55 protein-coding genes (1 of these 55 only partly in view) are annotated in these 56,856 nt (G+C 71.2%); 41 read left to right on the top strand and 14 right to left on the bottom strand.

Features of this window, described 5'->3' with window-relative positions:
* From BM396_RS24205 to BM396_RS24220, 4 genes are all read right to left on the bottom strand, one after another.
* Nucleotides 1-1,195 (bottom strand): methyl-accepting chemotaxis protein (locus BM396_RS24205; protein ID WP_091994985.1); only part of this gene is annotated, 1,195 nt, incomplete at its 3' end.
* Nucleotides 1,196-1,232: 37 nt separating this feature from the next.
* Complete coding sequence (locus BM396_RS24210; protein WP_043352543.1) at nt 1,233-1,805, bottom strand: chemotaxis protein CheW; 573 nt, start codon at nt 1,803-1,805, stop codon at nt 1,233-1,235.
* Nucleotides 1,805-3,355 carry a CheR family methyltransferase gene (locus tag BM396_RS24215; RefSeq protein ID WP_043384474.1) on the bottom strand — a complete coding sequence of 517 codons (1,551 nt, stop codon included), beginning with the start codon at nt 3,353-3,355 and terminating at the stop codon, nt 1,805-1,807. Before BM396_RS24215 ends, BM396_RS24210 begins: the two co-directional genes overlap by 1 nt.
* Before the next feature lie 7 nt (nt 3,356-3,362).
* The gene (locus BM396_RS24220; RefSeq protein WP_043384509.1) at nt 3,363-3,857 is read right to left on the bottom strand and encodes a chemotaxis protein CheW; all 495 of its coding nucleotides are present in this window, start codon (nt 3,855-3,857) and stop codon (nt 3,363-3,365) included.
* Nucleotides 3,858-4,063: 206 nt separating this feature from the next.
* On the opposite strand from BM396_RS24220, the gene BM396_RS24225 reads away from it, so the two are divergent.
* The 7 genes from BM396_RS24225 (at nt 4,064) to BM396_RS24255 (ending at nt 11,185) form a co-directional block, all read left to right on the top strand.
* Nucleotides 4,064-4,309: a hypothetical protein gene (locus BM396_RS24225; RefSeq protein WP_051044842.1), complete on the top strand. Its 246-nt coding sequence runs from the start codon at nt 4,064-4,066 to the stop codon at nt 4,307-4,309.
* Between the two features lie 269 nt (nt 4,310-4,578).
* Complete coding sequence (locus tag BM396_RS24230; protein WP_043352536.1) at nt 4,579-5,400, top strand: DeoR/GlpR family DNA-binding transcription regulator; 822 nt, start codon at nt 4,579-4,581, stop codon at nt 5,398-5,400.
* Nucleotides 5,401-5,484: 84 nt separating this feature from the next.
* The gene (gene glpD / locus BM396_RS24235) at nt 5,485-7,017 is read left to right on the top strand and encodes a glycerol-3-phosphate dehydrogenase (RefSeq protein ID WP_043384471.1); all 1,533 of its coding nucleotides are present in this window, start codon (nt 5,485-5,487) and stop codon (nt 7,015-7,017) included.
* A gap of 55 nt (nt 7,018-7,072) precedes the next feature.
* Complete coding sequence (gene glpK, locus BM396_RS24240; protein WP_043384468.1) at nt 7,073-8,578, top strand: glycerol kinase GlpK; 1,506 nt, start codon at nt 7,073-7,075, stop codon at nt 8,576-8,578.
* A 280-nt stretch (nt 8,579-8,858) separates the two neighbouring features.
* Nucleotides 8,859-9,590 (top strand): MIP/aquaporin family protein, encoded by a 732-nt coding sequence (locus tag BM396_RS24245; protein ID WP_043352530.1) that lies wholly within the window; start codon nt 8,859-8,861, stop codon nt 9,588-9,590.
* A 137-nt stretch (nt 9,591-9,727) separates the two neighbouring features.
* Nucleotides 9,728-10,711 carry a lipoyl synthase gene (gene lipA / locus BM396_RS24250; RefSeq protein WP_043352529.1) on the top strand — a complete coding sequence of 328 codons (984 nt, stop codon included), beginning with the start codon at nt 9,728-9,730 and terminating at the stop codon, nt 10,709-10,711.
* A 15-nt stretch (nt 10,712-10,726) separates the two neighbouring features.
* Nucleotides 10,727-11,185 (top strand): type II toxin-antitoxin system RatA family toxin, encoded by a 459-nt coding sequence (locus BM396_RS24255; RefSeq protein ID WP_043352527.1) that lies wholly within the window; start codon nt 10,727-10,729, stop codon nt 11,183-11,185.
* A 73-nt stretch (nt 11,186-11,258) separates the two neighbouring features.
* Here BM396_RS24255 and BM396_RS24260 read toward each other — a convergent pair whose 3' ends face one another.
* Together BM396_RS24260 and BM396_RS24265 are read right to left on the bottom strand one after the other, a co-directional pair.
* A complete protein-coding gene (locus tag BM396_RS24260) occupies nt 11,259-12,476 on the bottom strand; it encodes an FAD-dependent oxidoreductase (protein ID WP_043384465.1) in 1,218 nt (405 codons plus the stop codon).
* A 22-nt stretch (nt 12,477-12,498) separates the two neighbouring features.
* A complete protein-coding gene (locus tag BM396_RS24265) occupies nt 12,499-12,996 on the bottom strand; it encodes a CinA family protein (protein WP_043384461.1) in 498 nt (165 codons plus the stop codon).
* 101 nt (nt 12,997-13,097) lie between these two features.
* Here BM396_RS24265 and BM396_RS24270 point away from each other — a divergent pair, with 101 nt between their 5' ends.
* The 4 genes from BM396_RS24270 to BM396_RS24285 all read left to right on the top strand — a co-directional run bounded on the left by BM396_RS24270 (nt 13,098) and on the right by BM396_RS24285 (nt 15,813).
* Entirely contained in the window at nt 13,098-13,496 is a 399-nt protein-coding gene (locus tag BM396_RS24270; protein ID WP_043384457.1) for an MAPEG family protein, read from the top strand.
* 105 nt (nt 13,497-13,601) lie between these two features.
* Nucleotides 13,602-14,516: a LysR family transcriptional regulator gene (locus BM396_RS24275; protein WP_043384454.1), complete on the top strand. Its 915-nt coding sequence runs from the start codon at nt 13,602-13,604 to the stop codon at nt 14,514-14,516.
* A 120-nt stretch (nt 14,517-14,636) separates the two neighbouring features.
* Nucleotides 14,637-15,383, top strand: a complete 747-nt coding sequence (locus BM396_RS24280; protein ID WP_043349397.1) for an SDR family NAD(P)-dependent oxidoreductase — start codon at nt 14,637-14,639, stop codon at nt 15,381-15,383.
* A gap of 31 nt (nt 15,384-15,414) precedes the next feature.
* Nucleotides 15,415-15,813 carry a (R)-mandelonitrile lyase gene (locus tag BM396_RS24285; RefSeq protein ID WP_043384451.1) on the top strand — a complete coding sequence of 133 codons (399 nt, stop codon included), beginning with the start codon at nt 15,415-15,417 and terminating at the stop codon, nt 15,811-15,813.
* A gap of 144 nt (nt 15,814-15,957) precedes the next feature.
* Here the strand turns inward: BM396_RS24285 and BM396_RS24290 are convergent, their stop codons facing one another.
* Nucleotides 15,958-17,289 (bottom strand): bifunctional 2-C-methyl-D-erythritol 4-phosphate cytidylyltransferase/2-C-methyl-D-erythritol 2,4-cyclodiphosphate synthase, encoded by a 1,332-nt coding sequence (locus tag BM396_RS24290; RefSeq protein WP_043384448.1) that lies wholly within the window; start codon nt 17,287-17,289, stop codon nt 15,958-15,960.
* Between the two features lie 171 nt (nt 17,290-17,460).
* On the opposite strand from BM396_RS24290, the gene dusB reads away from it, so the two are divergent.
* From dusB to ntrC, 3 genes are read left to right on the top strand one after another with little or no spacing between them, the layout of a single operon-like run.
* Nucleotides 17,461-18,486: a tRNA dihydrouridine synthase DusB gene (gene dusB / locus BM396_RS24295; RefSeq protein WP_043384445.1), complete on the top strand. Its 1,026-nt coding sequence runs from the start codon at nt 17,461-17,463 to the stop codon at nt 18,484-18,486.
* Nucleotides 18,483-19,625, top strand: coding sequence for a two-component system sensor histidine kinase NtrB (locus tag BM396_RS24300; RefSeq protein ID WP_043384443.1), 1,143 nt, complete (start codon nt 18,483-18,485; stop codon nt 19,623-19,625). Before dusB ends, BM396_RS24300 begins: the two co-directional genes overlap by 4 nt.
* Nucleotides 19,626-19,673: 48 nt before the next feature.
* Nucleotides 19,674-21,140, top strand: coding sequence for a nitrogen regulation protein NR(I) (gene ntrC / locus BM396_RS24305; protein ID WP_043384440.1), 1,467 nt, complete (start codon nt 19,674-19,676; stop codon nt 21,138-21,140).
* 88 nt (nt 21,141-21,228) lie between these two features.
* On the opposite strand, the gene BM396_RS24310 is transcribed toward ntrC, so the two are convergent.
* Complete coding sequence (locus tag BM396_RS24310; protein ID WP_043384437.1) at nt 21,229-21,498, bottom strand: hypothetical protein; 270 nt, start codon at nt 21,496-21,498, stop codon at nt 21,229-21,231.
* An 89-nt stretch (nt 21,499-21,587) separates the two neighbouring features.
* Here BM396_RS24310 and BM396_RS32930 point away from each other — a divergent pair, with 89 nt between their 5' ends.
* From BM396_RS32930 to BM396_RS24360, 11 genes are all read left to right on the top strand, one after another.
* Nucleotides 21,588-21,761: a ribosome modulation factor gene (locus BM396_RS32930; RefSeq protein ID WP_164706383.1), complete on the top strand. Its 174-nt coding sequence runs from the start codon at nt 21,588-21,590 to the stop codon at nt 21,759-21,761.
* A gap of 107 nt (nt 21,762-21,868) precedes the next feature.
* A complete protein-coding gene (gene metC, locus BM396_RS24315; protein WP_043384434.1) occupies nt 21,869-23,059 on the top strand; it encodes a cystathionine beta-lyase in 1,191 nt (396 codons plus the stop codon).
* An 89-nt stretch (nt 23,060-23,148) separates the two neighbouring features.
* Nucleotides 23,149-24,882 carry an ArnT family glycosyltransferase gene (locus tag BM396_RS24320; RefSeq protein WP_043384431.1) on the top strand — a complete coding sequence of 578 codons (1,734 nt, stop codon included), beginning with the start codon at nt 23,149-23,151 and terminating at the stop codon, nt 24,880-24,882.
* Nucleotides 24,879-25,646: a glycosyltransferase gene (locus tag BM396_RS24325; RefSeq protein WP_043384428.1), complete on the top strand. Its 768-nt coding sequence runs from the start codon at nt 24,879-24,881 to the stop codon at nt 25,644-25,646. The genes BM396_RS24320 and BM396_RS24325 overlap by 4 nt, the downstream gene beginning before the upstream one ends.
* The gene (locus BM396_RS24330) at nt 25,640-25,972 is read left to right on the top strand and encodes a lipid-A-disaccharide synthase N-terminal domain-containing protein (protein WP_043384425.1); all 333 of its coding nucleotides are present in this window, start codon (nt 25,640-25,642) and stop codon (nt 25,970-25,972) included. The genes BM396_RS24325 and BM396_RS24330 overlap by 7 nt, the downstream gene beginning before the upstream one ends.
* Nucleotides 25,969-26,571: a pyridoxamine 5'-phosphate oxidase family protein gene (locus tag BM396_RS24335; RefSeq protein ID WP_043349369.1), complete on the top strand. Its 603-nt coding sequence runs from the start codon at nt 25,969-25,971 to the stop codon at nt 26,569-26,571. Before BM396_RS24330 ends, BM396_RS24335 begins: the two co-directional genes overlap by 4 nt.
* A gap of 244 nt (nt 26,572-26,815) precedes the next feature.
* Entirely contained in the window at nt 26,816-28,507 is a 1,692-nt protein-coding gene (locus tag BM396_RS24340; RefSeq protein WP_043384424.1) for a methyl-accepting chemotaxis protein, read from the top strand.
* Nucleotides 28,508-28,623: 116 nt separating this feature from the next.
* On the top strand, nt 28,624-29,520 hold the full coding sequence (rarD, locus tag BM396_RS24345) for an EamA family transporter RarD (protein ID WP_043352599.1): 897 nt from the start codon (nt 28,624-28,626) through the stop codon (nt 29,518-29,520).
* Nucleotides 29,521-29,573: 53 nt separating this feature from the next.
* Nucleotides 29,574-31,964 (top strand): PAS domain-containing hybrid sensor histidine kinase/response regulator, encoded by a 2,391-nt coding sequence (locus BM396_RS24350; RefSeq protein ID WP_043384421.1) that lies wholly within the window; start codon nt 29,574-29,576, stop codon nt 31,962-31,964.
* Nucleotides 31,961-32,242: a hypothetical protein gene (locus tag BM396_RS24355; protein WP_043384418.1), complete on the top strand. Its 282-nt coding sequence runs from the start codon at nt 31,961-31,963 to the stop codon at nt 32,240-32,242. Before BM396_RS24350 ends, BM396_RS24355 begins: the two co-directional genes overlap by 4 nt.
* A gap of 858 nt (nt 32,243-33,100) precedes the next feature.
* A complete protein-coding gene (locus BM396_RS24360; protein ID WP_051976128.1) occupies nt 33,101-35,461 on the top strand; it encodes a bifunctional diguanylate cyclase/phosphodiesterase in 2,361 nt (786 codons plus the stop codon).
* Between the two features lie 342 nt (nt 35,462-35,803).
* Here the strand turns inward: BM396_RS24360 and BM396_RS24365 are convergent, their stop codons facing one another.
* Together BM396_RS24365 and BM396_RS24370 are read right to left on the bottom strand one after the other, a co-directional pair.
* Entirely contained in the window at nt 35,804-36,070 is a 267-nt protein-coding gene (locus BM396_RS24365) for a GCG_CRPN prefix-to-repeats domain-containing protein (RefSeq protein WP_051044832.1), read from the bottom strand.
* 118 nt (nt 36,071-36,188) lie between these two features.
* On the bottom strand, nt 36,189-37,211 hold the full coding sequence (locus BM396_RS24370) for a P1 family peptidase (protein WP_043352274.1): 1,023 nt from the start codon (nt 37,209-37,211) through the stop codon (nt 36,189-36,191).
* 50 nt (nt 37,212-37,261) lie between these two features.
* On the opposite strand from BM396_RS24370, the gene BM396_RS24375 reads away from it, so the two are divergent.
* Nucleotides 37,262-38,188 (top strand): NAD(P)-dependent oxidoreductase, encoded by a 927-nt coding sequence (locus tag BM396_RS24375; RefSeq protein ID WP_345820069.1) that lies wholly within the window; start codon nt 37,262-37,264, stop codon nt 38,186-38,188.
* Nucleotides 38,189-38,233: 45 nt separating this feature from the next.
* Here the strand turns inward: BM396_RS24375 and BM396_RS24380 are convergent, their stop codons facing one another.
* On the bottom strand, nt 38,234-39,091 hold the full coding sequence (locus BM396_RS24380) for a S49 family peptidase (RefSeq protein ID WP_043384412.1): 858 nt from the start codon (nt 39,089-39,091) through the stop codon (nt 38,234-38,236).
* 219 nt (nt 39,092-39,310) lie between these two features.
* On the opposite strand from BM396_RS24380, the gene BM396_RS24385 reads away from it, so the two are divergent.
* The 8 genes from BM396_RS24385 to BM396_RS24420 all read left to right on the top strand — a co-directional run bounded on the left by BM396_RS24385 (nt 39,311) and on the right by BM396_RS24420 (nt 45,510).
* A complete protein-coding gene (locus tag BM396_RS24385; RefSeq protein WP_078947154.1) occupies nt 39,311-39,628 on the top strand; it encodes a hypothetical protein in 318 nt (105 codons plus the stop codon).
* Between the two features lie 187 nt (nt 39,629-39,815).
* A complete protein-coding gene (gyrA, locus tag BM396_RS24390) occupies nt 39,816-42,578 on the top strand; it encodes a DNA gyrase subunit A (protein WP_043384503.1) in 2,763 nt (920 codons plus the stop codon).
* 61 nt (nt 42,579-42,639) lie between these two features.
* Nucleotides 42,640-43,143 (top strand): pantetheine-phosphate adenylyltransferase, encoded by a 504-nt coding sequence (gene coaD, locus BM396_RS24395; RefSeq protein ID WP_043352282.1) that lies wholly within the window; start codon nt 42,640-42,642, stop codon nt 43,141-43,143.
* A gap of 16 nt (nt 43,144-43,159) precedes the next feature.
* Nucleotides 43,160-43,708: a peptidylprolyl isomerase gene (locus BM396_RS24400; protein ID WP_043352284.1), complete on the top strand. Its 549-nt coding sequence runs from the start codon at nt 43,160-43,162 to the stop codon at nt 43,706-43,708.
* 7 nt (nt 43,709-43,715) lie between these two features.
* Nucleotides 43,716-44,213: a hypothetical protein gene (locus BM396_RS24405; protein ID WP_043384406.1), complete on the top strand. Its 498-nt coding sequence runs from the start codon at nt 43,716-43,718 to the stop codon at nt 44,211-44,213.
* Nucleotides 44,214-44,290: 77 nt separating this feature from the next.
* On the top strand, nt 44,291-44,749 hold the full coding sequence (locus BM396_RS24410; RefSeq protein ID WP_043352288.1) for a peptidylprolyl isomerase: 459 nt from the start codon (nt 44,291-44,293) through the stop codon (nt 44,747-44,749).
* Between the two features lie 94 nt (nt 44,750-44,843).
* Nucleotides 44,844-45,209: a type II toxin-antitoxin system RelE/ParE family toxin gene (locus BM396_RS24415; protein WP_170867502.1), complete on the top strand. Its 366-nt coding sequence runs from the start codon at nt 44,844-44,846 to the stop codon at nt 45,207-45,209.
* Entirely contained in the window at nt 45,187-45,510 is a 324-nt protein-coding gene (locus tag BM396_RS24420; protein WP_043384402.1) for a helix-turn-helix domain-containing protein, read from the top strand. Before BM396_RS24415 ends, BM396_RS24420 begins: the two co-directional genes overlap by 23 nt.
* Here BM396_RS24420 and mobA read toward each other — a convergent pair.
* The 3 genes from mobA to BM396_RS24435 form a co-directional block, all read right to left on the bottom strand.
* Nucleotides 45,461-46,105: a molybdenum cofactor guanylyltransferase MobA gene (mobA, locus tag BM396_RS24425; protein WP_081948698.1), complete on the bottom strand. Its 645-nt coding sequence runs from the start codon at nt 46,103-46,105 to the stop codon at nt 45,461-45,463. The two genes, BM396_RS24420 and mobA, sit on opposite strands and share 50 nt — an antisense overlap.
* A gap of 4 nt (nt 46,106-46,109) precedes the next feature.
* Complete coding sequence (gene apbC, locus BM396_RS24430; protein WP_043384399.1) at nt 46,110-47,258, bottom strand: iron-sulfur cluster carrier protein ApbC; 1,149 nt, start codon at nt 47,256-47,258, stop codon at nt 46,110-46,112.
* A gap of 168 nt (nt 47,259-47,426) precedes the next feature.
* A complete protein-coding gene (locus BM396_RS24435) occupies nt 47,427-47,699 on the bottom strand; it encodes a hypothetical protein (RefSeq protein WP_043352300.1) in 273 nt (90 codons plus the stop codon).
* Between the two features lie 142 nt (nt 47,700-47,841).
* Here BM396_RS24435 and BM396_RS24440 point away from each other — a divergent pair, with 142 nt between their 5' ends.
* From BM396_RS24440 to BM396_RS24470, 7 genes are all read left to right on the top strand, one after another.
* Nucleotides 47,842-48,345 carry a pyridoxamine 5'-phosphate oxidase family protein gene (locus BM396_RS24440; RefSeq protein WP_043384396.1) on the top strand — a complete coding sequence of 168 codons (504 nt, stop codon included), beginning with the start codon at nt 47,842-47,844 and terminating at the stop codon, nt 48,343-48,345.
* 122 nt (nt 48,346-48,467) lie between these two features.
* Entirely contained in the window at nt 48,468-49,760 is a 1,293-nt protein-coding gene (gene pncB, locus BM396_RS24445; protein ID WP_043352305.1) for a nicotinate phosphoribosyltransferase, read from the top strand.
* A gap of 113 nt (nt 49,761-49,873) precedes the next feature.
* The gene (locus BM396_RS24450) at nt 49,874-51,328 is read left to right on the top strand and encodes an MmgE/PrpD family protein (RefSeq protein ID WP_043384394.1); all 1,455 of its coding nucleotides are present in this window, start codon (nt 49,874-49,876) and stop codon (nt 51,326-51,328) included.
* Nucleotides 51,329-51,442: 114 nt separating this feature from the next.
* Entirely contained in the window at nt 51,443-53,497 is a 2,055-nt protein-coding gene (locus BM396_RS24455; RefSeq protein WP_043384392.1) for an AI-2E family transporter, read from the top strand.
* Nucleotides 53,498-53,603: 106 nt separating this feature from the next.
* Nucleotides 53,604-54,392, top strand: a complete 789-nt coding sequence (hisN, locus tag BM396_RS24460) for a histidinol-phosphatase (protein WP_043384389.1) — start codon at nt 53,604-53,606, stop codon at nt 54,390-54,392.
* 139 nt (nt 54,393-54,531) lie between these two features.
* A complete protein-coding gene (locus tag BM396_RS24465; protein WP_043384387.1) occupies nt 54,532-55,668 on the top strand; it encodes a hypothetical protein in 1,137 nt (378 codons plus the stop codon).
* 72 nt (nt 55,669-55,740) lie between these two features.
* Nucleotides 55,741-56,856, top strand: the 5' portion of a protein-coding gene (locus BM396_RS24470; RefSeq protein WP_043354447.1) for a YcjX family GTP-binding protein. Its footprint extends 330 nt past the window's final position; only the first 1,116 of its 1,446 coding nucleotides appear in the window; the start codon lies at nt 55,741-55,743; the stop codon falls past the right edge of the window.

The following is a 56,856-nucleotide window of genomic DNA, read 5'->3' on the forward strand; positions in this document are numbered from 1 at the left end:
CCGAGATGTCGTTGACCGTCTCGATGATGTCGCCGATCGTCTGGGTCTTCTCCGACAGGCTGACGATGTTGCCGGCCACCGCCTCCGCCTGCTCGCGGATCGCCTCCATGGCCTTGGCGGTGTCGGAGACGGCGCGCAGGCCTTGGCGGGAGGTCTGCGCGGTCGCCTGGGCGGTGGCGATCACCTCGGTGGCCCGCTTGCTGATCTGCGCGCCCGAATGGGTGATCTCGTCGACCGTCGCCGCCGTCTCCTGCACCGCCGCGAATTGCTGCTCCACCGAGGCCGCCTGCTCCTGCGCCGAGGCGCGGATCTCCGCCGCCGCCGCGTTCAGATCCGCCGTCGCCGCCCGGTTGGTCCGCGCCAGATCCGACAGACCCGCAACCATCGTGTTGAGACGCGCTGAGAGCTGACCGATCTCGTCGCGGCCGCCCGCGATCAGCTGGCCGGACAGGTCGCCCTCGCCGACGCGGGCGACAAAGGCCATGACCGACTCCAGGGGGCGCACCACCGCACGGCTGATCAGCCACGTGATCAGGAGCGCCAGCAGCACCGAGGCGGCCAGGGTCAGGTAGATCGAGAGGCGCGAGCGCTCGTAGACCGCCTGCGCGGCGCGCTGGCCCAGGGCCATGCTGCCGTCGAGTTGCGACCGGAGGTTCTTGATCCCGTCGAGGAAGGGCGCCTGCAGGCGGCTGATCTCCGCGTTGCGGGCCTCGACCGCCGCGACATCCTGCTGGGCGATGGCGGCGAACTGCGCTTCGCCCTGGGCCTTGACCTCGCGGAAGAAGCCCTGGACCGTGTTCGCCGCGGCGGCGATGCGGTCCCAGGCCGCGATGCGCTCGGCGGAAATGCCCTGCGCCCGGTACTCGCCGGCGAGCTGGATCGTCGTGGCGAGCCGGTTCTCCACCTGGGCCGCGGTCTGGCGCCAGGCCGTGAGGGTCTCGCCGGTCTGGGCCGGGCGGCCCTGAGCCTGCATCAGCATCCCGATCACGGCGGTGCGGCGCAGGAGACCGAGATCGCGCGCCTCGTTCCCGAGATCGTCGAGCTGGCGCAGGACCGTCATGTCCCGCCGGACGATCGCGTCGGTCGTGTCGCGCACCGCTCCGATCTGCTCAAGGGCGTAGAGCCCGAGCGCCACCACCACGGCGGTGATGGCGAAGAAGCCGAGAAGGATGCGTTTTCCGATCGAGAGCGACACGGGCGGGGAGGGCTCCGGTTGGGGCAGGCGGCCCGTTTCAGGGCAGGGCGCGGCGCAGGAGACGGGGGAGGTCGATGACGACGAAGTCGGGGCGGCCGTCGCCGACCGCTCCGGAGGCGGAGCCCGGCGCATAGACCGAAGCGGCCTCGTTGCCCAAGCCGTCGGGATCGACGGCGGCCTCGCCGGAGGCGGCGACCCGGGCGATGCCGAGCACGCGGTCCACCGCGAGGGCGAGGGGCTGCGGATGGGGCCCGCGCAGCACGATCAGATGACCCTCCGACCCCGCATCCGATGCCGCGTCGGGCCGGCCGAGAGCCCGGGCGAGGCTGAGGACCCCGACGATCCGCCCGGACAGTGCGATGAGGCCGTCCAGCGCCGGCACCGCGCCGGGCATCGGCGTGCAGGGGCGTGACGGGAGGACCTGCGCGACGGCTGCCAGGGGCAGGCCATAACGCTCGCTGCCGCAGGCGCAGACGAGCTGGTCGATGTCCAGGCCGGCGGCCGCCGCGACCGCACCGCGGCGGGCGAGGGCGACCGCGCGCTCGGCGCGCAGATCCCGCTCCGGCCGCGTCCGCGGCCGGGCCTCCTGCGCACTCGGGCGTGCCCCCATCAGGACCTCCTGCTGTCGGTGACGCCGAGCGCGGCGCGGGCCGCGGCCGCACTGGCCGCGATCTCGCCGGCGGAAGCGCCGTCGCCTTCGGGCAGCGCCGTGTCCGGGCCGAGGGCTTGACTCAAGGCGACGGCATTGTCGAGGGCGCGAACGGCCTCGTGCGGGCGCTGCAGCGCGATCAGCAGCAGGCCGAGGTGATAGTGCGCCATCACGAAGCCCCGGTCGAGGTAGAGCGCGGCCCGAAGCGCCCGCTCGGCCTCGGCGTCGCGCCCGAGGGTATGGGCCAGCAGCCCCTCGTAGAAGCGCAAGGCCGTGTCGGTCGGATCTCGATCCAGCGCGGTCCGCAGGGCCCGCCAGGCCGCGCCGGTCTCCCCGGCATCGGCGAGCGTGCGGATGCGGTCGAGCCCTCCCGCCTCCTCCTCGGCCGACCAAGCGTCCGGGGGCCCCGTCTCGGCGGAGATCGTCTCGGCGGAGATCGTCCCGGCTGCGGCATCGGCAGCCGGGTTCGGGGCGGGATCGGCAGCAGCGTCGACGGCCGCGTCGACGGCCGCGGCGGACGGGGTCGGGATCCGGCTGGGCTTCTGGCCGCACGGCTCCGCCCCCTGTGGCGCCGGACGGGGCGGATTCGCCGCCGGCACGGCGGCCAGGGCGAGCGGCGGCGCCTCGGGGCGAGGGCGGTAGGCCACGGTGCCGGGCAGGCTGACGGCGTCGAGGAAGCTCGCGAAGGCGGGACTCGGCTCGGCGTGGCCGAGCAGCAACCACCCGTCCGGCCGCAGCCTGCGGCCCAGACCGCGCACCACGGCGGCCACCGTCCGGGCCTCGAAGTAGATCAGCACGTTCCGGCAGAGGATCAGGTCGAAAGGCTCGCCCTGCGACGGGACGGGGGCGGCAAGGGTGAGCAGGTTGCCCCGCTCGAACCGGACCGGTCCGCGGAATTCCGGCCGCAGGGCGTAGCCGCCCTCGCGCCGGATGCCCGGAGCGGCCGGCAGACGGGTGAAGTAGCGCAGCCGGTCCTCCAGCGGCATCGTCCGCAGGGCCCATCGGCCGTACTCGGCGGCGCGGGCGGTGGCCAGCGCCTCGGTGCTGATGTCGGTTCCGAGGATCGCGACCCGCCAGTCGGGCAGGGCATCGCCGAGCAGTTCGTGCACCAGGATCGCCAGGGAATAGGGCTCGGCCCCCGTGGAGCAGCCCGCACTCCAGATGCGCAGGACGCGTTCGGAGGCCCGGGCGGCGATCAGCGCCGGCAGGATCGTCTCGCGCAGCGCCTGGAACTGCTCGGCGTAGCGGAAGAAGAACGTCTCGCCGACGGTGATCTCGGCCTCGAGCCGGGCCCATTCCGCCTCTCCCGACGCGCCGTCAGACAGGAGACCCGCGTAAGCGGCGCAGTCGGCCACGGCCGCGGCGCGGAAGCGGCGGTGCAGCCGCTCGATCAGCAACTCGTCCTTGTCGATGTAGTAATGATGGCCGGTGCGCGCGATGATCCGCGCCTTGAGGGGCGCGTAGGCGGGATCGGCACCCAGATCGGGACGGGGACTACCCGGACGGGCCATCGCGCGGTCAGACGGAGTGCGGCAGCGCGGCGAGACGTTCGGCGGCGGCCCGCGTCAGGGCGTCGACGCGGATGCGTTCCTGCGCGGTCAGGAGACGCTCCGGCGCCAGCGCGTGGACGAGGCGCTCGCCGAGGACCAGCTCGGCGGCGACGCAGCCGTTGAGGGTATCGGCCTCCTCGGCCTGCCGGATCGCGGAGTCCGGGACGGTCATGAGATCCGCCACGCGATCGACGAGATAGGCGACGGCCTCGCCCTGCATCAGCGCGAGGTGGGCGTAGAGGCCGGGCGCCGCGACCGCCGGGCGCAGGCCCAGCAGGGTCGCCAGATCGATCACCGGAATCGGCGCGCCGCCGAGATTGAGGAAGCCGAGGAGCCAGCCTCCGGCCGCGGGGGGCGTGTGGAGATCCGGGAGCGGCAGGATCTCGGCGACCGCGCTGCGGGGCAGGGCGCAGGCCGTGCCGGCGACATCCAGCAGGAGATAGGCCGAACCGCTGCTGGCCACCGCCACCCGCTCCCCTCGTGCTCGGTCGCGGCCGGGCCGGGACGGGACGCGACATAGGCCGAGTTAACGCTCCCGGCAATTGTGCGCTGCAAGGGCGGGGACTGCGGAACCAAGTCTCGTCTGGGCCGCTTATTTTCCGACGCAGCGGCAACGCGCCTGACGAGGTGCGACGCTTTGCCTGCGCCGGTCTACGCCAGGGATTGATGATGAGGAAACTTCTGTTGGCCGCCGCGTCGCTGACGCTCCTCGCGGGCTCCGCCTACGCCCAGGGTAACTCGCCCTACAACGCCTCTGGCGCGCAGGCCGGTGGCCCGCGCGGCGGCATGGAGCGCGCCGGCGAGGCCGCCGCGATGGAGCAGGGCGCCGCTCCGGCCCAGCGTCCGATGATGCGCAAGCGCATGAAGCACAAGAAGATGATGAAGCATCACCGCCGGATGCGCCACAACATGTGATCGAAGGGCCCCAGGGCGTGCCGGAGACGGCACCGCCCGGGTGGCTTGGCCTGTCGCATGCGCGGCAGGCCTTTTTTGTGCCCGCTCGCCGGCGGGCCGGGCGTCCGCGCCCCCTTGAATCATAGTTCGGACCGCCGGCGGTTGCGGGCCGGCCGCAGGCGGTCCAAGCTTGCGCGGCGGCCTTCGACAACGAAAAATGTTCGCAAACGAACATCGGCCGAACACCGATACAGCGGTGCGGCGGCCGGAGGCAACGCGAGGGAGTATCGATGTCACGACCGCTCGACCGGAGATCCGACGACAGGGTCGAGGCGACCGGCGTCGAGGGGCGACGCAGCGCCATCGTCACGGCGGTGCGGCAGCGCGGCTTCGTCACCATCGAGGCCCTGGCGACGCAATTCGGCGTCACCGTCCAGACGATCCGCCGCGACCTCAACGAATTGAGCGCCGAGGGCCGCCTGGAGCGCTACCGCGGCGGCGGCGGCCTGCCGTCTAGCGTCGAGAACATCGACTACGCCGACCGCCGCGTCACCCTGCTGCCGGAGAAGAGCCGGATCGGCCGCCTCGCGGCGAGCCGCATCCCGTCGCATTGCTCGGTCTTCATCAACATCGGCACGACCCCGGAGGCCGTCGCCCGGGAGCTGACCCGGCACGACGATCTCAGCATCATCACCAACAACCTCAACGTCGCGATCTCCTTGGCCGAGGCCACCGAGTTCCGCATCGTCGTGGCCGGCGGGACCGTGCGCAACCGCGACGGCGCCGTGCTGGGCCAGCTCACCTGCGACACGCTCAGCCAGTTCCGCGTCGACGTGGCGGTGATCGGCATCAGCGGCATCGACGCCGACGGGGCGCTCCTCGACTACGATTACGAGGAAGTCCGGGCGACGCAGACCATCCTGGCCCATGCCCGCAAGACCTTCCTGGTCGCCGACCACACCAAGTTCGGTCGTCGGCCGATGGTTCAGGTCGGGCGCCTGGAGCAGGTGGACACCTTCTTCACGGACCGGATGCCGCCGGCCGAGGTGGTCGCGCTCATGGAGCGCCAGGGCGTCACCCTCGCGGTGGCCGACAGCGCGGACGAACCGTAACGAACATCCATTTTTTCGCTTGCGAAAACACAGGGCCGTGTCAATATTATGCCAACCCGCCATCAGGGCGGCCTTGGAGGAACCATGGCGGCAGCAACGCGCCAGCGCGAGCCGTCCGACGCCTACGATCTCCTGATCGTCGGCGGCGGCATCAACGGCACCGGCATCGCCCGGGACGCAGCCGGCCGGGGCCTGTCGGTCCTGCTGGCCGAGCGCGGGGATCTCGCGGGATTCACGTCGTCCTCCTCGACGAAGCTGATCCATGGCGGCCTGCGCTACCTCGAATATTACGAGTTCCGTCTCGTCCGGGAGGCGCTGGCGGAGCGCGAACGGCTGCTGCGGCTCGCGCCGCACGTGATCTGGCCGCTGCGCTTCGTGCTGCCCCACGACGAGGGCCTGCGCCCGGCCTGGATGCTGCGGCTCGGCCTGTTCCTCTACGATCATCTGGCGCGGCTGCGGACGCTGCCGGGCTCCCACGGCGTCGACCTGCGCAGCTCCGATTACGGCGCGCCGCTGCAGAAGCGCCTCAAGCGCGGCTTCGTCTATTCCGACTGCTGGGTCGAGGACAGCCGCCTCGTCGTGCTCAACGCCATGGATGCCCGCGAGCGCGGCGCCACGGTGCTGACCCGCACCGGCGTCGTCTCGGCCCGGCGCGAGGGCGACGGCTGGGTCGCGACGCTGCGCGACGAGCGCGGCGGGACCGAGCGCACCGTCCGGGCCAGGGCGGTGGTGAATGCCGCCGGCCCCTGGGTCAGCGAGACGCTCGGCGGCACGCTGGGCATCAACAGCCGCGCGGCGGTCCGCCTGATCAAGGGCAGCCACATCGTGGTCAAGCGCCTGTTCGCGGGCGATCAGGCCTACATCCTGCAGCAGCCCGACAAGCGCATCATCTTCGCGATTCCCTACGAACGGGACTTCACGCTGATCGGCACCACCGACGTCCCCTACGAGGGCGAGCCCGGCCCGGTCTCGATCTCGCCGGAAGAGACCGACTACCTGTGCGGCTGCATCAACCGCTCCTTCGACACCAAGATCACCCCGGCCGATGTGGTCTGGAGCTATTCGGGCGTGCGCCCGCTCTACGACGACGCGGCCGAGAACGCCTCGGCGGTGACCCGCGACTACGTCCTCGACGTCGAGGACCAGGGCGGACGGGCGGCGGTACTCTCGGTCTTCGGCGGCAAGATCACCACCTACCGGCGGCTCGCCGAGCACGCGCTGGAGAAGCTGAAGCCGTACTTCCCGGCGCTCAAGAAGGCCTGGACCGGCGACGCGGTCCTGCCCGGGGGCGCCATGAAGGATGCCGATTTCGACCAGTTCCTCGCCAAGCTGAGGGCCGAGAAGCCGTTCCTGCCCGACGAGACCGCCCGGCGCCTCGCCCGCGCCTACGGCACCCGGGCCCGGGACATCGTCGGGACCGCGCAATCCATGGCCGATCTCGGCGAGGTCTTCGACGGCGGGCTCACGGCGGCCGAGGTCGATTACCTGCGCACCGAGGAATGGGCCGTGACCGCCGAGGACATCCTCTGGCGGCGCTCCAAGCTCGGCCTGCGCACCAGCGCGGACAGCGCGGCGCGCCTGACCGCCTACCTCGACCGCAAGGCCGAGGCAGCCTGATCTTTTCGGCCCCGATCCGGCGCCAGACCGGTCGGGCATCACAGGGGAGGGAACGATGAGCCGTTACGTCGGGGCCATCGACCAGGGCACCACGAGCAGCCGCTTCATCGTGTTCGACCGCGAGGGCAGCGTGATCGCGCTGGCCCAGGCCGAGCATGCGCAGATCTACCCGGCGCCGGGCCATGTCGAGCATGACGCCGGCGAGATCTGGACCAAGACGCAGGCGGTGATGCGCGAGGCGCTTGAGAAAGGCGGGCTCCAGCCCTCCGATCTGGCGGCCGTGGGCATCACCAACCAGCGCGAGACCACGCTGATCTGGGACCGGACGACCGGCAAGCCCCTACACAATGCCCTGGTCTGGCAGGACACCCGCAACGACCGGCTGGTGGGCGAGTTTGCCCGCGACGGCGGCCGCGACCGGTTCCGGGATCTCACCGGCCTGCCGCTGGCGAGCTATTTCTCCGGACTTAAACTCCGCTGGCTCCTCGACCACGTCGCGGGGGCCCGGGAGAAGGCCGAAGCCGGCGACGTGCTGTTCGGCAACATCGACACCTGGCTCGTCTGGAACCTGACCGGCGGGACGGCGGGCGGCCTTCACGTCACCGACGTGACCAATGCCAGCCGCACGCAGCTCATGTCGCTCAAGACCCTCGAATGGGACGACGGCATGCTTGAGACCTTCGGCATCCCGCGGGCGATGCTGCCAAAGATCGTCTCGTCGAGCGAGGTCTACGGGGAGACCAAGGCGCCCTTCGCCGGCGTGCCGATCGCCGGCATCCTGGGCGACCAGCAGGCGGCGCTGTTCGGCCAGACCTGCTTCGCGCCGGGCGAGGCCAAGAACACCTACGGCACCGGCTGCTTCGCGCTGATGAACACCGGCACCGAGCCGGTCCCGTCGAAGGCCGGCCTCGTCACCACGCTGGCCTACCGCCTCGACGGGCAGAAGCCGGCCTACGCCCTCGAAGGCTCGATCGCCATCACGGGTGCCCTGGTGCAGTGGCTGCGCGACAACCTGCACATGATCAAGGATTCCGCCGAGGTCGAGACGCTCGCCACGACGGTCGAGGACAACGGCGGCGTCTACTTCGTGCCGGCCTTCTCGGGGCTCTACGCCCCGCACTGGAACGAGGGTGCCCGCGGCCTGATCATCGGGCTCACCCGCTACGTCAACCGGGGCCACATCGCCCGCTCGGTGCTGGAGGCGACCGCCTTCCAGACCCGCGAGGTGCTGCAGGCCATGGCCAAGGATTCCGGCATCCCGGTGAAGGAGCTGCGGGCCGATGGCGGCATGGTCGCCAACAACACGCTCATGCAGTTCCAGTCCGACCTGCTCGACGTGCCGGTGGTGCGCCCGAAGGTGGCCGAGACCACCGCGCTCGGCGCCGCCTACGCGGCGGGCCTCGCGGTCGGCTACTGGAAGGGGCTCGACGATCTCAAGCGCAACTGGGGCGTCGACAAGCGCTGGACGCCGAAGATGGATGCCGGCCAGCGCGAGAAGATCGCCGCGGCCTGGGGCCGGGCGGTGCAGCGCTCCTTCGACTGGAAGACCGACGAGGATTGACGAACGGCTCTCGGGCCCGTGCGCGGGCTCGGGGTCCGTCGTGATCCGATCCCGCCCGCCGCGACCTCATCCTGAGGTGGGGCGCAGCCGCCTCGAAGGAGGCCTCCACAGATCGCGCGGCCGGCTGGAGGCTCTTTCCAGGCGGCCGCTCCGCGCCCGAATCTCAGGATGTGGGTGAAGACCGGAAACGGTCGGACATTCGGTGACCGCCTTCGGCGGCCACACGCTCGCACAAGCTTTTAACTCTTACAAAAAAGCAGCGAACGGGGGAGACAAGACTATGACATCACCATTCCTGGGCGAATTCCTGGGTACGATGACCTTGATCGTGCTCGGCGACGGCGTGGTCGCGGGCGCCCTGCTCAAGCACTCCAAGGGCGAGAATGCCGGCTGGATCGCCATCACGGCAGGCTGGGCCTTCGCGGTCCTCGCCGGGGTGTTCGTGGCCAACGCCACCGGCAGCGCCGACGCCCACATCAACCCCGCGGTCACGGTGGCGGGCGCCGTCAGTTCCGGCGATTTCAGCAAGCTTGCCACCTACATTCCCGCCCAGATGCTCGGCGCCTTCGTGGGCGCCGTGATCGTCTGGCTCCACTATCTGCCGCATTGGGGCGCGACCCAGGATACCGGCCTCAAGCTCGCCTGCTTCTGCACCGGTCCGGCGATCCGCGACGCCAAGGCCAACTGGCTCTCCGAGATCATCGCGACCTTCTTCCTGATCCTGACGATCTCCGCCCTCGTGACCACCACGCTAGGTTCCGCGGGGGCGATCCCGCGGGGCGTCGCACCCTACATGGTCGGCATGCTGGTCTGGGGCATCGGCCTGTCGCTCGGCGGCACCACCGGCTACGCCATCAACCCGGCCCGCGACCTCGGGCCGCGCATCGCCCACGCGGTCCTGCCCATCGCCGGCAAGGGCTCCTCCGACTGGGGCTACGCGCTGATTCCCGTGGCCGGCCCCGTGGTCGGGGCCGTGCTGGCCGGGCTGTTCGTACGCCTGCTCGGGATCTGACGGAAATCCCGCACCCTCAACCGCCGCGGGGCGGCCCGGCGTCGCGGCGGTTTGCGGCGCGACGCCTTGGGCCTTAAGTCAGGGCGATCCCGACCGCGCCCACTGGCGCCTCCCCGCGGTGTGGCAGCCCCCGACCCATGGCCGTCGTCCTCGACATCCTGAAGAACGATCCGCGCACCGCGCGCCTGCGCCATCCCGAGAAGGCGCACCGGCCCGACCAGCCCGTCCAGGCCAAGAAGCCGGACTGGATCCGCGTGAAGGCGCCCGGCTCCAAGGCCTGGACCGAGACGCAGAAGATCGTGCGCGAGCACGGCCTCGTCACGGTCTGCGAGGAGGCCGGCTGCCCCAATATCGGCGAGTGCTGGGAGAAGCGGCACGCCACCTTCATGATCATGGGCGACACCTGCACGCGGGCCTGCGCCTTCTGCAACGTCCGCACCGGGCTGCCCGACGCCCTCGACGCCGCGGAGCCCGAGAAGATCGCCGATTCGGTGGCGAAGCTCGGCCTGCACCACGTGGTGATCACCTCGGTGGACCGGGACGACCTGAAGGACGGCGGCGCCGAGCACTTCGCCCGCACCATCGCGGCGATCCGCCGGGCGAGCCCCGGCACGACCGTCGAGATCCTGACCCCCGACTTCCTGCGCAAGGACGGGGCTCTGGAGGTCGTCGTCGCCGCCAAGCCCGACGTGTTCAACCACAACCTCGAGACGGTCCCGGCCAAGTACCTGACGGTGCGGCCCGGCGCCCGCTACTTCCACTCGGTGCGCCTGCTCCAGCGGGTGAAGGAGCTCGACCCGACGATCTTCACCAAGTCCGGCATCATGGTCGGGCTCGGCGAGGAGCGGAACGAGGTGCTCCAGCTGATGGACGACCTGCGCTCGGCCGACGTCGACTTCCTGACCATCGGCCAGTATCTACAGCCGTCGAAGAAGCACCACGAGGTCGTGCGCTTCGTGCCGCCCGACGAATTCAAGGCCTACGAGACCACCGCTTACGCCAAGGGCTTCCTGCTGGTCTCGGCCACACCGCTCACCCGCTCGTCGCACCACGCCGGCGAGGACTTTTCGCGCCTTCAGGCGGCCCGCCTCGCGAAACTGTCGCCCGCGCTCTCGGCCTGAGGAAATCCCAACACCATGCCGTCCTTCCGGGTCACCCGCGCGGTGAAGCACACGCCGCAGCAGATGTACGACCTCGTCGCCGACGTGGAGCGCTATCCCGAGTTCCTGCCGCTCTGCGAATCCCTGCGGATCATCCGCCGCCAGGACATGCCCGACGGCGGCCAAGTGCTGATCGCCGAGATGGGCGTGGGCTACAAGGCGATCCGCGAGCGATTCACCACCCGGGTCACCCTCGATCCCGCGAACCTCAAGATCGTGGCCGAGTATATCGACGGTCCGTTCCGGCATCTGGAAAACCGCTGGCTTTTCAAGGATGCGCCGAACGGGGGGTGCAACGTCGACTTCTTCATCACCTACGAGTTCAAGAGCCGCACCCTGGGGCTCCTCATGGGCACGATGTTCGACCGGGCCTTCCGCAAGTTCACCGACGCCTTCGAGGGGCGCGCCAACCGGATGTACGGCGCCGGAGCATAGGCCGCACCGTCAACGCGCTGCGAAGCCCGCAGGGCCGGCCCTGGATGGCTCCGCCGCGTTCGGGGAAGGGGCGTCAGGCGCGCAGCGGCGCACGCACGTGCTCGGGCCGCACGCCCATGCCGATCATCCGCGCCGGCAGGACCTGCAGTCGCGGCAGGGCATCGAGGAGGCGCAGCGCCAGGGGCGCCCGGAACGGCGCATCGGCCGCGAGGGACGCGGCGATCACCCGGGACTGGATCATCCGCTGGAGCGCCTGGGTCGCCCGGACCGGGAACATCCGCCGGGCCTGGACCCGGGCGAGATCGGCCTCCGAGAGCCGGCCGGCCCGCAGGGGCTCGACCAGGAGGTTGGCCGCCGCCACCGCATCCTGGATCGCCAGGTTGATCCCGACGCCGCCCACGGGCGACATCGCGTGCGCGGCATCGCCGATACAGAGCAGCCCGGGTCGGTACCAGCGGTCGAGCCGGTCGACGGTGACGGTCAGGAGCTTGACGTCGTCCCAATCGGCGATGGCCGCGGTGCGGTCGGCCAGGAACGGCGCGATCGCCGCCACCGCCGCGCGGAAGGCCGGCAGGCCCTTCGCGCGGAGCTCCGCGTCGCCGCCCTTCGGCACCACGTAGGCGCATTGCCATAGGTCGCCCCGGTCGAGGGTGATCAGGATCCGCCCCGGACCGAACCGTCCGGCCGCCGCCTCCGGGTCGCCATCCCGGCGCGGCAGGCGGAACCACAGCACGTCGATCGGCGCCCCGAAGGCCCGGGGCGTAAAGCCCGCGCGCGCGCGCATCCGCGAGTGACGGCCATCCGCACAGAGCACGAGATCGGACCGGATCTCCACCGGCCTATCCGGCCCCTCGGCCCGCACGCCCGCGATCCGACCATCCGCCTCGATGAGATCGCGGGCCTCGGTCCGGCGGAGCAGCCGGAACCCCGAATACTGGGCCGCCGCGCCGGCCAGAAAATCCAAAAAGTCCCATTGCGGCATGAAGGACAGGAAGCGGTTCCGGGTCGGCAGCCGGCTGAAATCGGCGACCCGGTAGCTGCGTCCGTCGACGACGCCCGAAAAGGTCTCGACGCGCCGCTGGGGGAGGGCGCGGAAGCGCTCCGTGAAGCCCAGCTCGTCCATCAGGTCGAGGGTCGAGGGGTGGATCGTGTCGCCGCGGAAGTCGCGCAGGAAATCCGCGTGCTTCTCCAGGACGGTCACGTCGATCCCGGCGCGGGCGAAGAGCAGTCCGGCCATCATCCCGGCCGGGCCGCCGCCGACGATGCAAAGGCGCGTCGTCACCCTGTCCATGGACGTCCCTCCCGGGTTGCGGTCAGCCGCGAATGGCCTCCTCCAGAAGGCCGAGGGCGTCGGCGACCGCGGCGCAGCGGATGCCCGCGCGTCCGAGATCGCCGTAGCGACGCTCCAGAAGGCGGATGCCGCCCTCCCGCTGGGCGAGGCCGAAATGCACGAGTCCGACCGGTTTCTCGGCGCTGCCGCCGCCGGGTCCGGCAATGCCGGTGATCGCCACCGCGACGGAGGCCCGCGATGCGGCGAGCGCGCCCGCGGCCATCGCTCCCGCCACCGGCGCGCTCACGGCACCGTGCTGGCGGATGAGATCCATCGGCACGCCGATGGATTCGGCCTTGGCCTCGTTCGAGTAGGTGACGAACCCGCGCTCCACGACGGCCGAGGAACCCGGTACCGCGGTCAGCAGGCCCGCCACGAGCCCGCCCGTGCAGGATTCGGCCGTGGCGATGGTGCGCCGGGCCGCCGTGAAGGCCGCCACCAGCGCCGCGGCCCGCGCGAGAAGCTCTGCGTCTTCGATCATCGCGAACGGGCTCCCGTCGGGCGGCCGCGCCCTATCTCGTGTTGTGACCCAAGGCCGAGCCCGGCTCAAGGACCGGCGGCCGCCATCGGAGACACCCATCCATGATCTTCCCCGCGACCACGGCCGTCTTTGCCGGGCTGCTCGCCCTCGTGTACCTCGGCCTCTCGGGCTGGGTGATGGCGAGCCGCGTCTCCGGCAACGTGCTGTTCGGGGACGGGGGCGACGAGACGATGCTCAAGCGCGTCCGCTCGCACGCCAATTTCGCGGAATACGTGCCCCTGGCGCTCATCGTCATCGGCCTTCTGGAGGCGAGCGGCGGCGGCCACACTCTGGTCCAGGCCCTGCTGATCGCCCTGCTGGTCGGCCGGATCCTGCACCCGATCGGGATGTTCGCGCCCCCGAACTCCCCGCGCCAGTTCGCCTGCCGGGGCGGCGGCATCCTGCTAACGATGGCGGCTTTGGCCATCGCGGCGATCGCGCTGCTGCTGCGGGTGGCCTAGGGCCGGCGGTCGCACGGCTCGGCAGCCTCGGGGGCTGCTTTCGACACGGCGCAGTCGGGATGCGGCACGACTTGCTTTCCCGCGCGCCGGCCTTCCACTGCCTCGATGCGCATCAATCGGACCGAGCTCGCCGATCTCGGAACCTTCCTCGCCATCGCGCGCCATCGCAACTTTCGGCGTGCGGGCCTGGAGCTTGGCGTCAGCGCCTCCGCGTTGAGCCACGCGCTCAAATCGATGGAGGCGCGCCTCGGGGTGCGGCTGGTCAACCGCACCAGCCGCAGCGTCACCCTTACCGCGGCAGGGGAAGATCTGCTCGCGTCCCTGGATGCGCCTTTCGCAGCGATCGGCTGCGCACTCGACCTGCTCAATCAGCACCGCGAGCCGGCCAAAGCCACAGGCCGGATCCGCCTCAATGTGCTCGAACATGCGAGCACGCTGCTGCTCGCCCCTGTGCTGCCCCTCTTCCACGAACGCCATCCGCGGGTCGAGATCGACGTCCGGGTGTCCAACGACCTGCTCGACGTGGTGGACGCCGGAGCCGATGCGGGCATTCGGTATGGCGGAACGGTTCCCCAGGACATGGTGGCACAGCGCCTGTCGGCCGATCTGCGCTGGGTCGTGGTCGGTCGGCCGTCCTACCTTGAGCGCCACGGGACGCCCGATCATCCCCGCGACCTCGCGGCTCACCGATGCCTGCGCATCCGCCTCGGCGACGACAGCCTCTACCGATGGGAGTTCGAGAGGGAGGGCGAGGCGATCGCGCTCGACGTTCCAGGGGCGGTCACGCTCGACAACACGCAATTCGCCCTGACCCTGGCGGCGGCGGGCGGCGGGCTTGCCTATCTTCCGGAACCCTGCGTCGGACCGTCAGTCGCCCGCGGCGAGCTACGCATCGTGCTGGCAGACTGGGTCGTCGCGGGGGCCGGCTTCCACCTCTACTATCCCGGACGTCGCCAGTTGCCGACGGGATTGCGGCTCCTCGTCGACCTGATCCGCGAGGTGAGACCGCTTGGCCTGTAAGGCCAATGCCATTCGGCGATGAACTCCGCTCATCGCCTCATTGAAGGGGACACGGCTGACCCGAACGCTGCGCGATGTCTACGTCAGGCCCCTCATCGAGGTCAGCGAGGACATCAGGACATGCGCCGTTTCCCAGGAAAGGTCGCTTTCGTCACGGGCGCCGCCAGCGGCATCGGCCGGGCTACCGCCATCGCCTTCGCGAGGGAGGGGGCTCAGGTCGCGATCACGGACCGCGCCGAGGCGCCGCTGGAAAAACTCAGGGCCGAGATCGAAGCGGACGGCGGCGCGGTGCTGGCGATCCGCTGCGACGTGTCGGTCCCGGCGGACGTGGAAGCAGCGGTGGCCAGCACCGTCGCGCAGTTCGGCCGCCTCGACTGCGCCTTCAACAATGCAGGCATCGAGAACAAGGCCGCTCCGGTCCACGAGATCGCTCTGGATGAGTGGGACCGGATCCTCGACGTCAACCTGCGCGGCACATTCCTGTGCATGAAGCAGGAGATCGCTCAGATGCTGCGCCAGGGCAGCGGCGTGGTGGTGAACACCGCGTCCGGTGCGGCCATCAGGGGCGTGGCGGGAGGGGCGAGCTATGCCGCCTCCAAGCACGCGCTCATCGGCCTCACCAAGTCCGCCGCCCTCGACTATGCGAAGTCGAACATCCGGGTGAACGCCGTCCTGCCGGGGAACATCGAGACGCCGATGATGGACCGCTTCACCGGCGGCGATATCCAGAAAGCCATCGCTCTTGAGCCGGTCGGGCGACTGGGCAAGCCCGAGGAGATCGCGGACGCCGTCCTATGGATGTGTTCGGACCTTGGTTCGTTCGTGACCGGCGCGTCGATCTCGGTCGATGGAGGCTGGTCGCTCTAGGCGACGTCCGGAACGCAGGAGAATCGGACCGATGGACATCAAGCGCAGCGGAAGCCAGCCGTCGGGTCAGGGACCGTCCGCGTGGTTCACCGGCACGGTCCGGATCGACCCACTTCACAGCGCCCCCGATCCGGCCCGGGTTGCCATGGCGAGCGTGACCTTCGAGCCGGGTGCGCGCCCGGCGTGGCACACACACCCGCTCGGCCAGACGCTGATCGTCACGTTCGGGCGCGGGTGGGTCCAACGTGAAGGCGGCCCCATCGAGGAGATCGCACCGGGCGACGTCGTCTGGTTCGAGCCGAACGAGCGACACTGGCACGGAGCGACCGCGTCCACGGCGATGACACATATCGCCATCCAGGAGCGCCTGGACGGCGAGGCGGTGACGTGGATGGAACAGGTCACGGACGGAGCGTACGACGGTCCCTGAGCCCGTGATGCGAAGTCCGCCTTTGACGTTCGGCCGCCGACGGCAGACCGTCGCAACGCCACCCAGGGCAGCGCCTCCGAGGGTCGCGCCGCCGATCCACACCCGAGGCTTCGGGCTCGATGGGCCGCCGGCGCGCCGACGACGTCAGCCCTGCCGCATCGCGGTCTCGGCCTGCGCATCGAGGGCGGGACCGTCCTCCTCGGGCAGCCGCACGGTCGCGGCGGCCTGGGCGGCGAGGCCTTCGGCCCGGCCGACGAAGCCGAGCTTCTCGGTGGTCGTCGCCTTGATGGAGACCGCCGAGAGCGGCACGCCCGCAATGGCGGCGATGCGCGCGCGGATCTCTTCGCGGTGCTTCCCGATGCGCGGCGCCTCGGCCAGCACGGTGATGTCGAGGTGGTCGATGCGGCCGCCGCGGGCACGGACCAGCCCGCAGGCATGGGCCAGGAACTGGTCCGAGGACGCCCCGCGCCAGCGCTCGTCGGAGGGCGGGAAATGGGTGCCGATGTCGCCGTCCGCGATGGCGCCGAGCAGCGCATCGGTCAGGGCGTGCAGCGCCACGTCGCCGTCGGAATGGGCGAGGACGCCCCGATCCGCGGGGATCTTCACGCCGCCCAGCCAGACATGGTCGCCGGTGGTGAAGGCGTGCACGTCGAAGCCGGTGCCGAGGCGGGTCACGTAGGTGGTCATGGCGCGGGCTCCCGGCGCTGGCAATTCGGTGGTCTCGGTCGCGAAGGCGCGGTCCGCCTCGATCAGGTCGGCGGGCTGGGTGATCTTGCGGTTGGCGACGTCGCCCGCAAAGACCACCACCGGCAGGCCGGCCCATTCGGCGAGCGCGCCGTCGTCGGTGAAGCCGTCGAGGCCCTGCGCGGCGGCGTCCCGGTGGGCGGCGAGCAGCGGACCGAAGGTGAAGGCCTGGGGCGTCTGCACCGCGCGGAGGTGCTCCCGGGGCGGCGTCTCGTGCACCCGGCCGATGCCGGGCGCGATATCGACGACGCGCTTGACCGTGTCGGTCACCGGGACGCCGGGTACGGCCGCGCCGTGATCCCGCCCCGCCGCGATCGCCCGGGCGATGAGCGCGGCGTCCACGTAGGGGCGCGCCGCGTCGTGGACTAGAACGATCTCGGGCGCCGACCCGACCGCCAGGGCTTCGAGCCCGGCGCGCACGGAGAGCTGGCGGGTCGCCCCGCCCGCCACCGGCGCCGTGATCTTCGCGCGGATTGCGGGTGGAAGTTCGTCCAGGCAGTTCCGGAAGAAGTCCGCCGCGTCGGCGGCGATCACCGGCTGGATGCGCGCGATCCCGTCATCCGCGGCGAGGGCCGCCAGGGTGCGGGTGAGGACCGCCTGTCCGCCGACCCGGCGGTACTGCTTGGGCGTGCCGCCGCCGATGCGGATACCGCGGCCCGCGGCCACCACCACCGCGGCGACGCCGGCTCCCGCGCTGACGGGTCCGATGGCTGGCGTGCCGGTGGCGGACATGGGCGACGAACTCGTGAGGGCCTGAGGAGCGGAGGGGCGGCCGGCGCGCGGGCCAGCGCTGCCGCCGGAAGCCTGCCGCAGAGGGTGCCTGTCGTTTAAGCGGGGGAGGGCCCGAAATCAACGCGCGGTCCCGCTTGCCAGCGGGCCGGGCTTGCCTCATTGTTGTGCAGAATGACGACTGACCATTATTTGAGCGCGCTGCGCCGCGAAGGTGCGAAGGCCGGAGCGGCAGACGCCGCCCCGCTCTGCCTGCTTGCCCCGCTTTCGGGCGTCACCGACCTGCACATGCGCCGCATCGCCCGCCGCTGCGGCGCCGACGCGGTCATCTCCGAGATGGTGGCGGCGCGGGAATTCACCCGCGGCTCCTGCGAGGCCACCCTGCGCGCGGAAGGCTCCGGCGTCGACCTGCACGTGGTCCAGCTCGCGGGCTGCGAGGCCGCCCCGATGGCGGAGGCGGCCCGGCTGGCGGAGGCCGGGGGCGCCCACGTGATCGACGTGAACATGGGCTGCCCGGCCAAGATCGTCACGGGGATCGCGTCAGGCTCGGCGCTGATGCGCGACCTCGACCACGCCGAGCGCCTGCTCGCGGCCGTGCGGGGCGCGGTGTCGGTCCCGGTGACCGTGAAGATGCGCCTCGGCTGGGACGACGCGAGCCGCAACGCCGCCGATCTCGCCGCCCGCGCCGAGCGGCTGGGCCTCAACGCCGTGACCGTCCACGGGCGGACCCGGCAGCAATTCTACAAGGGCCGCGCCGACTGGGCGGCGATCCGCTCGGTGGTCGCGGCGGTGTCGATCCCGGTGATCGCCAACGGCGACGTGACCGACCTCGCCAGCGCCCGGGCCTGCCTCGCGGCGTCCGGGGCGGCGGGGGTGATGATCGGCCGGGCGGCGACCGGCCGGCCCTGGCTGGTCGGGCACATCGCGTCGGCCCTGGCCGGGCGGCCGATGCCGGAACCGGCACGGGCCGATCAGGCCTCCCTGGCCGCCGAGCACTATGCGGGGCTCCTGTCGCTCTACGGCCGGGACATGGGCGTGCGGCACGCGCGCAAGCACCTCGCCGCCTATGCCGAGACCGGAGGGGCGCTGGACCCGGCCGAGCGCGCGGCGCTGCTCACCACCACCGATCCGGCGACGGCCCAGGCCCTGCTGGCCCGGGCCTTTGCGGGCTCGGCGGATCCTGTCCAGGAGGCCGCGTGAGCGACGATTCCCTCCCGCAGGCGACCGGCAGCCGGCGCGACACCGCCGCCGAGGCCGTGCTCAACGCCCTGCCGCTGCCGGTCCTGACCATCGGCGGCGACGAGCAGATCCTCCACTGCAACCACGCCGCGGAGGCCTTCTTCGACTATTCGGCGCGGCTGATGCAGCGCCGGCGGCTGCGCGACATCATCCCCTTCGCCTCGCCGATCATCGCCCTGGTGGCCGAGGTCCGGCGGCGGCGCGCCAGCGTCAGCGAGTACCGGGTCGAGCTGACCCAGCCCCGCCTCGGCCTGGAGCGCAGCGTCGACGTGTTCGCGACGCCGCTCGGCGACGATGGCGACGCCGTGGTGATGATGCTCCAGGAGCGGACCATCGCCGACAAGATGAACCGCCAGCTCACCCATCGCGGGGCGGCGCGCTCGATGGTGGCGCTGGGCGCGATGCTGGCCCACGAGATCAAGAACCCGCTCGCCGGCATCCGCGGCGCGGCGCAGCTCCTGGAGAGCACCGGCGCCGAGGAGGACCGGCTGCTCACCCGCCTGATCTGCGACGAATCCGACCGGATCGTCCGCATCGTCGAGCGCATGGAGCTGTTCGGCGACGAGCGCCCCTCGGATCGCGGTGCCGTCAACGTTCACGGGGTGCTCGATCAGGTGAAGCGCTCGGCGCAGTCGGGCTTCGCGCGGCATATCCGCTTCATCGAGACCTACGACCCGTCGCTGCCGCCGGTTCTCGGCAACCGCGACCAGCTGATCCAGGTGATCCTGAACCTCGTGAAGAACGCCGCGGAGGCGATCGGCCCGGACGCGGTCGAGGGCGAGATCACCCTGTCGACCGCCTTCCGCACCGGCCTGCGCCTGCAGGTGCCGGGCTCCCGCGAGCGGGTCAGCCTGCCGATCGAGGTGGCCGTGCGCGACAACGGCCCGGGCATCTCGGCCGACCTGCTGCCGGACCTGTTCGATCCGTTCGTCACCACCAAGGCACAAGGATCCGGCCTCGGTCTTGCATTGGTGGCCAAGATCGTCGGCGATCACGGTGGGATCGTCGAATGCGATCCTGCCCCGCGCCGCACGGCGTTCCGCATCCTTCTGCCGATGTCGAGTGCCCGGGACGGGCGCGAATCGGCGGTCGATCCGTGATGTCGATCCCCGAATCCGGCCCCCCGTCGGAGGTCTGAGTAGAGAGTCATGCCGAACGGCCACATCATCGTCGCCGACGACGACGCCGCAATCCGCACCGTGCTCAACCAAGCGCTGTCACGGGCGGGCTACGAGGTTCGCTCGACGGGCAATTGCGCCACCCTCTGGCGCTGGGTCGCGCAGGGGGAGGGCGACCTCGTCATCACCGACGTGGTGATGCCCGACGAGAACGTGTTCGACCTGCTGCCGCGCATCAAGCGCGTGCGGCCGGAACTGCCGATCATCGTCATGAGCGCGCAGAACACCTTCATGACGGCGATCCGCGCCTCGGAGCGGGGTGCCTACGAGTACCTGCCCAAGCCCTTCGACCTGAAGGAGCTGATCGCCATCGTGGGCCGAGCGCTCTCGCGTCCCCGCGGCGCGGCGCCGGCCGGGGCGCCCCCCGAGAACGAGGACATCCCGCTGGTCGGGCGCTCGCCCGCCATGCAGGAGATCTACCGGGCGCTGGCCCGGCTGATGCCGACCGACCTCACCGTGATGATCACCGGCGAGTCCGGCACCGGCAAGGAGCTGGTCGCCCGGGCGCTGCACGATTACGGCCGCCGCCGCACCGGCCCGTTCGTGCCGGTCAACATGGCGGCGATCCCGCGCGACCTGATCGAATCCGAGCTGTTCGGCCACGAGAAGGGCGCCTTCACGGGGGCCCTACAGCGCTCCGCGGGCCGGTTCGAGCAGGCCGAGGGCGGGACGCTGTTCCTCGACGAGATCGGCGACATGCCCATGGAGGCGCAGACCCGGCTGCTGCGCGTCCTCCAGCAGGGCGAGTACACGACCGTGGGCGGGCGCGTCCCGATCCGCACCAACGTCCGGATCATCGCGGCCACCAACAAGGACCTGCGGGTCTCGATCCAGCAGGGCATCTTCCGCGAGGACCTGTTCTTCCGCCTCAACGTCGTGCCCCTGCGGCTGCCGGCCCTGCGCGAGCGCTCCGAGGACGTGCCGGACCTCGTCCGCCACTTCTTCGTGCTGGTCGAGCGCGAGGGCCTGACCCGGAAGACCCTCGACGGGGACGCCATGGAGCGTCTCAAGCGCTACCGCTGGCCGGGCAACGTCCGCGAGTTGGAGAACCTCGTCCGCCGGCTCGCCGCCCTCTACCCGCAGGAGACGATCACCGGCCCGGTGATCGAGGCCGAGCTCGACACCCTTCCGCTGGCGACGCCCGCGGCCCCGGCCGCCAACGGCGCAGCCCGCAAGGCCAACGGGGAATCCGAGAGCCTGTCCAGCGCGGTGGAGCGCCACCTCTCGGATTATTTCTCCGGCTATCGGGACACCCTGCCACCCCCCGGGCTGTATCACCGGATCCTGCGGGAGATCGAAGGCCCGCTGATCGGCGCGGCGCTCGCCGCCACCCGCGGCAACCAGATCCGCGCGGCGGAACTGCTCGGCGTCAACCGCAACACCCTGCGCAAGAAGGTCCGCGACCTCGACCTGCAGGTGTTCCGCACGGCGCGTTAGCGGCGGCCGGCCGGACGGCTGCTTCGCGGCCGCCGCCGCGCTCCGGCGCCTCGGGATGCGATCCGGGGCGGGACAGGCGTGACGGTGCTCAGCGGCCCGGCAGGATCGGGTCGCCGCGCATCAGCGCGTGGAGCCGCTCGGTGTCGAACCCGTTCGGGATGCTGGGCACGGCCGGCTTCGGCGCGGGCGCGGCCTTGACCGGAGCCGGGATCGACCCCGTCGCCGACGGCTCGGCCTGGGCGGCGCGGACCACGGGCGCCGGCGCCAGATGGGCGAGCCGATCGGCGCTGACGAGGGCGACGGTCGCCGTCGAGACGAGGACGAGGACGGCGCCGAGGAGGGAACGCAGGATACGCACGCAACGACCCGGGACGCGACTTGAGACGGCAACAGATTTACGGCGCGGCCGTTAACGAAGCCCCACCCTCAAGTCTTCGGGAGGCGATATTGACCAACGTCCAGGCCACCGCGAGCGACAGCCCGTTCATCCAGGGCCGCAACGCGCGCCTCTACGGAAAACCCGTGAGCGAATGCCCCTATCCGGAAGGCTCCCAGGAGCGCGCCGCCTGGATGGAGGCCTACGAGGAGGCCGCCGTCTCCGATTCGCCCGAGACCCCGTGAGCGCGGCAAACACGGCGTCTCAGGGCTGCGGAACGCCGCGTCCGGCTTGACCTCGCCGGATGCGGCGCGCTTCGTGCGGTGCACCGCAACGCGATCACCGAGCCTCGATGTCCCTGAAGCCTTCGCCCGACGCCCAGCAGACCTTCGCGCCCGCGACGCGCCTCGTGCATGCGGGCCGCGATCCGGGCGAGCAGCACGGCTTCGTGAACACGCCGATCTATCGGGGCTCCACGGTCCTCTATCCGACCTACGACGCGATCAAGAACCGGCGCGGGCGCTACAATTACGGCACCTCGGCGACGCCCACCATGGACGCGCTGACGACCGCCTGGACGGAGCTCGCCGGCGCCGCCGGCACCGTCGTGACGCCCTCGGGCCTCGCGGCGCTCACCGTCGCGCTGATGGCCGCGGTCTCGGCGGGCGACCATCTCCTCGTCACCGATTCCGCCTACCGGCCGACCCGCCAGTTCTGCGACGGCGTGCTGGCGCGCTACGGCGTCGAGGTCACCTATTACGACCCGATCATCGGGGCCGGCATCGCGGACCTGATGCGCCCGAACACCCGGGCCGTGCTGGTCGAGGCCCCCGGCTCGCAGAGCTTCGAGATGCAGGACGTTCCCGCGATCGCCGAGGTCGCGCACGCCCGCGACGCCTGCGTGATCATGGACAACACCTGGGCGACGCCGCTGCTGTTCCCGCCGCATGAGCGCGGGGTCGACATCGCCGTGGAGGCCGGCACCAAGTACCTGAGCGGCGGCTCGGACCTGCTGATCGGCCTGACCTCCGCCAACGCGCGCTACTACCGGGCCGTGCGCCGCACCTTCGACCATTTCGCCATGTGCGCCGGCGCCGAGGACATCTTCCTGGCGCTGCGCGGCCTGCGCACCATGAACCTGCGCCTGCGCGAGCACGGCCGCGCCGGGCTGGAGATGGCCCGATGGTTCCAGGCGCGGCCCGAGGTGCTGCGGGTGCTCCATCCCGGCCTGCCCGAGGATCCCGGCCACGCGATCTGGACGCGCGACTTCGCGGGCGCCTCGGGCCTGTTCGGCGTGATCCTCAAGCCGGTGCCCGAGGTGGCTTTGGCCGCCATGCTGGACGGGCTGCAGCTGTTCGGGATGGGCTTCTCCTGGGGCGGCTTCGAGAGCCTCGTGATCCCGTTCGACTGTGCCGGCTACAGGACCGCCACGAAGTGGGCGCCCGGCGGACCGGCCCTGCGCTTCCATATCGGCCTCGAGGACACCGCCGACCTCAAGGCCGACCTCGATGCCGGCTTCGCGCGCCTGCGGGCCGCCACGTAAGGCGGATCGGGGCGCCGACGGCGGGGGGCGACCGGCGACGACGCGGCTGCATTTGACCTTCCCGCCCGATCCTGATTGACCGGCCCGGCATGACCACGAGCCTCTCCGCCGACGGCGCTCCGCGCCTCGCCCCAGTCGACCGGATCGGCCGCGGACTCGACGCGCTGAGCCTCACCCATGGCCGGGCCGTCGCCGCCCTGCTGGCGCTGTGCCTGATCCTGTTCCTGCCGGGCCAGATCTCCCTGCAGCCGATGGATCGGGACGAGCCGCGCTTCGCCCAGGCCTCGAAGCAGATGCTGGAGAGCGGCGACCTCGTGGATATCCGCTTCCAGGGCGAAGCGCGGCACAAGAAGCCGGTGGGGATCTACTGGGCCCAGGCCGCCGCCGTGGCGGCCGGCGAGGCGCTGGGCGTGCCCGGGGCCCGCACCAAGATCGCCCTGTACCGCATCCCCTCGCTGATCGGCGCCATCGCCTCGGTGCTGCTCGCCTACTGGGCGGCGCTGGCCTTCCTGCCCCGCCGGCCCGCACTGCTGGCGGCCGCCCTCTACGGCGCCTGCCTGATGCTCTCGGCCGAGGCACACCTCGCCAAGACCGACGCCCTGCTCGCCGCCTGCGCCACCGCGAGCCTTGCCGCACTCGCCCGCGCGTGGCTGGCGCCGCGGGACGGCACACCGACCTCAGGGCCGACCTCCGGACCAACCTTTGCGGCATTCTGGCTCGGGATGGCGGTCGGGATCCTGGTGAAGGGGCCGATGGTGCCGCTCTTCGTCGCGCTGCCGGCGCTCGGCCTGTCGCTTCGGGCGCGATCCGCCCGCTGGCTGCTGCCCCTCCGGCCCTGGCCGGGCCTCGCCCTCACGCTCCTGCTGGTGGCGCCCTGGTTCGCGGCGATCACCTGGAAGAGCGGCGGCGCCTTCTACGCCGAGGCCGTCGGGCACGACATGCTCGGCAAGGTCGGCGGGGCGGCGGAGCGGCACTGGGGGCCACCCGGGGCCTACGCGCTCGTGTTCTTCGCCACCTTCTGGCCCGGGGCGGCCTTCGCGGCCATGAGCCTGCCCTTCGCGTGGCGGGCGCGGCGGGAGCCCGCCGTGGCCTTCCTCATCGCCGCGGTGCTGCCGGCATGGCTGATCTTCGAGGCGGTGCCCACCAAGCTGCCCCACTACGTGCTGCCGCTGATGCCCTGGCTCGCGATCCTCACCGTGCTGGCGTTGTCCCGCGGAGCGCTGGATCCGCGCCTGCGGGGCGCGCGCCTGACGGCCCTGCTGGTGCCGGCGATTCCGGTCGCGCTCAGCCTCGGCCTCTGCCTCGCGGGCTGGCGCCTCGACGCCCACACCATTCCGTGGCCGGCTCTGCCCCTCCTCGCCGCCGCCTGCGCGGTCGCGATCCTGGCCTGGCTCGCCTTCGCGCAGGGATCCGCCGAGCGCGCCCTCGCGCTCGGGGTCCTGGCCTCGGCCCTGCTCGGTCCGGCGGTGCTCGGCGTGGCGCAGCGTTCGCTGCCGGCTTTGAAGGTCTCGCCCCGGCTCGCGGCCCTGCGCGACCGGGTGCCTTGCCCGAACCCACAGGTGGCGAGCCTGGGCTACCGCGAGCCGAGCCTCGTGTTCCTGATCGGCACCGGCCTCGCCCTGCCGCCCGACGGCGCCGCGGCGCGATCCTTCCTGGAAGGCGGCGGCTGCCGCCTGCTCTTCGTGGAATCCCGGGACCGCGACGACTTCAACGCGGCCTGGCCAGTGGGGCGCGGCGCACCCGCCCCCCTGGCGGAGGTCGAGGGTTTCAACCTCAATACCGGCCGCCGTGTCTTCGTGACGGCCTACGCGGTGGCCCCGTGAACGCGAATCCCCATCTCAGCGTCGTCGTGCCGGTCAAGAACGAGGCCGGCAACATCGCGCCCCTGGTGGCCGAGATCGAGGCCGCCTGCGCGGGGCTGGCCTTCGAGCTGATCTACGTGGATGACGGCTCCACCGACGGCACCCCGGCGGCCCTCGCGGCGGCCCGGGCCGGGCGCCCCTGGCTGCGGGCGCTGCGCCACGCCCGGAGCGGCGGCCAGTCGGCGGCGGTGCGCAGCGGCGTCCTCGCGGCCCGCGGCGCGATCGTCGCGACCCTCGATGGCGACGGCCAGAACGATCCGGCCTTCATCCCCGCCCTGCTGGAAGCCCTGGAGGCGGCGGGGCCCGGCGCCGGCCTCGCCCAGGGTCAGCGGCGCGGCCGCAAGGACGGCCCGTTCAAGATGCTCCAGTCCCGGATCGCCAACGGCGTCCGCGGACGGATCCTCAACGACGCCACCCGCGATACCGGCTGCGGCCTGAAGGTGTTCCGGCGCGCCGTATATCTCAGGCTGCCGTATTTCGACGCCCTCCACCGGTTCATGCCGGCCCTGGTGGCCCGGGAGGGCTTTTCGGTGGTCCACCGCGACGTGGTCGACCGGCCGCGGCTGACGGGGGTGTCCAATTACGGCCTGTTCGACCGCCTCTGGGTCGGGCTCCTCGATCTCGCCGGGGTCTGGTGGCTGATCCGGCGCAAGCGCGCCGATCCGCGGCCCGAGGAGATCGTCGACCCGGCCGGCCAACCCGCAGACCAGGACGTCGGATGCTGATCCAGCTCGCCCACGATCTGCCGGCCTATTTCTACGACGTGTTCGTCACCCGGCTCGACTTCTGGCTGGTCTTCGGCATCGTCGCACAGGTGGTGTTCGGCTCGCGCTTCATCCTGCAATGGATCGCCAGCGAGCGGGCCGGGCGGAGCGTGATGCCGCTGTCGTTCTGGTTCCTGTCGATCCTCGGCGGGCTGATGACCCTGGTCTACGGGTTCGTGCGCCGCGAGCCGGTGATCATCATCGGCCAGGGGCTCTCCACCGGGATCTACCTGCGCAACCTCGCGCTGATCTTCCGCGAGCGGCGGCGGAGGCGCGGCAACCCGTGAGCCGCGCGCCGCTGCCCGCCTATTACGACGACCTGGACGCGACGTTCGCGGCGCTGTGGGGCCATCTGGCGGACGGCGCCGCGCACGGCCGCAGCGGGTTTCACCTGCCGGTGGTGGCGACGCTCGGCGCGGCGGGCGGCCCGCGGCTGCGCACGGTGGTGCTGCGCGCCGCCGACCGGGATGCCGGAACCCTCCGGTTCCACTGCGACCGCCGCTCCGACAAGGCCGCCGAGATCCTGGCGAACCCGGCCTGCGCGCTCACGGCCTACGACGAGGCGACGAAGATCCAGATCCGCATCGAGGGGCGCGCCGCGCTGCACGTCGACGACGCGGTGGCCGAGGCGGCCTGGGCCGGGTCCCGGGCGATGAGCCGGGTCTGTTACGGGAGCGAACCCGGCCCGGGCACGGCCCTGCCGGCGGGGGACGCCTACGCCCTGCCGGACGAGGCCGCGGCCGGGGCGCTGGGACGGCCGCATTTCGCCGCCGTGCTGGTCCGGGTGGAGCGCCTGGATTTCCTCTACCTCGACCGCCGCGGTCACCGGCGGGCCGCCTGGCACCGGTGCGGGTCGGCATGGCAGGGCGGCTGGCTGGCCCCCTGAAAGAGTGCCGCCGCGCGGGGAAGATGTCGCGCGCGCGACGGCCCGCCGGGGCGCACTCGTCCGAACACGCGGAACGTGCCGCGATTCGACGCGCCGACGGTTGAACGCGAAATCAATCCACACGTCCCGGATGAAAGATTGCGCGACAATCCCATTCGATGTCCGATCCGTCCCAAGCCCCGCGTTCGCAATCGACTTCGCCATCCGCTAACACATAAGCAGCGGCAGCGCGGAGTTTTTCCCAGTGCGTCGCCACTTCAAGTTCCCCATTGCCGTCAAGATCGCCTTCGCGTTCGCCTTCATCGCGGTGAATGCGGTCGGCTTTCTATGGCACATCTCCAAACGGATGACCGTGGCCGATGCGGCCTACAGCGCCTATCTCGGCAACGACGCCACGGCGGCCACGATGGCGGCACGCCTCGGACGCGTGGTCTATCAGATGAGCTACGTGGCCTTCCGCACCCTCGGCGAGGCCGATCCGGACGCGTCGGACCGCATCGGCGCCGCGTTCGAGCCCCTTCCGGCCGAAGCCGCACGCCTCCTCGACGGCGTGCGCCGGAACGCCCCGACATTTGACGCTCGGACCGACCGGATCGCGACGCTCCTGGGCACCTACATCGCACTCACCGGCGAGATGTGCGCCATGGCCAAGAAGGGCATGAGCGCCCAGGCCCTGACGCTGGCGCACACGCAGGTGGATCCGCTCCAGAAGACGCTGTTTGCCGCCCTCGACGCCTTCGTGGACGATCTGAGCACGTCGATCCGCACGGGTTCCGCGGCCCTCAGCGCGGACACCCGCACGACCTTGTCCTGGGCGATCAGCCTGTCGGCGGGCGGCATCGCCGCCAGCATCCTGATCGGTGTTCTGGTGGTGCATGTCGGCGTCGCCCGCCCCCTCGGCCGGTTGACGGCCGCTCTGAAAGCCATGTCGGCCGGGCGGCTCGACGCGGAGGTCCCGGAAGCGCGGCGCGGCGACGAGATCGGTGCCATCGGCAGCGCCGTCGCGGGCATCAAGGCCCTCGTCGCGCGGAAGGCCGTCGCGCAGGCAGAGACCGCGCGGCGGCAGGCCGAGGACGCCGCCGCCGACCGCAGCCGGACCCTCCTGCGGCTCGCCGAGGGCTTCGAGCTGACGGTGGGACGCATCATCGGCTTGGTGTCGGAGTCGATCGCCATCCTCCAGACCACCGCCCGGATCATGACCGTCACGGCGACGCGGACCGTCGGCGAATCCACGGCGGTCGCGGGTGCCGCCGAGACGGCCGCGCGCGACGTCGGCACGGTGGCGGCCGCCGCCGAGGAACTCGAAACCGCCGTGGCGGAGATCGGCCGGCAGATCGGCGGCTCGGCCATCCTCGCTCGGAGCGCCGTCGTCGAAGCGGATCGGACCGCGACCCTCGTGCAGGATCTCAGCGCCGCCGCCGCCAAGGTCGGCGCGGTGGTGGAGCTGATCGGGGCCATCGCGCGTCAGACCAACCTGCTGGCGCTCAACGCCACCATCGAGGCGGCCCGCGCCGGAGAGGCGGGGCGGGGCTTCGCGATCGTGGCGAGCGAGGTGAAGGACCTCGCCGCGCAGGCGGCCCAGGCGACGGGCGACGTCTCGGGACAGATCGGCCGCATCCAGGGCGTGACCGATCAGGCGGTCGCGGTGATCGCCGCGATCACCGCACGGATCCGCGAGATCGACGGGGTCGCCGCCAGCGTCGCGGCCTCGGTGACGCAGCAGGAGGCGGCCACCCGGGCGATCGCCCGCAACGTCGTGCAGGCCTCCACCGGCACCCGCGCGGTGACCACCACCATGGCGGCCGTTGCCGCGGCTGCCGGAGAGACCGGGACGGCCGCCGATCGGGTGCAGGCCTGCGCCGCCGCGCTGGCCCGCCAATCCGCGGACCTCGGCGGTGAGGTTCGGCGCTTCCTCGCCACGATCCGCGCGGCGTGAAGACCCGACCGCGACCGCCGGATGGCTGCCCTGCGCGGCACCCCCTGACAGGGACTGGCCCGGCACGCTAAAGCCCGCCGACCCGGCCGCCCATCCGGGTCGACCGGGAGGACGCCGTGGGCCTCGTCTACGCGCTCGCCGCCTATCTGAGCTGGGGCCTCCTGGTTCCGGTGCATTTCCGGATGCTCGGGGCCTACACCCCGTATCATATCCTGGCGGAGCGCATCGTCTGGTCGAGCCTGTTCGCCGGCGCGTTGGCGCTGGTCCTCGCGGCGCGCCACCGCCTGAACCTGCCGTTCCCGCTGCGCAAGCGGCACGCGCTCCTGCTGCTCTCGGCGGCCATGATCGGCGTGAACTGGCTGCTCTACCTCTACGCGGTCAGCAGCGGGCACCTGCTCGACGCGAGCCTCGGCTACTACATCAATCCCCTGGTCAGCGTGGCGTTCGGGCGGGTGGTGCTGGGCGAGCGGCTGCGGCCGGCGCAGGCGCTGGCCATCGGCATCGCCGCGACGGGCGTCGCCGTCGCGGTGGTCTGGGCCGGTGAGCTGCCCCTCATGTCGCTGTCGCTGGCGGTGAGCTTCGCGCTCTACGGGCTCGCCCGGAAGATCGTCGCCGTCGACGCGCTGGTCGGATTCCTGGCCGAGACCCTCCTGCTCCTGCCGGCCGCCATCGTCTGGCTCGTCCTCTCGCCCGAGCCGTTCCTGCCGTCCGCGCCGGGCGACCGCGCGCTCCTGATGCTCACGGGCCTGACCACCGCGCTGCCGCTGATCTGGTTCGCCGCCGCGGCGGTGCGCCTGCGGCTCACCACCCTCGGCCTGCTGCAATACGTGGCGCCCACCTGCCTGCTTCTCCTCAGCGTCCTCGTCTACGGCGAGCACGTCGAGCCGCACCGGGCGCTCATGCTGGCGCTGATCTGGGTGGCGCTCGCGCTCTACACGGTGGACGCCCTGCGGTTTCGCCGCCTGCCGGCCGCGGCGTCGCCGCGGTCGGATCCGGACGCGATGCGTGTATAAGGAATACTGGTATAGGCCGCCGCTGGGGCGGATGACGGGACAGCGTCGGGTCGATGAGCGAGACTGAGAGCGGCCCAGGATCCGTCACGGATGCCGATTACCGCAACCTCGCCGAGACGCTGCCGCAGCTCGCCTGGATCGCCGAGGCTGACGGCACGATCATCTGGTACAACCAGCGCTGGTACGATTTCACCGGCACGTCCCTCGAGGACATGCGGGGATGGGGCTGGCGCACGGTCCATCACCCGGATCACGTCGAGGCGGTGACCGAGCGCTACCGGGCCGCGATCACCCTGGGCCGGTCCTGGGAGGACACGTTCCCCCTGCGCGGGCGGGACGGGACCTATCGCTGGTTCCTGTCGAAGGCGCTGCCGCACCGGGACGAATCCGGGCGGATCCTGCGCTGGTACGGGACCAACACCGACATCACCGGCCGCCGCGCCATCGAGGAGCGCCTGCGCCATTCCGAGCAGCGGTTCCGGGCGCTGGTCGACGCCTCGGCGGCGGTGATCTGGAACACCAACGCGGCGGGCGAGCTGATGCCGCCGCAGGTCCGCTGGAGCATCTATACCGGCCAGACCGAGGAGGCCTACCAGGGCTGGGGCTGGCTGGATGCCGTCCATCCCGAGGACCGGGGTCACGCGGCCGATGCCTGGGCCGCCTCCGTGGAGGCGCGGGCGCTCTACGAGGTCGAGTACCGGCTGCGCCGCCACGACGGGGCCTGGCGCACCATGGAGGTGCGCGGCGTGCCGGTCCTCGCCGAGGACGGTTCCCTCCGGGAATGGGTCGGCACCTGCGTCGACGTCACCGACCGGAAGGAGGCCGAGGAGGCGGTGGAGCGCGCCCGCCAGGCCGCCGAGGCGGCCAACCGGGCGAAAAGCCAGTTCATCGCCAACATGAGCCACGAGCTGCGCACGCCGCTCTCGGCGGTGATCGGCTATTCCGAGATGCTCGGCGAGGAGCTGGAGGATATCGGCCAGGCCGCCCTCCTGCCCGACCTGCGCAAGATCGAGGCGGCCGCGCGCCACCTGCTGTCGCTGATCAACGACGTCCTCGACATCTCGAAGATCGAGGCCGGCCGCATGACCGCCTCGGCCGAGACCTTCGCGGTGGCGGACCTGCTCCGCGATGTCGGCGATTCCACCGGTTCGCTGATGGAGAAGAAGGGCAACCGCTTCGTCCTCGATGCCGGCGAAGGGGCGGGCGCCGATCTCGGGTCCATGCACCAGGATCAGACCAAGATCCGCCAGTGCCTCGTGAACCTGCTCGGCAACGCCGCCAAGTTCACCGAGAAGGGGACGATCACCCTGACGGTGCGGCGGCACCGGGAAGAGGGGGCGGACTGGCTGTCCTTCGCGGTCGCCGATACCGGGATCGGCATGACCGAGACCCAGATCGGGCGGCTGTTCGAGCGCTTCGTCCAGGCCGACGACTCGACCACCCGCCAGTTCGGCGGCACGGGTCTCGGGCTCGCCATCACCCGCGCCTTCTGCGAGGCGATGGGCGGCGACATCGGCGTCACCAGCGTTCCGGGGGCGGGGGCGACCTTCACGGTCCGCCTGCCCGCGATCCTGAGCCCCGAAGATGCGCCGACGGCCGAGGCCGAGGCTCTCACGCCGGTGGAGCCGCACGAGGAGCACGAGACGGTGCTGCTGGTCGACGACGATCCGGCCGCCCGAGAGCTGCTCCAGCGCTTCCTGGAGCGCGAGGGCTTCCACGTCCGCAGCGCCAATGACGGCCGCGCCGGCCTGACGCTCGCCCGGGCGCTCCGGCCGCGGGCGATCCTGCTCGACGTCGAGATGCCCCGCATGGACGGCTGGGCGGTGCTTCACGCCGTGCGCAACGATCCCGAACTGGCCGGGACCCCGGTGATCATGACCTCGGTGGTGGCCGAGCAGGGGCTCGGCCAGGCGCTCGGCGCCACCGACTATTTCGTCAAGCCGATCGACTGGGACCGGCTCAAGGGCCTGATGGAGCGCTATCGGCCCGAGGCGCCGAACGAGGCACGGGTCCTCGTGGTGGATGACGATGCGGATGCCCGGGAGCGCCTGCGCCGCTCCCTCGGCCGGGAGGGCTGGACCGTCGACGAGGCGGAGAACGGCCGGATCGCCCTGGAACGCTTCAGCCAGGCCCGGCCGAGCCTGATCCTGCTCGACCTGATGATGCCCGAGATGGACGGGTTCGGCTTCCTGCGGGCGCTCCGCTCGCGGCCCGATGGCGACGTGCCCGTGGTGGTGCTGACCGCCAAGGAGATCACCACCGCCGAGAAGGAGAGCCTGAACCGGCAGGCCGACCGGGTGATCGCCAAGGGCTCTATGAGCCTCGCGGAGATCGGCCGGCAACTGCGCGTCCTCTACGCGCGTTCGGCGAACGAGCCGGTTCCGGGACAGCTTCAGGGCCTGCTCGCGCAGCTCGCGGAGCAGGAGGGGGGAGAGAGATCATGAGCGATTCCGGGATCGATGCGGACAAGGCGGTGGCCATCCGCCTGCGGGCACGGCTGGCGGTGGTGGAGCGGGCGGCGTGGTTCGGCCTCGTCCACGCCATGAAGACGCGGCCGGCCGAGACCGAAGCCTATTTCGCCTCCGAGCGGGCGCGCTGCACGGAGGGTTTCGGCAGCGGGGCCTGGGCCAAGGATCTCACCGACGCCGAGCGCCGGATGCTGGCCGCGGAGGTGGATGCCGGGCTGGCGCAGTTGCTGGAGGAGGCCCGCGCCGAGGTGTGAGACGCCGCCGCCCCCTCGCGGGCGCGGCGAAGTCCTCCGATTGCGCGACACCGGGAGGCCGCATTCGGTCGTGGTTCGCTTGGCCGCGCGCGAGGACGGCGCGGGCAGCATCGACCGGGATGCCGTGACACTGCCCGTGCGGGACGACCCGCAGGCGGAAGCAGTATCACGCCTGCGCCGGTCAGCCCCGGAGCAGGGTGGGGACGGCGAAGATCTTTTGTAGATCCGGGCCAATCACACGCCATCGCGCATCGGCGCGATTGGCGTCCCGGCAAGGATCCGGCTCGCGCATCAACGTCGCCGTTCCAGCCGCCCGCGCGGCGATCACATCCATACGACGAATGCTCGACATTCAATACAACAACGAGGCTTGAATAATATAAGTTCGGCCAAGAAATGCGTTAGATAGCGACAGGCAAAAGAGCCAGGCCGTCGCGAGACTCCGTGGTCCGGCCAAACCTGCCGGATCCGGCGCGGCATTCGCTATGTCACAGGCTGCGCGCTTGGCCTGCTCACGAAAATTGAGACCGATCATTTCTTCGAGAACAAGTCGAGACATCGCGAAGCGCGAAACCATTCTTCCGGCCTAGTACCAACGGCATGGGCGGCTGGCTGTAGTCCTCAGTATTCCGGAACAACGAATCGTCCGCGTTCACGCCCGGAGCTTCGACGTCGTGGAGGCTCGGAGCTCCGGCGGTCGAAACCGGCAGATTTTGACGCCGTTCGGCAGGACATCCGAGCTTGCCCGACACCTTCAATTTTTGGTTGTTACACCCGGCCGTCTATGGGGGCACGCCCAGAGAATTCTTCACGATGATGATTTAGTTTGCGCACATCTTTGTGGTGCATGATGATCCTATGGATCTCTTCGTCGCAGCCCTTCTGGACAGTCAGGCGGCCGGTTTCGCCCTGGCCGCGATGGTCATCTGCTTTTTCAGTGCGTGGCTGCTCGTCCACTTCATCCGGCAAGCGGAGAGCGCTTCGGCGCGCGTCAGGAGGCGCTGGCAACTTGGAACGGCCGTGGTTGCCGGGACCGGCGTTTGGACCACCCACTTCGTCGCGATGCTCGGGTACCGGACCGACCTCCTTCTGAATTACGAGGCGGCGACGACCCTGGGCTCAGCGGCCGTGGCCATTGTCGCGGTCGGCGGGCCGCTGGCCCTGTCGACGCAATGCGCGCGGACATGGACGCGCGCAGCAGCCGGCGCGGCGGCGGGCTTGGGGATCGGCGGCATGCACCTCATCGGCATGGCCGCGTTGAGGGGCTGCAGCCAAACGCAGTCGCCCGACCTCGACATCCTGGCGAGCCTCATCGGCGGCATCTGTATGGCGTTGGCTCGGACCGTGGCGCGACATGCCCGTCCACCGCTCATCACCCTGTTTCTCATCGTGTCCGCGGTCTGCGGCACGCACTTCATCTCCATCGCCGGCACCACGCTGGTCGGAGCGCGGTCCGATCAGCTCCTGCCGATCATGCAGGTCCAACTCGCTGCCCTCGCCGCGACGGGCGCCGCCATCCTCCTGCTCGGCACATTGCTCGCCCTGCTGGTTGCCAAGCGCTTCGAGGGGCAGGAGGCCACGCACGCGCGAATCCTGGCGACGACATTGCAGAACATGTCGAACGGGATCCTGAAGGTTTCCGGCGCCGAAGTCGTCGAGTTGTACAACGAGAAACTGTGCACGATGCTCAACCTGCCGCCGGGAAGCATGGCACGAGGCATGAGTTTATCGACGTTTCTGGATGTGACCGGCCGCGCCAATGCCTGGGACGAAACCCGCATCGCGCGGGTGCTGGCGAATCATCGGACCTGGATGGCCCGGAGCGAGGAGACGCTCGTCGAGCATACGTTCGACGACGGCCGGATCCTGTCCATCGCCTGTCAGCCCATCGACGATGGCGCGGTGCTGACCTTCGACGATGTTTCGCGGGAGAAGCAGGCGCAGCGAGAGATCCTGCACCTCGCCTACCGTGATCCCCTCACGGGTCTGGCAAATCGCCGCTCGCTCATCGAACACATGGCGCTCGTCCATGAGACCGGACAGGCCTTCACGCTCCTGCTGATCGATCTCGATCGGTTCAAGGCGGTCAACGACACGTTCGGTCACGGCGTCGGCGATCGCCTGCTCGTCACCGTTGCCGCGCGCCTGCGCGCCCTAGCGGGCGCGTCAGGGTTCGTGGCGCGCCTGGGCGGCGACGAGATGGCCGTGGTCACACAGGCGGATGCCGATGCAGCGAGCCGCCTGGCCGAAGACATCATCGTGGACGTCGAGAAGCCGTACGCCTTCAACGACCTCACGGTCATGGTCGGTTGCAGCATCGGCTTGAGCGACAACGCGGATCGGTCGAGTCCGGAAGAGCTGCTGCAGCGCGCGGACATCGCTCTGTACGAGGCGAAGCGTCACGGACGAGGACGCGCGGCGCATTACGCGTCGGGCATGATGGAGGCCGTCGCCGAGCGCCACACCCTGGAGAACGACATCCGGATCGCCTTGACGGAGGGGCAGTTTCATCTCGCCTACCAGCCCATCATGGCGCTCGCCGATGACGCTGTCGTCGGCTTCGAGGCGCTGATCCGGTGGCAGCATCCGACGCGGGGTCTCGTCGCGCCGGCAAGCTTCATCCCGGTGGCGGAGGAGACGGGGCTGATTGTGCCGATCGGGACCTGGGTGCTGGGCGAGGCGTGCCGCCAAGCCACCCGCTGGCAGCCGCATCAGCATGTCGCCGTGAACGTCTCGGCCGTCCAGTTCCGCTCGCCGATGCTTCTCGCCCACATCACCGCAGCTCTGGCCGAGAGCGGGTTGCCGCCGCACCGATTGGAGATCGAGTTGACGGAGACGGCGCTGGTCGAGGACGGGCGTCAGATCGCCCACACCCTCTCCGCCCTGCGCCAGCTCGGTCTCAAGATCGCGATGGATGATTTCGGGACCGGCTACTCGTCCCTCGCACACCTGCGCGATCTGCCTCTGGACCGGATCAAGATCGATCGCAGCTTCGTAGCGGCCGCGCTGACGGACAACCACTCGATGGCGGTGATCAAGGCGATCACCCAGATGGGCCGCGACATGAACATCCTCACCCTTGCCGAAGGGGTCGAGGATGCGGATCAGCTGGCGCTTCTCAGGCGACTGGGCTGCGATGCCGTCCAGGGTTACCTGATCGGGCGCCCGGAACGACCATCGTCATCGCCGCCGCCCGCAATGGCAAGCGGCGCTCGCTAAGGTCGGTGGGACCGTCGGTCACGCTCGGCTCCTCCGAAGGCGGGCCACCGATCCGCAGAAGACGCCCGAGCCGGCCTCTACGCAGACGCGCCGCCTCGAGACCGAAACGACCGGCTCGAGCGCGAGGGCCGGCACCGCCGCCGACATGGCACGCGGGCCGCAAGACACCGGTCCCGCAGTAAGCCCGGGGCTCGGGGCCGCGTCCGAGCCGCCACGCGGGTCCGAGCCTCCCGGCGTCTCGCCAGCGTGCGGTTCCGTTCCGCTCGCCCCGGGGGCACTCCTGTCGGACCCGACGCCGTCGTGCGTCGGCGCCGCCCCGGCGGGCGGCACCGACGCCATCGCTCAGCGGTGGCAGAAGCCCCGCGGGCCGCGGTAGAGGCCGGGCGGGCAGCCGCGGGGCGCGCCGGTCATGGCGCGGCGCATCGCACCACGCGGACCGCGGTTCAGGCGGCAGCCGCCATACGGCCCGCGATGCGCGCCGAACCCGCAACCGCCGCGCACGAGGGTGACCGAGGCGTCGCCGCCGGACAGCGGCGCCACGGGCATCGCCTGGGCGCCGCCGGCGAACAGTGCGACGGACGCGGCGATGATCAGGCCGGTCATTTTCATGAGGAATCCTCCCGTTTGGCACAGGTCGCGGCCCGGCGCGATCCGAGCCACGACACGGCCTTCGGCCGCGCCCTGTAACCCCGGTCCTGCCGCTTCGTTCCGGAGCGGGCGTGGCGGATCAGGCGCCGTAGAGGTCGCGCCAGGCCGGCGGAAGCCCCGCACCCGCCAGGGGCGGCGACGGCGCGAGTCCCGGCAGGCTCGTCGCGGCGAACACCCCGCGCGCCACGGTCCGGGCCAGGACCCGCGCGGCGACATCTCCGAGGCGAGCGAGGTCCACCACCGGGTCGGCGAGGGGCACGGCGCCGGTCGCCACGGCGAAGACCAGATCGCCATCGAGCGGCGTATGGGCCGGCACGAGGGCGCGGGCGAGGCCGTCCTGCGCCGCCACCGCGAGGCGCCGGCACTGCGCCTTGGTCAGCGCCGCGTCGGTCGCCACCACGGCGAGCGTCGTGGCGGCGCCGGGCAGCGCGCGCATCGGGAAGGCGTGGGCTTCGGCGGGAACGTGGGCCGGCGCGCCCAGGCCGCCGAACTCGTCACCCTCCTCGAAGGGCGCGGCCCAGAAATGCGGGCCGTCGCCGACGGTCGCGTTGCCGAAGGCGTTCACGGCGGCGAGGGCCCCGACCCGGAAGTCCGTGCCCGGTACCCGCGCCGAGGCGGATCCGATCCCGCCCTTGAGCCGACCCGTGCGCGCGCCGGTCCCGGCCCCGACGGAGCCCAGGGCGAAGTCCGCGGCCGCAGCCGCGGCGGCCGCGAAGCCCAGCTCGCGGTAGGGCGGGTAGCGCCCCCAGGCCTTGTCGCCGCCGTTGGGCAGATCGAACAGGATCGCGCCGGGAACGATCGGCACCCGCATGCCGCCGACCGGGAAGCCGCGCCCGGCCTCGGCGAGCCACGCCGTCACCCCAGCCGCCGCGTCGAGACCGAAGGCCGAGCCCCCGGACAAGACGAGGGCATCGATCCGTTCCACGGTGCGTTCGGGATCGAGCAGGTCGGTCTCGCGGGTGCCCGGCCCGCCGCCGCGCACGTCGACGGAGGCGACCACCGGATCGTCGAACAGGATCGCCGTGACGCCGCTCGCAAGCCGCAGATCGGTGGCGTGACCGACCCGCAGGCCGGGGATGTCGGTGATGCGATTCTGCAGCATGGGTCGAGCTTGCCACGGCCGGCGATAGGCGCAAATCCGGCCGGGCGCCGTTGACCGCCGCGCGGGGTTACCCAGGTTGGCAGGCGGCAGAGCGCGTCGAGGAGCACGGCATGGACGTTGGATTCATCGGATTGGGGCGGATGGGTCGCGCCATGGCCGCCAACCTCGCGCGGGCGGGTCACACGGTCCGCGCCTGGAACCGCTCGCCCGAGGCCGCGCGCGGCATCGACGGCGTCACCCCCGTGGCGAGCGCCGCCGAGGCCTTCGCCGGCGACGCGGTCATCACCATGCTGGCCGACGACGCGGCGCTCGAAGCCGTGATCGTGGCCGGCGGCCTGCTCGACCGGCCGGAGCGCCCGGGCCTGCACATCGGCATGAGCACGATCTCGGTGGCGCTCGCCCGGCAGCTCGCCGCCGTGCACGAGCGGGCGGGCGTCCCCTACATCGCGGCGCCGGTCTTCGGGCGGCCGGACGTGGCGGAGGCCGGCAAGCTCAACATCGTGGCGGCGGGGGCGGCGGCCCTGATCGACCGCGCGGGCCCGCTCCTCGACGCCATGGGTGCCAGGACCTGGCGTTTCGGCGACGACCCGGCGCGGGCGAACGCCGTCAAGCTCGCCGGCAACTTCATGCTGATCTCGGCGATCGAGGCCATGGCGGAGGCCTGTGCCCTCACGGAGGGCCACGGCGTCCCGGGCGCCGACTTCCTCGACCTGATGACCAACACGCTGTTCGCCGCGCCGGTCTACAAGGGCTACGGCGCCTCGATCGCGCAGAACCGCTACGAGCCGCCGGGCTTCCTCCTCAAGCTCGGGGCCAAGGACATGCGGCTCGCCCTCCAGGCCGCCGAGGGCGCGGGGGTGCCGATGCCCTTCGCGAGCGTGCTGCGCGACGGCCTCATCGAGGCGATCAGCCACGGCGACGGCGAGAAGGATCTCGCGGCGCTCGCCCGCGTCTCCGCCCGGCGTGCCGGGCGGTAGCGGATCTCCGAAGGGCGCCGAAGCGCGAAGTCCTCCGGCCCCGTCTCAGAGCCCGTAGCGGGCGAAGGCTGCGCGCTCCGCGACGGCGGCCATCGCCCCCTCGGCGAGTTCGATCCCGCCCGGCGCGCCGCCCCGGCGCAGCAGGCGGGAGACGAGGCTGCCCCGGGCCTCGGCCACGAGGCGCAGGTCGACCGTCTCGCCGAAGCGGGCGCGCATCGCGGTGCGCAGGTCGCCGAGCGCATCGACGAGACCGAGGGGCAGCGCCTGCCGCCCGGTCCAGACCGCGCCGGTGAACAGGTTCTCGGTGCGGGCCAGGGTCGGGCGCCGGGCGGTGACGAGGCCGGTGAACAGGTCCTGCACGTCGGCCTGGATGCGCTTCAGGCGCTCCACGTCGGCGGGATCCTCCGGGCGGAACGGGTCGAGCATCGACTTCGCCTCGCCCTGCGTATGAACGCGACGCTCGACGCCGAGCTTCTCCAGCAGGCCATGGAAGCCGAACCCCGACGAGACGACGCCGATGGAGCCGACGATCGAGGTCGGATCGGCGATGATCTCGTCGGCCGCGCAGGCGATCATGTAGCCGCCGGAGGCCGCGACATCCTCCACGAAGGCGATCACCGGCAGACGCTTCTCCTCGGCGAGGGCCCGGATGCGGCGGTGGATCAGGTGCGACTGCGCCGGTGAACCGCCCGGCGAGTTGATCAGCAGCGCCACCGCCTTGACCCCCGGCATCCCGAAGGCCCGCTCGAGGCTGCCCGCCACGCCGCCGATCGAGAGGCCCGGACGGATCGGAGACACCGCCCCGATGGTGCCGGAGAGCCGGACCACGGCGACCCGCGGACGGCGATCCCTGAAGCGGCGCGGCAGGAGGGCGCGGACGGAGTCGGGGAACGCGAACGCCATGGGAGTCTTACGCGGCTCGTCGAAGGACCGGGCGGGGGACGGCCCGGATGCGCCTGTCCGGAAACTGGGCGCTTTGCCGCCGCACGCAAGGGCGGCGCATCTGCGCAGTCAGAACGGATCGAACCGTTTGCCGACCTTGGCCGTTTCCGGCAACGGCGCGAGCCTCGTGCCGGCCCGGATCCGCTGGACTCGGACGGGTGCTCACACGGGAGAGAAACGATGCGACCCTGGCCAATCCTGGTCCTCCTCGCCGCCCTGCTCGGCGGGCTGGCGAGTGCGCCTGCGCGCGCGGCGCCCCTGCCGGTCCCGGCGAGCGCCGAGGCCGCAGCGCCCGCCCCCGCCGTGCAGCAGGCCCGCTGGCACTACCGGCGCCACTGGCACCGGCACCATCATTGGCGCCGCCACTGGCATCATCGCCGCCACCATTGGCACCGCCGTCACCATTGGCACCGGCACCACCATTTCCGCCGTCACTGGCACCGCCACCACGTCTGGCACGGCCGCCGTTTCGGTCCCCGGCACGTGACGTTCTACTGAGCGAAGCCCCCCGCGTCCCGGCCCGATCCGGCCGGGACGCGGCCTCGCGGGTGACCTTGCGGGCGGCCTCGGAAAACCTTATTTAACCGTCTGATATCACTGCTCTTCCGTAAGGCCGTTGCGGCGCATCGCGCGCCGCCTGGCCGCCGCGAGCACCGCCCGTCCGGGCCTCAGAACGGAAATCGACTTGGCCGAGAACGATCCGACTGGCGCCGCCCCGCCCGCCAGCGACATCCGCCCCGTCTCCATCACCGACGAGATGCGCCGCTCCTACCTCGATTACGCGATGAGCGTGATCGTGAGCCGGGCGCTTCCCGACGCCCGGGACGGTCTCAAGCCGGTCCACCGGCGCATCCTCTACTCCGCCTTCGAATCCGGGCACCTGCCCGAGCGGAAATACGTCAAGTCGGCGCGCATCGTCGGCGACGTGATCGGTCTCTACCACCCACACGGCGACCAATCGATCTACGACGCCCTCGTGCGGATGGCGCAGGACTTCTCCATGCGCCTCATGCTCATCGACGGGCAGGGCAATTTCGGCTCGGTGGACGGCGATCCGCCGGCCGCCATGCGCTACACCGAATCGCGGCTGGCCAAGCCCGCCACCGCGCTGCTCACCGACATCGACAAGAACACCGTCGATTTCGGACCGAACTACGACGAGTCGCGCGAGGAGCCGACCGTCCTCCCGGCCCGCTTCCCGAATCTCCTCGTCAACGGCGCCGGCGGCATCGCGGTCGGCATGGCCACCAACATCCCGCCGCACAATCTCGGCGAGCTGATCGACGCCTGCGTGGCCCTGATCGACGATCCGGGCCTGACCATCGAGCAGCTCACCGAGATCGTGCCCGGCCCGGACTTCCCCACCGGCGGCATGATCCTCGGCCGCGCCGGCACGCGCCAGGCCTACGCGACGGGGCGCGGCTCGGTGATCATGCGCGCCAAGTCGCATGTCGAGGAGCTGCGCAAGGAGCGCGAGGCGCTGATCTTCACCGAGATCCCCTATCAGGTCAACAAGGCGACCCTCGTCGAGAAGATCGCCGAGCTGGTGAAGGAAAAGCGCGTCGAGGGCATCTCGGACCTGCGCGACGAATCCGACCGGACGGGCATGCGCATCGTCGTCGAGATCAAGCGCGACGCCATGGCCGACGTGGTGCTGAACCAGCTCTACCGGTTCACGCCGCTGCAATCCTCCTTCGGCTGCAACATGGTGGCGCTGAACGGCGGCCGCCCCGAGCTGATGAACCTGAAGGACCTGCTCGAGGCCTTCGTGGATTTCCGCGAGGAGGTCGTCTCCCGCCGGACCAAGTTCCTCCTCGGCAAGGCCCGCGAGCGGGCGCACGTCTTGTGCGGCCTCGCCATCGCGGTCGCCAACATCGACGAGGTGATCCGCCTGATCCGGACCTCGCCGGACCCGAACACGGCCCGCGAGGCCCTGATGGGCCGCGACTGGCCGGCCCACGACATCGCGCCGCTGATCGCGCTGGTGGACGACCCGCGCCACCGGGTCGCCGAGGACGGCACCTACCGCCTGTCCGAGACCCAGGCCCGCGCCATCCTCGACCTGCGCCTGCAGCGCCTCACGGCTCTGGGCCGCGACGAGGTCGGCGACGAGTTGAAGACGCTCGCCGACGAGATCGCCGACTATCTCGACATCCTGCGCTCGCGGGTGCGCATCCAGACCATCGTGAAGCAGGAGCTGATCGAGGTCCGCGAGCAGTTCGCCACCCCGCGCCGGACCGAGATCGTCGACTTCGACGGCAGCGTCGAGGACGAGGACCTGATCGCCCGCGAGGACATGGTGGTGACCGTGTCGCATGCCGGCTACGTGAAGCGCGTGCCGCTCTCGACCTACCGGGCCCAGCGCCGCGGCGGCAAGGGCCGCTCCGGCATGGCGACCCGCGACGAGGATTTCGTCACCCGCCTGTTCGTGGCCAACACCCACACGCCGGTGCTGTTCTTCTCCAGCCAGGGCCAAGCCTACAAGGAGAAGGTCTGGCGCCTGCCGATGGCCGCCCCGAACGCCCGCGGCAAGGCGCTGGTGAACATCCTGCAGCTGCAGGACACCTCCGAGCGCATCACCACGATCATGCCGCTGCCCGAGGACGAGGCGTCCTGGGAAACGCTGGACGTGATGTTCGCGACCGCGAGCGGAAACGTCCGGCGCAACAAGCTGTCGGACTTCACCACGGTGAACCGCAACGGCAAGATCGCCATGAAGCTCGATCCGGGCGACCACATCGTCCATGTCGAGATCTGCCGTCCGGACCAGAACGTGCTGCTGACCACGGCGCTCGGCCAGTGCATCCGCTTCCCCGTCGAGGACGTGCGCGTCTTCAAGGGCCGCGATTCGACCGGCGTGCGCGGCATCCAGCTCGCCAAGGACGACCGGGTCATCTCGATGACGATCCTGAACGCCTTCGACGCCACCGCTGAGGAGCGGGCCGGCTACCTGAAGATGCGTCGCGCCGTGACCGGCGAGGCGGAGGAGAACGGCGAGGCGGAGGCCGAGGACGGCGCCGAGGCCGCGGCGATCTCGCTGGACCGCTACAACGAGATGGGGGCGGCCGAGCAATACGTGCTCACCCTGTCGGAGCGGGGCTACGGCAAGCGCTCCTCGTCCTTCGAGTACCGGACCTCGGGACGCGGCGGAAAGGGCATCACGGCGATGCGGGTCAACGCCCGCAACGGCAGCCTCGTGGCCTCCTTCCCGGTCGAGGCCTCGGACCAGATCATGCTGGTGACCGATGGCGGCCAGCTGATCCGGGTGCCGGTGGACGACATCCGCATCGTCGGCCGCGCCTCGCAGGGCGTGACGGTGTTCAACACCGCCAAGGACGAGAAGGTCGTCTCGGTGGAGCATATCGAGGGCGAGGACGAAACCAACGGCGAAGCCGGGCAGGAGCCCGGCATTGAGGGCAGCATCGAGGGCGGTCCCGAGGAGGCATGAGGCTCCGGCCGTCCCGCCCCGAGGTTCCGTCCCGCGCAAAAATGCTCTAGGTCGGGTCGCGATGACCCGCACTGCCCTCTATGCCGGCTCGTTCGACCCGGTCACGAACGGCCATCTCGACGTGGTCCGCCAAGCCTGCCGGCTGGTGGACCGCCTCGTGATCGCCATCGGCGTGCATCCCGGCAAGGCGCCGCTGTTCTCCGCCGAGGAGCGGGCGGCGCTCCTGACCGAGACCTGCGGGCCGGTGGCGCAGGAGGAGGGCGCGACGCTGGAGATCGTGACCTTCAACGATCTCGCCGTCTCGGCCGCCCGGCGCTGCGGTGCCGCGCTGTTCATCCGCGGCCTGCGCGACGGCACCGACCTCGACTACGAGATGCAGCTCGCCGGCATGAACGGCGCCATGGCGCCGGAGGTGCAGACCGTGTTCCTGCCGGCCTCGATCCAGGTGCGCCCGATCACCGCGACGCTGGTGCGCCAGATCGCCGGCATGGGGGGCGACGTCTCGCCCTTCGTGCCCGCCGCCGTGGCCGCGCGCCTCCGGCAGCGCTTCGCCGCCCATTCCTGAGACTGGAAGGACTTCGATGAACCGACGCCACGCCCTACTCGCGCTCGCCCTCACGCTCGGCACGGCCCCGGCGGCCTGGGCTGCCGACGCCAACACCGTCTACCTCCAGACCAAGGACGGGCGGATCACCATCGAGCTGCGGCCGGACCTGGCGCCCAAGCACGTCAAGCAGATCAAGACGCTGGTCTCGCAGGGCTTCTACAACGGCCTCAAGTTCCACCGGGTGATCGACGGCTTCATGGCCCAGACCGGCGATCCGAAGGGCAACGGCACCGGCGGCTCCAGCCTGCCGAACATCCCGGCGGAATTCACGCAATCGGCCCAGTTCCGCCGCGGCACCGTGGGCATGGCCCGCTCGCAGGATCCGAACTCGGCGAACTCGCAGTTCTTCATCTGCCTCGGCGACGCGCCGTTCCTGAACGGCCAGTACACGATCGTCGGCAACGTCACGGACGGGCTCGACGTGCTCGACAAGATCAAGAAGGCCGCCCCCGGCGCGCCCGGGGGCGCCGTGCAGGACCCCGACAAGATCGTCAGCATGACCCTCGCCGAGAAGGCCAAGTAGCGGCCGCATGCCGGGTCGGCGCGCCGCCTCGCTCCTCCTGCTGAGCCTGATCCCGGCGGCCGCCGCGGCCTATGACGGCGCCCCCTTCTACGGCTACGCCGACGAGCCGGGGGGCGGCTATCCGCTGAGCCTGCCCCAGACCCTGCGCGCGACGATCGCGGTGCCGGTGTCGCGGATGGCGACGCGGCCCGCCGACACCCTGGCCGAGCTCTATCCGGCGCTCGCCGCCTGCTGGCAGGCGCCGGGCGGCCTCGCCCGCCCGGGCGACGGGGCCGGCGATATCGAGATCACCGTGCGGCTCGCGCTGCGGCGCGACGGGAGCCTGATCGGCGCGCCGCGCGTCACATACGCGGCGGGCACCGCGGGCGATCAGCGGACCGCTCTGGTGCGCGGCACCCTCGACGCCCTGGCGCGCTGCACCCCGGTCCACATCACGGCGGGCCTGGGCCGGGCCATCGCGGGCCGGCCGGTGGCGCTCCGCTTCGTCTACCGCCCGCCGGCCTGAGGGCCGGCGCACCCGTTACGGGCGCTGGCCGGATCCGGCGCGCGCCGATACAGTTCCCCCAACCGGAAGGAAAGACTATGGCCGACAACGAGACCATCGTACTGGAGACCACCAAGGGCCGCGTCGTCATCGCGCTGCGTCCCGACCTCGCCCCGGGCCATGTCGAGCGGATCAAGACGCTCGCCGCTCAGGGCTTCTACGACGGCGTGCCGTTCCACCGGGTGATCGACGGGTTCATGGCCCAGACAGGCGACCCGACGGGCACCGGCTCGGGCGGTTCGGACCTGCCGGACCTGAAGGCCGAGTTCAACGCCGAGCCGCACGTGCGCGGCACCTGCTCCATGGCGCGGACCAACTTCCCGCACTCGGCGAACTCGCAGTTCTTCATCTGCTTCGACGACGCCCGCTTCCTCGACAAGCAGTACACGGTGTGGGGCAAGGTCGTGGAAGGCATGGACGTCGTCGACACGATCAACAAGGGCGAGCCGCCGCGCTCGCCGGACAAGATCGTGAAGGCGACCGTCGGCGCCGCCTGATCGTCCCTCACCCGCGCGCCCCGCAAGGCGCGCGGGTGAGCCCCGCGCAAGACCCGGATGCCAGCCTCGCGCGGTGTCCGAGTCCGATACCGGAATGCGCACCTTCAAGCCGGCCTGGTTTGCCAAGGCGGCACGAAAGGCCGGCATTGCCGACCGGGAATTGTGCGCGGCAATCAGAGACGTCGCGAAGGGCCAAGACGACGACCTGGGCGGCGGTTTCTTCAAGAAGCGCCTGAACCGGAACCGACACCGGAGCATCATCCTGACCAAGGTCGGCTCCTATTGGCTGTCTCAGTACCTCTTCGCCAAGAACGATCGTGCCAACATCGATGACGATGAGCTGAGAGCCTTCCGTCAGCTAGCCAAGGCACTTGAGAAGACTTCGGAGGTGGATATCGCCCGCCTCGTCTCGACCGGGCACATCACGGAGATCTGCGATGGTGGGGAAGCGGACATTTAAAGGTGACGCCTTCGAGTCGATTCATGCGACCGCCGCAGCCCTCCATGAGGCTGGTGTGACCGACATGGCGACGATGCGCTGGTTCGACGAAGCATGCCTCACCGCGCCGCCCGCGATCGAGCCAGCTCAGATCAAGCGGCTTCGCGAAAGCCTCAACGTGAGTCAGCCGGTCTTCGCCCGCTATCTCAACACGAGCGAGAGCACGGTCGAGAAGTGGGAGACGGCCGCCAAGAAGCCCAGCGGCATGGCGCTCAAGCTCCTGACGATCGTCCAGAAACATGGCCTTCAGATCCTGACCTGAGTCCGAGCGCTTCCGCCGCGGCCAGATCCTCTGGCGTGTTGACGTTGAGGAACGGGTCCACCGGCTCGACCGGCCAGGACGCCACCGCTGCGCCATGGCGGTCGATGAAGGCGCCGACGCGGCGCTCGCCGCGCCCCAGATAGTCCCGCAGGTCGTCGCGCAGAATCGTCGGCCAGAGGGCGATCGTGAAGTGCCGCCGCGCGCCCGAGGCAGCCAGGGCAATGCCCGATTCAGGGCCGGCCGCGCATAGCCGCGCCACCAGATCCTCCGGCAGGAAGGGCGCGTCGCCCGACACGCTCACCACCCGCGCCATCCCATGTCCTGCGGCGTGTTCCAGCCCGGCGAGGATGCCGGCGAGCGGGCCCGGCTGATCCGGCAGCGGATCCGGCAGGACCGGCCCGGGAAACCCGGAAAACCGGGCCGGGTCGCCGTTGGCGCTGAGGGCGAGCCCCGCCCCGCATTGCGGCCCGAGCCGTTCGACCACCCGCTCCAGCAGGGTCCGCCCGTCGAGGCGCAGCAGCGGCTTGTCGCCCCCGCCCATCCGCCGCGCCTGCCCGCCGGCCAGGATCAGGCCCAGGACCGGAGGGGCGGGCACGGTCTCACTCGAAGACGATCTTCGGCGCCGTCCGCCCGGCCGGCGCACCGGACAGGTTCGCCCAGAGCTGGGCGGCGATCTCCCGATAGACCTTCGCGTGCGGCCCGTCCGGGTCGGTTGCCACCACGGGCCGACCGGAATCCGAGGTCTCCCGGATGGTCATGTCGAGGGGCACCTCGCCGAGGAACGGCACGCCGAGACGCTGCGCCTCGATGCGCGCGCCGCCATGTCCGAAGATGTGCGAGGCGTGGCCGCAATTCGGGCAGACGAAGGTCGCCATGTTCTCGATCACGCCGAGGATCGGCACCGCGACCTTCTTGAACATGGTGACGCCGCGCCGGGCATCGATCAGAGCGAGGTCCTGGGGTGTGGAGACGATCACGGCGCCTGAGAGCGGCGTCGCCTGCGCCATGGTGAGCTGCGCGTCACCGGTACCGGGTGGCATGTCGACGAGGAGCACGTCGAGCTCGCCCCAGAGCACGTCCCGCAGCATCTGGGTGATGGCCGACTGGACCATCGGGCCGCGCCAGATCATGGCCGTCTCGGGCTCGATCAGGAAGCCGATCGACATGACCTTGAGCCCGTAGCCGACCATCGGCTCCATGGCCTTGTTGTCCACGACGGTGGGCTTGCCCGAGAGGCCGAACAGCTTGGGCACCGACGGGCCGTAGATGTCGGCGTCGAGGAGGCCGACCTTCAGCCCCTGGGCCTGGAGCGCCAGGGCGAGGTTGCAGGCGGTGGTGGACTTGCCGACGCCGCCCTTGCCGGAGGCCACCGCCACGATGTGGCGCACGCCCGCGATCTGCGGCCCCTGGTTCGGCGGCGCGCCGGGCCGCGGCGGGGCGACCGGCGGCGGCGTCACGGGGCGCGGGGCGGCGCTGCTCTGCGCCGGATGGCTCTGGCTCCGCTCGGAGGTGAGGCTCGCGAACACGCCCGAGACGCCCGGCATCTGCAGGACGCGCCCTTCCGCCTGCCGCCGCACCGGCTCGAACCGCTCGACCTCGCTGGGATCGACCAGGATCGAGAACATCACCCGGTTGTTCGGATCGACCACGACCTGGGAGAGCCGGCCGGAGCCCGGCAGGGTGGTGCCGGCGGCATCGACGGTGACGCTGGCGAGCGCCTTCAGCACGTCGTCGCGGGTAATCGCCAAGATGTCCTCCAGCGGGCAAACAAGTATGCCCGTGCATGTAACCGAGCGGGCCGAGAACACCAGACCCCGCGTCCTCAATCGACGACCGGCCCGATCGCCTGCGTCCCGACGCCCGTCCCGGCCTGATCGGCCCCGCGCCGCTCCGCGGTCGTCTTCGGTCGTCTTCGGTCATCGCGGTCGAGCGATGAGGTTACAGTCTTCCATGGGTCCGCGCACCACGGTCCCGTCGCCGCGCCGGTAGACGCCGTGACGCAGGCGGCGGCAGCCGAGGGGGCCACGCAGGCGCTTCACGCGCTCGATATGGACGCTGCCATAGCGCCGGTGCGAGAAGTCATGCCCGCCGATGCGCACGCCCGGGCCGAAGCGCACCTCGGCCGCGGCCGGCCGCAGGCTGAGGCCGAGCGTGACCAGCACCAGCGGCACCGCCGCACGGACGATCATCCGAACGCGTTTCATCCGAACCTCCGTCACCGCACGGGCAAGCTGAACCAACGGGAGATTGATCCGTTGTCGGGGCAGCCTTCGGCGGCCCCCTCTCGGAGAGGCCCGCCGGGACCGACACGACGCGTAGGAGACCATTTTCATGCATCAGGGCAACCACCGCGACCACGAAGGCGCGAAGAAGCTGTTCGAGCTCATCAAGGACGTGAAGATCGCCATGATGACCACCGTCGATTCCGACGGCACGCTCAACAGCCGCCCGATGTGGAACAACGATGCCGACGAGAACGGCGACCTGTGGTTCTTCACCAAGCTGCACTCGCCCAAGACGACGGAGATCAGCCGCGACAACCAGATCAACCTCGCCTATTCCGACCCGTCGAGCCAGAACTACGTCTCGGTGGCCGGCAAGGCCGAGATCGTCCGCGATCAGGCGATCATCGACTCCAAGTGGAATGAGAGCCTGAAGACGTGGTTCCCCAACGGCAAGAATGATCCCGAGGTGGCGCTGATCCGCGTCCATCCGGAGAAGGGCGAGTACTGGGACAGCCCCAACAGCACGATGCTGCACCTCTACGGCTACGTGAAGGCCTCCCTCACCGGCGAGAGCCCCAAGACCGAGACCAAGAAGGTCGACCTCGCCTGAGGATCGGCCTTCAGGACAGGCGTTCGCACGGGCGGTTTCCGAGAAGAGGCCGCCCGTCTTCTTGACGGGCGCGGGCTCGGCATGCGCTCTGCGCCATCGAAGCGCGGCAGAGTGCGAAAAGAATGCTCGATCTGGCGAAGCGGGTCTACGATCACAGTTTCCGCATCGACCCGATCGTGCGGTCGCTGCTCGACACCGATTTCTACAAGCTGCTGATGGCGCAGACGATCCTGCGCCGGCACCCCGCGATCGAGACCACCTTCGGCATCACCAACCGCACGCGGCGCATCCGCATCGCCGACGAGGTCGATGCCGGCCTGCTGCGCGAACAGCTCGATCATGCCCGGACGTTGCGGCTGAGCAAGAGCGAGATCACCTGGCTGCGCGGCAACGTGTTCCGCGGCCAGGGGCGCATCCTCGGGCCGGAATTCGTGGCGTGGTTCGAGACCTTCCGGCTCCCCGACTACGAGCTCGCCGTCCATGACGGCCAGTACGAGCTGACCTTCCACGGTCCCTGGATCGAGACCACGATGTGGGAGGTCCCGGCGCTCGCGATCCTCAACGAGCTGCGGGCGCGCGCCGTGCTGCGGGGCCTCGGCAAGCTCGACCTTCAGGTGCTCTACGCCCGGGCCATGACCCGGGTCTGGGAGAAGATCGAGCGGCTTCAGAAGCTGCCGGACCTGTCGGTGGCGGATTTCGGCACGCGCCGCCGCCACGGCTTCCTCTGGCAGGACTGGTGCGTGCAGGCCATGGCCGAGGGCTTGGGCGGCGCGTTCCTCGGCACCTCGAACTGCCTGATCGCCGCGCGGCAGGAGGTCGAGCCGGTGGGCACCAACGCCCACGAGTTGCCGATGGTCTACGCCGCCCTCGCCGAGGACGACGGGGCGCTCGCCGCCGCGCCCTACGCGGTGCTGGCCGACTGGCAGGAGGATTACGGCGGCAACCTGCTGGTGATCCTGCCCGACACCTACGGGACCACCGGATTCCTGGCCAATGCTCCCGACTGGGTCAGCGACTGGACCGGCATCCGCATCGATTCGAAGGATCCGATCGAGGGCGGCGAGGAGGTGATCCGGTTCTGGCAGGCGCGCGGGCACGATCCGCGGGACAAGCTCGCGATCTTCTCCGACGGGCTCGACATCGACGAGATCGAGCGCATCCACGCCCGGTTCCACGGGCGCATGCGCATCGGCTACGGCTGGGGCACGCTGCTCACCAACGATTTCCGCGGCCTCCTGCCGGACGGCAAGCTCGATCCGGTGTCCATCGTCTGCAAGGTCACGGAGGCGAAGGGCCGACCCACCGTGAAACTCTCCGACAATCCCACCAAGGCGCAGGGCCCGGCCGACGAGGTCGCCCGCTACCGGCGGGTCTTCGGCGTGGGCGAGCAGGAGGCGCTGCCGGTCCTGGTCTGACAGCGGTGTCAGACCGGGCGCGATGAAACGCCCCGGCTGACCGGACACAATCGAATTCATTATCATGTCGACCAACCGGAGCCGCCGGGAGCGGCCCTGCCTGGGAGAACGTCATGTCGATGAATCGCCGCTCGCTCATCGGGGCCGCGGGGCTCGCCCTCGCGACGCCCGCGCTGCAGGCCGGAGAGGCCGCCGAGGCGGCAAAGCCCGCCGCCAAGACGCCGCCGCCGCACGTCACGAAGATCCTCGCCCAATGGATCCTGGGGTCGTCCTACGACACGCTGCCCGATCCGGTCCGCCGCGAGAGCGTGCGCAGCGTCCTCAACTGGGTGGGGGTGGCGATCGGCGGCTCGCACCATGAGACCGTGGACGTGGCGGTCTCGGCGCTGCAGCCCTTCTCGGGTCCGCCCCAGGCCGGGCTGTTCGGCCGGACCGAGCGGTTCGACATCCTGAACGCCGCCTTCCTCAACGGCGTGTCGAGCCACATCTTCGACTTCGACGACACCCACCTGAAGACGATCATCCACCCCGCCGGCCCGGTCGCCTCGGCGATCCTGGCCTATGCGGAGATGAAGCCGGTCACCGGCAAGGCCTTCCTCGACGCCCTCGTGGTCGGGATCGAGACCGAGTGCCGGATCGGCAATGCCGTCTACCCGAACCATTACGATGCGGGCTGGCACATCACCGGCACCTGCGGGCCGTTCGGCGCCGCGGCGGCCGCCGGCAAGCTGATGGGCCTCACCGAGCAGCAGATGGTCTACGCGCTGGGGCTCGCCGCCTCGCAGCCCGTGGGCCTGCGCGAATCGTTCGGCTCGATGAACAAGAGCTTCAACCCGGGCCGGGCAGCCTCCAACGGCCTGTTCGCCGCGATCCTGGCGGCGAAGGGCTTCACCTCGTCGGACGGGATGATCGAGGCCAAGCGTGGCTGGGCGAACACGATCTCCACCAAGCAGGACTGGTCGGAGATCACCGACGGCCTCGGCAGCCGCTACGAGGCGCAGCTGAACACCTACAAGCCCTTCGCCTGCGGCATCGTCATGCACCCGACGATCGACGCGGCGATCCAGATCCGCGACGCCGACCACGTCCGGCCGGAGGACATCAAGCGCGTCGACCTGAAGGTCCATCCGCTGGTGCTGGAGCTGACCGGCAAGACCGCGCCGAAGACAGGCCTGGAGGGCAAGTTCAGCATCTACCACGCGGCGGCGGTGGCCTTCGTGGAGGGCGCGGGCGGCGAGAAGCAGTTCAGCGACCGGGCGGTGAACGATCCGCGCGTGGTGGCGCTGCGCCAGAAGGTGGTCCCGGTGATCACCCCCGGCATCGAGCCCGCGCAGGTCGACATGACCGTGACGCTGAACGACGGGCGGACCGTCCACCGGTACATCGAGCATGCCATCGGCAGCGTCGAGAAGCCGATGTCCGATGCGCAGCTGGACGCGAAGTTCGCCGATCTCGCCGCCGGAATCCTCCCGGTGGCGCAGGCCAAGCGGGTGATGCAGCTGTGCCGGTCGCTGCCCGAACTGAAGGATGCGGGCGACGTGGCGCGGGCCGGCGTGTCGGGGGCGTAGACGGCCGGCGCAGCCCGCGGGATCATTTTCAGCCCCCGTGCCGTTCCCCGTGCGCGTGGCTTCCGTTGCTCCCGGCGGAGGCCCGCACGTCGCGTACGGGATGCGGATCAGCGTATGGGTACCAAAACCCCGGTCGGGGTCGAACCGGCAGCCCGGTCCAGGGCGCCTCTGCTTCCGCCGCGGCCGACCCGCGTCGCCGCGGCCGAGACGCCGCGGGCCGCCATGGCGTCGCCCGTGGTGGTCGGGGCGACCATCATCGCGGCCCTGTATTTCGGTCGCGAGATCTTCATCCCCATCGCGATCGCGTTGCTCCTGTCGTTCGTGCTCACCCCGCTGGTGAACCGCCTGCGGCGGCTGCGGCTGCCCCGGCTGGTGGCGGTCGGCGTCAGCGTCGGTCTGACCCTGGGCATCGTGGCCGCCCTGGCGACCCTGATCGGCATCCAGGCGGCGGATCTCGCGGGCGACGTCCCGCGCTACCGGGCCACCATCGAGCGGAAGATCAACGGGCTGCGCGACTCGCCCGTCGGACACGCCACGGAATACGTCGCCAATATCGGGCGGGCGCTCCATGGCGGCGCCAAGGAGGTGAACAACCCGGAGGCGCAGCCGCCCGCGCCGCCGACACCGCCGCCGACGCCGCCGGGTCCCGAGCAGCCCCAGGCCGCGCCGAAACCCGTCCTGGTCGAGGTCGCCGCGAGCCCGCCGGGCCCGATCGAGATGCTGTCCACCGTGCTCTCGCCGGTGATGCATCCGCTGGCGACGGTCGGCATCGTCTTCGTGGTGCTGCTGTTCGTGCTGATGCAGCGCGAGGATCTGCGCGACCGCATGATCCGGCTGGCGGGATCGAGCGACCTGCACCGGACCACCGTGGCGATCGACGACGCCGCCAAGCGGCTCAGCCGCTACTTCGTGGTGCAGCTCGCCCTCAACGCCGCCTTCGGGATCGTGATCGGCATCGGCCTCTACGTGATCGGCGTGCCGAATCCGGTGCTCTGGGCGATCTTCGCGGCCCTGATGCGCTTCGTGCCGTATCTGGGGGCCGTCCTGTCGGCCCTCCTGCCGATGGCGCTCGCCGCCGCGGTCGATCCCGGCTGGAACATGATGATCGCCGTGGCGATCCTGTTCGTCGTGCTGGAGCCGCTCACCGGCCAGGTCTTCGAGCCGATCGTCTACGGGCAATCCACCGGGCTCTCACCCTTCGCGGTCCTGGTCTCGGCGCTGTTCTGGACCTGGCTGTGGGGACCGGTCGGCCTGCTGCTCTCGACGCCGCTCACCGTCTGCCTCGTCGTGCTCGGCCGCTACGTGGAGCGTCTGGAATTCCTGGACGTGCTGTTCGGCGACCGGCCGGCCCTGACCCCCGTCCAGAATTTCTATCAGCGGGTCCTGGCGGGCGATGCCGAGGAGGTGCTGGGCCATGCCGAGCTGATCCTGCAGCAATGCTCGCTCTCGTCCTATTACGACGACGTGGTGCTCAAGGCCCTCGAACTCGCCGCCCAGGACGCGGCCCGGGGGGTGCTGACCGCCCAGCAGAAGGCGGCGATGCGCGCGGCCCTCGCCGAGCTGATCGCCGACCTCTCCGACCGGAGCGACGCCGTCGCGGCCGCGTCCGGCGACGGGGAGGAGGGCGCCTGCAGCGCGCTGCCGATGGGTCCGACCCCGGAGGCGCTCTCCGAGGACTGGACCCGCGCGGGCGCGGTCCTGTGCGTCGCGGGCCGCGGCTTCCTGGACGAGGCCGCGGCTGCGATCCTCGCACAGATCCTGGAGAAGCGCGGCCTCGGCGTCCGCACGATCCCCTTCGCCGAGACGGCTTCCGCGCGGATCGGGCGATTCGATCCGGGGACGGCGCGCATGGTCTGCGTGGTCTCCCTGGCGCTCGACGGCGAGCCGACCCATCTGCGCCGGCTGATCCGCCGGCTGAAGGGTCGGTTGCCCGGGGTGCCGATCCTGCTCGGCCTGTGGCTCGCCCAGGATGACGGGGCGAGCCGCCTCGCCGGCGGACCGGGGGGCGCCGCGGAGGCCGATGGGCAGGTGGGGTCGCTGCGCGAGGCCGTCGAGGCGGTCCTGGCGCAGGCGGACGCCACCGGTGCAGCCGGAACCGGCGCGGCGCCGGACGGCGCCCCGGACCCGGAACGCGGGGCGCCGCGTCTGCCGGCCTCGGCCGACGCATGAGCTCGGGGGGCTTGACGGGCGGGGGGGCGCCCCGGTTTCGTCGGGATCGGGCGGTCGGTCGGGCAGTCGGTCGGGCGGCCTTCGGGCACAGCAGGGAACGGAACGGATGAGCGTCGTCGAACTCGGACGGTTCATGGACGACCTCGCGGACGCGTCCGGCAAGGCGATCCTGCCGTTCTTCCGCGCCCAGTTCGGCCTCGACGACAAGGCCCGCGGCGGAGCGCCGTTCGACCCGGTCACCGAGGCCGACCGGGCCGCCGAGGTCGTGCTCCGGGCGATGATCGGCCAGACCTTTCCGGGCCACGGCATCCTCGGCGAGGAATTCGGCTCGGAGCGCACCGACGCCGAATGCGTCTGGGTCCTCGACCCGATCGACGGCACCCGGGCCTTCATCGGAGGCCTGCCGACCTGGGGCACGCTGATCGGGCTGAGCCGCAACGGCGTCCCGGTGCGCGGAATGATGCACCAACCCTATCTGGCGGAGCGCTTCACCGGGGACGGGCGCAGCGCGCGCCTGCGTGCGCCGTCGGGCGAGCGGACACTGCGGACGCGGCGCTGCGCGGACCTCGCCCAGGCGATCCTGGCCACCACGGATCCGCGCCTGTTCGCGGCGGGCGCGGAGGCCGAGCGCTTCCGGTCGCTGGAGGGGCAGGTGCGGATGTCCCGCTACGGCGCCGATTGCTACGCCTACTGCATGCTGGCCGCCGGCCAGATCGACCTCGTCGTCGAGGCCGGGCTGAAGCCCTACGACATCGTCGCCCTCATCCCGATCGTCGAGGGGGCCGGGGGGCGTGTCACGGCCTGGGACGGCGGTCCTGCCGCGGGCGGCGGGCGCGTGATCGCGGCGGGCGACCCGCGGCTGCACGAGGCGGCGCTCAAGGTGCTGAACCCGTGAGGCGGCGGCGGCGCACGGCCATGTCTTTGAGCGGGGGAACGGACGGGCGCGCCGCGGTCGGAGGCACGCGCTCTCCCGCGCCCCTCTGCAGGGGGCGGGAGCGCGTCGCGACTCCGATCCGCCGACAGGATCCATCCGCGTGCTGCTGAACGCGCTGATCCTGTTCACGACCCTGGTCCCCCGAGCCGAGGCCGGCGCGGCAGCCCTCACGCACGCCCTGCCGCCCCTCGCCGCGGCCTCCGCCCCGGCTGAAAGCCCGCCCCCGCGCTTCGATCCCGCCACCCGCTCGGTCTCCAACTGGCACGCCCAGACCGGCGCGCAGCTGATGCCGCGGGCGCTGGCGGTCACGGCCTCGCTGGCGGAGGATCCGCCCTACGTCGCCCGCTGCGTGCGGCTCAACAACGGCTGGTGCATCAAGTCCGCCCGCTGGTCCGGCGAGATCGGCGCCGACGGGGAGGGCCACACCGCCTTCGCCACCCTCGAGGACGGCGCCGATGCCGCCGCGAGCCTGCTGCGGCGCTACTACCGCGATTACGGCCGGCGTACGGCGCTGGCCATCGTGCGCCGCTGGGCGCCGGCGGAGTGCCGCGTCGCGTCCGCACCCGCGCGGCCGGGGCGCTCGGCCGTGACCCCCGCTGTCTCGGCGGCCCTCGCGCCGCGGGGCCTCGGGCGGACCCTCCGGGCCCGCTATCTCGCCGCGCACCGCCCCGGCGGGGCGCCACGGGGCCGGGCGGCCCTGCGGGTGCAGCCCTGGTCACCCCTCGCCCGGATGGCCGGCCGTCCCGCCCGCCGCCCGGCTGCCGTGCCGCGCGTGGCGATGCTCCAGCCGGTGCCCGACATCGCGGCCGGGATCGCCCCGTCGGCCGAGCCGGCGCGGCCGGCCCGGAGCGTCGCCGATCCGACGGCGCTCCTCGAGCGGAAGACGGCGAGCCGGGTTCCGAGTGCCGAGCGGATGGTGGCCGAATCCGCGCTGCTGCCGGCGATCGCCGCCGGCCTGCCGGTCCTCGACCTGCGCCTGCCGGCCCCGCTCTGCACCGGCGACGAGGTCCGGATCCAGGCCTATGCCGGTCGGATCAGCGCCAGCGTCGGCCTGAAGCCCGGCGACGACCTCGACCTGTTCGGGCCGGACGGCACGCCGCGCGCCAATCTGGCCCCGGTGATGCTGGCGATGTCGGCGGTGGAACTCGGCACGCTCCGGGCCGGCCCGGACCTCGTCGCCGGGGCGATCGCACGGCTGAGGCCGCTCACGCCCGCCGCCATCGGTGCAACGCCTTAGCGTCAAGCCTTGCGGTTCGGCCCCCGCCGCGCCACCTCTGCCCGGCCTGTTCCCCTCACGACGAGCCCGCCCGTGCCCCTGATCGACCTTGCCGCGCGCGCCGGCTCGGCCGTCAAAGCCTTCGCCGAAGCCTCGCACGACCTGCTGGTCCAGCCGACCCTGCGGCTGGGCGTGACCGGGCTCGCGCGCTCGGGCAAGACCGTCTTCACCACGGCCCTGATCCACCACCTCGTGGAGACGCACGCGCTGCCGGCCTTCGCCCCCGCTCAGGAGGGCCGCCTGCGCCGTGCCAAGCTGGTGCCCCAACCCGACGACGACGTGCCGCGCTTCCCCTTCGAGGAGCATTTCGCCACGCTCACCGAGGCGCGGTGCTGGCCGCGCTCCACCGACCGGATCAGCCAGTTCCGCCTGGAGATCGCCTACGAGCGCGCCGCCGGCTGGCGCACCGGCCCGGCCACCCTGATGCTCGACGTGGTCGACTACCCGGGCGAATGGCTCCTCGACCTCGCCCTGATCGAGACCAGCTACACGGCGTGGTCCCGGGCCACGATCGGCGGCACCCGCCGCCCCGGCCGCGCCGCCGTGGCGGCGCCCTGGCTCGCGGCGCTGAAGGGCTTCGATCCGAACGGGCCCCTCGACGAGGTCGCGGCCGAGCGGGCGAGCGACGCCTTCAAGACCTACCTCGCGGGCCTGCGCGCCGGCCCGGAAGCGGTGGCGACGACGCCGCCCGGCCGCTTCCTGATGCCCGGCGACCTCGCGGGCTCCCCGGCGCTGACCTTCGCGCCCCTCGACCGGCTCCCCGAGGCGATCGCGCCCGACAGCCTCGCAGGGCTGATGGAGCGGCGCTTCGAGGCCTACAAGACCAAGGTCGTGACGCCGTTCTTCCGCGACCATTTCCAGCGGGTCGACCGGCAGATCGTGCTGGTGGACGTGCTCTCGGCGGTCGATGCCGGCCCCACCGCCCTGGCCGAGCTGGAGGAGGCGCTGGACGCGGTGCTGCTCAGCCTCAACATCGGCCGCAACACGGTGCTGTCGCGGCTGTTCGCGCCGCGGGCCGACCGCGTGCTGTTCGCCGCCACCAAGGCCGACCACCTCCACCAGACGAGCCACGACCGGCTCGACGCCCTCCTGCGGCTTCTGGTGTCCCGGGCGATGCGGCGGACCGAGGCGGCGGGCGCCCGGGTGGGC

Origin of the sequence: Methylobacterium sp. UNCCL125, assembly GCF_900116795.1 — a bacterium.
Classification (GTDB): Bacteria; Pseudomonadota; Alphaproteobacteria; order Rhizobiales; family Beijerinckiaceae; genus Methylobacterium; species Methylobacterium fujisawaense.

Coding starts and splice junctions, on each gene's coding strand:
- BM396_RS24370 (WP_043352274.1), bottom strand. CDS start 37,211: ATGCTGCAGAATCGCATCACCGACATCCCCGGCCTGCGGGTCGGTCAC.
- BM396_RS24355 (WP_043384418.1), top strand. CDS start 31,961: ATGAGCGATTCCGGGATCGATGCGGACAAGGCGGTGGCCATCCGCCTG.
- metC (WP_043384434.1), top strand. CDS start 21,869: ATGTCCCTGAAGCCTTCGCCCGACGCCCAGCAGACCTTCGCGCCCGCG.
- dusB (WP_043384445.1), top strand. CDS start 17,461: ATGACGACTGACCATTATTTGAGCGCGCTGCGCCGCGAAGGTGCGAAG.
- BM396_RS24410 (WP_043352288.1), top strand. CDS start 44,291: ATGGCCGACAACGAGACCATCGTACTGGAGACCACCAAGGGCCGCGTC.
- BM396_RS24380 (WP_043384412.1), bottom strand. CDS start 39,091: ATGGCGTTCGCGTTCCCCGACTCCGTCCGCGCCCTCCTGCCGCGCCGC.
- BM396_RS24440 (WP_043384396.1), top strand. CDS start 47,842: ATGCATCAGGGCAACCACCGCGACCACGAAGGCGCGAAGAAGCTGTTC.
- glpK (WP_043384468.1), top strand. CDS start 7,073: ATGAGCCGTTACGTCGGGGCCATCGACCAGGGCACCACGAGCAGCCGC.
- BM396_RS24435 (WP_043352300.1), bottom strand. CDS start 47,699: ATGATCGTCCGTGCGGCGGTGCCGCTGGTGCTGGTCACGCTCGGCCTC.
- BM396_RS24270 (WP_043384457.1), top strand. CDS start 13,098: ATGATCTTCCCCGCGACCACGGCCGTCTTTGCCGGGCTGCTCGCCCTC.
- BM396_RS24330 (WP_043384425.1), top strand. CDS start 25,640: ATGCTGATCCAGCTCGCCCACGATCTGCCGGCCTATTTCTACGACGTG.
- BM396_RS24215 (WP_043384474.1), bottom strand. CDS start 3,355: ATGGCCCGTCCGGGTAGTCCCCGTCCCGATCTGGGTGCCGATCCCGCC.
- glpD (WP_043384471.1), top strand. CDS start 5,485: ATGGCGGCAGCAACGCGCCAGCGCGAGCCGTCCGACGCCTACGATCTC.
- BM396_RS24400 (WP_043352284.1), top strand. CDS start 43,160: ATGAACCGACGCCACGCCCTACTCGCGCTCGCCCTCACGCTCGGCACG.
- BM396_RS24365 (WP_051044832.1), bottom strand. CDS start 36,070: ATGAAAATGACCGGCCTGATCATCGCCGCGTCCGTCGCACTGTTCGCC.
- BM396_RS24225 (WP_051044842.1), top strand. CDS start 4,064: ATGAGGAAACTTCTGTTGGCCGCCGCGTCGCTGACGCTCCTCGCGGGC.
- BM396_RS24385 (WP_078947154.1), top strand. CDS start 39,311: ATGCGACCCTGGCCAATCCTGGTCCTCCTCGCCGCCCTGCTCGGCGGG.
- BM396_RS24260 (WP_043384465.1), bottom strand. CDS start 12,476: ATGGACAGGGTGACGACGCGCCTTTGCATCGTCGGCGGCGGCCCGGCC.
- BM396_RS24230 (WP_043352536.1), top strand. CDS start 4,579: ATGTCACGACCGCTCGACCGGAGATCCGACGACAGGGTCGAGGCGACC.
- BM396_RS24350 (WP_043384421.1), top strand. CDS start 29,574: ATGAGCGAGACTGAGAGCGGCCCAGGATCCGTCACGGATGCCGATTAC.
- BM396_RS24320 (WP_043384431.1), top strand. CDS start 23,149: ATGACCACGAGCCTCTCCGCCGACGGCGCTCCGCGCCTCGCCCCAGTC.
- BM396_RS24275 (WP_043384454.1), top strand. CDS start 13,602: ATGCGCATCAATCGGACCGAGCTCGCCGATCTCGGAACCTTCCTCGCC.
- pncB (WP_043352305.1), top strand. CDS start 48,468: ATGCTCGATCTGGCGAAGCGGGTCTACGATCACAGTTTCCGCATCGAC.
- hisN (WP_043384389.1), top strand. CDS start 53,604: ATGAGCGTCGTCGAACTCGGACGGTTCATGGACGACCTCGCGGACGCG.
- BM396_RS24420 (WP_043384402.1), top strand. CDS start 45,187: ATGGTGGGGAAGCGGACATTTAAAGGTGACGCCTTCGAGTCGATTCAT.
- BM396_RS24290 (WP_043384448.1), bottom strand. CDS start 17,289: ATGTCCGCCACCGGCACGCCAGCCATCGGACCCGTCAGCGCGGGAGCC.
- BM396_RS24450 (WP_043384394.1), top strand. CDS start 49,874: ATGTCGATGAATCGCCGCTCGCTCATCGGGGCCGCGGGGCTCGCCCTC.
- BM396_RS24285 (WP_043384451.1), top strand. CDS start 15,415: ATGGACATCAAGCGCAGCGGAAGCCAGCCGTCGGGTCAGGGACCGTCC.
- lipA (WP_043352529.1), top strand. CDS start 9,728: ATGGCCGTCGTCCTCGACATCCTGAAGAACGATCCGCGCACCGCGCGC.
- BM396_RS24265 (WP_043384461.1), bottom strand. CDS start 12,996: ATGATCGAAGACGCAGAGCTTCTCGCGCGGGCCGCGGCGCTGGTGGCG.
- ntrC (WP_043384440.1), top strand. CDS start 19,674: ATGCCGAACGGCCACATCATCGTCGCCGACGACGACGCCGCAATCCGC.
- BM396_RS24280 (WP_043349397.1), top strand. CDS start 14,637: ATGCGCCGTTTCCCAGGAAAGGTCGCTTTCGTCACGGGCGCCGCCAGC.
- BM396_RS24360 (WP_051976128.1), top strand. CDS start 33,101: ATGGATCTCTTCGTCGCAGCCCTTCTGGACAGTCAGGCGGCCGGTTTC.
- BM396_RS24255 (WP_043352527.1), top strand. CDS start 10,727: ATGCCGTCCTTCCGGGTCACCCGCGCGGTGAAGCACACGCCGCAGCAG.
- BM396_RS24455 (WP_043384392.1), top strand. CDS start 51,443: ATGGGTACCAAAACCCCGGTCGGGGTCGAACCGGCAGCCCGGTCCAGG.
- BM396_RS24405 (WP_043384406.1), top strand. CDS start 43,716: ATGCCGGGTCGGCGCGCCGCCTCGCTCCTCCTGCTGAGCCTGATCCCG.
- BM396_RS24245 (WP_043352530.1), top strand. CDS start 8,859: ATGACATCACCATTCCTGGGCGAATTCCTGGGTACGATGACCTTGATC.
- coaD (WP_043352282.1), top strand. CDS start 42,640: ATGACCCGCACTGCCCTCTATGCCGGCTCGTTCGACCCGGTCACGAAC.
- BM396_RS24210 (WP_043352543.1), bottom strand. CDS start 1,805: ATGGGGGCACGCCCGAGTGCGCAGGAGGCCCGGCCGCGGACGCGGCCG.
- BM396_RS24415 (WP_170867502.1), top strand. CDS start 44,844: ATGCGCACCTTCAAGCCGGCCTGGTTTGCCAAGGCGGCACGAAAGGCC.